Genomic DNA, 57,671 nt, shown 5'->3' with positions numbered 1-57,671 from the left:
GCTACAGCCCACTATTGCCGACGCAATGCCTAAAGATAAAGCAAGCATTGTCATTTTATAACGTGGTAACGACATAAAAATTCCTCTGTTAATACGGGCAATGAGCTACAATTGCACTATTAAACCACTTTTGTCTGAATGAGCAAATGAGTCAAGCACAATCTTCTAATTCTAATTTCCCTGAAACTGATTTCAATTTACTTGAAGATTCTGAGGATGCAGATAACCATACTTCAGACTCAACTGCAACACGTTTATCGTTGCAATTTCAATTGGATGAAAGCTATTTAGGGCAACGTATCGACCAGGTTGCAGCGCTGGTTTGGAACGATTTTTCCCGTGAAAAATTGAAGCAGTGGCTGAAAGATGGTCATTTGTTGGTAAATGGTAACACTGTCAAGCCCAAGTATAAATGTGAGGGCGATGAGCTTTTAACACTCAATGTTGAGTTGGAAGTTCAAACCAAAAGCTTGCCTGAAGATATTCCATTGAATATTGTTTATGAAGATGACGACATTATTGTCATTAATAAACCGGTTGGCATGGTGGTTCACCCAGGCGCGGGCAACAGCTCGGGTACCTTGGTGAATGCCTTGTTGCATCATTATCCTAAATCTGCTGAGTTGACACGTGCGGGCCTCGTGCACCGTATTGATAAAGACACCAGCGGTTTGCTGGTGGTTGCGAAAAACCTGGAATCTCAATTTTCATTGAGTAAGCAGTTGGCGAAGAAAACCGTCTACCGTATTTATGATCTGGTGGTTTACGGCAAAATTATTGCCGGTGGCACCATTGATGAGCCAATTAAACGTCATCCGGTTGATCGGATTAAAATGGCCATCTTGCCGGGCGGTAAGGATGCGGTAACCCATTACAATGTGAAAGAGCGCTTCCAGCATTTCACGCGTATACAAGCGCGTTTGGAAACAGGTCGTACCCATCAAATCCGTGTTCATTTTAGTTATCTTGGATATGGTCTTGTTGGTGATCCGGTGTATATGAGTCGTGTACGTGTTCCTGCAGGTGCTTCTGAATTGCTGGGTGAAACTTTACGCGGCTTTAAACGCCAGGCATTACATGCATCAAAACTTGGCTTGGTTCATCCACGTTCAGGTGAGGAGATGATGTTTGAAGCACCTTGGGCAGATGACTTTGCTCAACTGGTTGAAGTGTTACGTAGCGAAAACAAAGCCTACTAAGCTATTTTATCGCTTGCTATGAATCATAAGGAAAGAGACATGCAATTTGTTCAAGGGCTTCCACAAGGCGTATTTGTTGGGCAGACACGAGTGCATCATCAAAAAACTCAACCCTCTGCTCAACCTGAACTTGCAGGATTTAACCTGGCATTGCATGTCCATGATGATGCAAAGCGTGTACAGCAGCATCGTATGGCGTTACTACAGGAGTTTGCTGAATTCGGAGTCGATAAGGTGACCTGGATGACGCAAACGCACAGCACCATTTGTCATACCATCAATGAAGAAATTCCTTTTCAGGCACTGGAAGGTGATGGTCTGGTCACCCAGCGTAAAGCGCATGCTTTAATGATGATGACTGCGGATTGTTTGCCTGTCGTGCTCGGCAATGCAGATGGCACGGAAATCGCGAATTTGCATGCCGGTTGGCGAGGCTTGGCCAATGGTATTGTTGAAAATACTATTGCGACCATGCAAAGTCAGCCAACGTGGGCATGGTTAGGTGCTGCGATCAGTCAGCCATGTTTTGAAATTGGTGAAGAAGTTAAATTCGCTTTTTGTTCAAAATATCCTGAACTGGAGCGTGCTTTTAAATGCAGTGAAAAACCCGCCAAGTTTTATGCCGACTTGTATGCTATCGCACGATTTATTCTGCAGCAACACGGTGTTGATGTTGTACTTGGTGGTGACCAGTGTAGCTATCAACAAGCGGAAGAATACTTTTCCTATCGCCGTGAAGCAAAGACTGGACGTATGGCGACATTCGTGTTTATGGCTTGAAACTGTTAAACTTGCTTAAAATTTACTGCTTTTATTGATATGTCTTTATCTTCGAAATCTCTTGCCATCGTTTATCACAGCCCCTATGGACATACTGCAAAAGTTGCCTCTTTTATTGCGCAAGGTGCAGAGCAAACAGGCATTCATGTACATTGCATGAACATCGAACATGTCAATTGGGATGTACTAGATCAAGCTGATGCGATTGTTTTCGGTTGCCCAACTTATATGGGAAGTCTAACTGCTGCTTTGAAGTTATTTATGGAGCAGTCTTCCAAACGCTGGTTGGCACGCACATGGCAAGGCAAAATTGCAGCCGGTTTCACCAATGGTGGTGGATTGAGCGGTGACAAGTTAGCAGTATTGCAACAGATCAATTTGTTTGCCATGCAGCATGGCATGTTGTGGACAGGCTTGCCGATGATGCCCACCGGGCGTGGTGCAGAGGATTTGAACCGGATGTCGAGCTTTTTAGGCTTAATGACCCAGTCTGATAATGCCCCTGTAGAAATAACTCCGCCACAAGGTGATTTAGATACAGCAATCTGGTTTGGTGAATATATCGGCTTATTGCTGAATAAGCTAAAATAAAAGCAGGTTGATTTGAATATTAAAAAAACCTCCATCTGGAGGTTTTTTTGTTTTATAGATAAAAATTTATTTATGGAAAATGCGTGCCTTATCGCGTTGCCAGTCCCGGTCTTTTTCAGTGGCACGTTTATCGTGAAGTTGTTTACCTTTGACTAAAGCAATTTCAAGCTTGGCATTTGGCCCTTTCCAGTAACAGGCCAGTGGAACGCATGAATAACCTTTTTGGTTAATCGCACCCATCAGCTTTTCAATTTCACGTCGGTTCAGCAGAAGTTTACGTGTACGCGTAGCTTCAGGGACGACATGTGTGGATGCGCTCAGTAAAGGCTGAACCTGTGCACCAAACAAGAAAGCTTCACCATTTTTAAAGGTAATATAGCTTTCTACGATGGTCATACGACCTGCACGCATTGATTTGACTTCCCAGCCTTGCAATGAAAGGCCAGCTTCAAACTTCTCTTCAATAAAATAATCGTGGCGGGCACGTTTGTTGAGTGCAATAGTTCCGCCGTTATTTTTTTTAACTACAATACTTGCTTTCGCCATAATCTGATACTTCCAATCTTACTGCTATTGTACCGCAACTCGAACCAAGATGAAGTTTTTTAAATTTATGAGGATTATTCACTAAAAAAACAAGTTTTTGTTAAAATAAGCATCTACACAATAAACTAGAGTACAAATGGATGTCTAAAACTCGCGTTATTTATCCGGGCACATTCGATCCAATTACCAATGGTCATATCGATTTGGTGTCACGTGCAGCGAAAATGTTTGATGAAGTGGTGGTTGCCATTGCCATTGGTCATCATAAGAATCCAGTCTTTAGTTTAGAAGAGCGAGTGGATTTAGCGCAGAAATCGTTAAGTCACTTGCCCAATGTAGAGTTTGTCGGCTTTGATGGTTTGTTGGTGAATTTTTTCCGCGAACAAAAAGCGACTGCAGTGCTTCGTGGTTTACGTGCAGTATCGGACTTTGAATATGAATTTCAACTGGCCAATATGAATCGTCGACTTGATTCAAATTTTGAAGCGGTGTTTTTAACCCCTTCAGAGCAATATTCTTTTATTTCATCTACGTTGGTACGTGAAATTGCCCGTTTAAATGGTGATGTGACCCAGTTTGTACCGCAAGCTGTGGTTGAGGCCTTTAAACGGAAACAGCAACAAGGTTGGTAGCGTGTCTTTATATATTACCGATGAATGCATCAATTGTGATGTGTGTGAGCCGGTGTGTCCGAATGAGGCCATTTTCATGGGTGAAATCATTTATGAAATTCACCCAGATTTATGTACCGAATGTGTCGGGCATTTTGATGAACCACAGTGTCAATTATTCTGTCCAGTCGATTGTATTCCGAATGACCCAGAGCATGTGGAGTCGCAAGATCAATTGCTGGATAAATATAAAAAACTGATTGCTCAAAAAAGCACAAGCAATTAGTGCTGAAGTTTGATAAGATGCGCCCCGAAGTGAGCTAGACGATCGCTGCTGTGTAGATCTTCGTGATTGAAACAGGGGAGGAAAGTCCGGGCTTCATAGGGCAGGGTGCCAGGTAACGCCTGGGCGGTGAAAGCCGACGGCAAGTGCAGCAGAGAGTAGACCGCCATCTTTGCAATTTCCCTTCGGGGAGACCAAGAGAGATGGTAAGGGTGAAAGGGTGCGGTAAGAGCGCACCGCGTGTCTGGTAACAGTTCACGGCAAGGTAAACCCCACCAGAAGCAAGACCAAATAGGAATCCTGAGGCACGGCCCGTGCTGGATTCGGGTAGGTCGCTTGAGCGTACGAGTGATTGTGCGCCTAGAGGAATGATCGTTCACGACAGAACCCGGCTTATCGGCTCACTTCACTAAATTTTTTACAATTATTGTGTGATATTTCTTGACATGCAGTATGTTGAAATAGATAATACGCGCACAGTTTTGGCTATGTAGCTCAGTTGGTTAGAGCACCGCACTCATAATGCGGGGGTCACAGGTTCAAGTCCCGTCATAGCCACCATTTTAATAGGTCACGCTTCTATAAGCGTGACCTTTTTTTATGCCTAAAATTTGTATTTGAAATAATTTATTCACACTGGATGGCGCTTGCTGCTAATTTAATGTGTGGAAATTCCTGATCATATTTTTCTAGAATAGCGTCTTTCTTCTCTGGACCGAACACCATCAATTGTAATTGACTAATTTTATGTTCTGTTAAATGCTGATATGCGCAATGGAATGCAATCTGGTTTTGCGTGGCAATCGCTAATTTTTGATCTTCTGGAATGTATTCAAGTCGATAGAGTTTTTGTTGTGCTTTACTGAGCTGTACCAAGCTGCGTTTTTGTTGCATGGTCAAAAGTTGTTGATTGTTGATCCATCGTGCCACATCCATGCGTACCCCATTATAATCTACGAATATTGGGGAAATTACTTGGCAGGAGGTAGTGATGAAGGTCATTAAACCGATAGCGATTAATTTGCATGGGTTCATCTTTATCTCAATTTTTCGGTGTTTTAATTTTGCGGTTAAATTAGAAAATAGCATGAATAAATAGCCGTTTTGTTTAAATATTAACTGAAAAATTTTAAATTGCTTAAAGTCTGAACACTTGTAAAATAAAGGGCTTGACGCTACTCGCTGAAATTTAGATAATGCGCACACAGTTTATGGCTATGTAGCTCAGTTGGTTAGAGCACCGCACTCATAATGCGGGGGTCACAGGTTCAAGTCCCGTCATAGCCACCATTTTTATAGACCACGCTCTCAGCGTGGTCTCTTTTTTTGTGGGTCAAAAAAGTATTGGCTTATATAAAAATAAAAAAGACGAGAAAAGAATTACAATTTATCGTGGATATACTGCTCAATAAATTGATGTGTGGTCTCGCTTAAATAAAAAGGCGAGATCAGTTGCTGCAGAATCCCGTCTAATAATCCCTGTTGTTCTAGAGCCTGAATGGTATGCGGCAAGAAACGCAGGGCTTCCTGATGCAAATCAGCTTCATTTAGTCCAACAGACTGCAATAATTCCTGCAGGTTGTAATCGGCAAAATAATCATAAAAAACCGCCACAACATCCAAAATAACCTGTTGTAAATATTCGCCTTTTCTCAACTGTCGCCATGTTTCATAGACCAATATGAAAAACTCTTCAAAGTCGATGGCCTGGAATTGAGAGAAAGTTTCTTTTAAAGTTCTTTGTTTAATATCATCCCATAAATGCAGCGCAATATCGGCAAGTTCTTCATTCGGCAATAAAATGATGTTGCCTAGCTGTTTTACTAGGGTTTGAGCAAGTTGCTGTTCAAGTTTAAGTTCAATATTTTGTTGCTGGTCTTGGATAAAACTCAGTATTTTAGAACCTAGAGCATATTTATGCGTATTTAACTTGCGTAGATGGTCAAGCCAAGGAGTGTTGCTTTCAAGGATTTGATTGGCTAGTTGCAAACTCACATGGTTTACTTGTGGATTGTGCTGCAGGTTGGCTTGGATATAATGACGCAACTGGTCTAATTCAAGGAGCTTGTACAACCATAATTCAAAGGATTCATCAGAAAATAGCTCATTGATTTGAGTGTGGTTATTAATGGCAAGACGATGAATTCTTTGTGCGATAAGGCCGATAAACTCTAAAATTTCCGCGCCTAAATTCAATTCAAAAGCATATTTTTGAACCACATCTTGTAGGGCTTCAAGTTGAATACATTGTTTTAATAGTATTTGATCTGAATGGGTGTAAATGTGATGAATAAATTTTTCTATATATAAATTATTTTGTTCTACGAATAATTGTCTTTTAATAAAGCGAGTTTGCTCAAGCATAAGCGCTTGAGCAAACTGTTGAGCAAAGTCCTGCTTAGGCACCCGGTGCCCATCCATTCATGATTGGATAGCGACGTTCACGGCTAAATGAGCGTGAGCTAATACGCGGGCCAATCGCAGCTTGACGACGTTTGTATTCGTTACGGTCGACCAGTCGAATGACTTTTTCAACCACTTCTTTGTTAAAGCCTTTAGCAATGATGTCATCTTGGCTCATATCTTCTTCAATATAGGCATAAAGAATCGCATCAAGTACGTCATAAGCAGGTAAAGAATCTTGGTCTTTTTGGTCAGGACGAAGTTCGGCAGAAGGTGGACGAGTAATCACACGTTCAGGGATTACTGGGGTTTCTGAAATGCTGTTACGATATTTAGCCAGTTCAAACACAATCGTTTTATAAACGTCTTTGAGAACGGCATAACCACCAGCCATATCGCCATACAGCGTGCAGTAACCTACAGAAAGTTCTGATTTGTTGCCGGTAGCCAATACCAGATTACCGAATTTATTCGATAATGCCATCAACAGTGTGCCACGTGAACGTGCCTGTAAGTTCTCTTCAGTCGCATCCGCAGGGCTGTTGCCGAAGAATGGATATAGGGTTTGCATAAAGCTGTGAACAATTGGATTGATTTCGGCAATACCGAAAGTCACACCCATATTCTTCGCTTGTGCAGCAGCATCTTCAACACTGATTTGAGCTGTGTAAGTATATGGCATCATCACGGCTTGGACTTTGTCTGCACCAATCGCATCAACTGCAATTGCAAGTGTTAATGCAGAGTCGATCCCGCCAGATAAACCGAGAATCACACCAGGGAAGCCAGAGCGTTGAATATAATCACGAGTCGCTAAAACCAGACCTTGATAAATTTCAGCCATGGTATCTAAAACAGGAGTCACGGCTCCAACTTTATAAGCTTGTTGTTCAGCTGCATATTCAGCGTAATAAAGATCTTCTTTAAAGCTTGGTGCCTGTAAAGCAATGCCGCCATCTTTATTGATCACAAAACTGGTGCCATCAAAAATAAGGTCGTCTTGACCACCGACTTGGTTGGTATAAACCAAATTAATGTTCAACTGTTTAGCAAGCTCGCTCATGGTGGTAAGACGATGTTGCGGTTTACCCACTTCATAAGGTGAAGCATTTAAGACTAAAGCGGTTTCAACATTCAGTTGTGATAATTGATGTACGGTACTCAGTGACCAGATATCTTCACAAATCAAAACGCCAAATTTATGACCTAGGTATTCAAAAACAAGGTGTTGATGTCCTTCACTGAAATAGCGTTTTTCATCAAATACACTATAGTTTGGTAGGTTCTGCTTGTTGTAAATACCCAGCACTTGACCATCTTTCATGACCGCTGCCGCATTATAGCGGTGACCATCTTCTGTTTGATTGACAAAACCAAAGACCATGACTATGTCTTTCACTTGGCTAAGTTGCTCAAATGCTTTTTGAGTACGTTTAGCAAGGCTAGGGCGGAGTAATAAATCTTCCGCAGGATAGCCAAGGGTTGAAAGCTCTGGGAAGATAATTAAATCAGCTTTTTGTTTTTTGGCTTCATTTACCTGTTCAAGCATTTTTTGAGCATTTGCTTCGATATTGCCAATATGCGGAGAGAATTGTGCAAGGGCAATTTTAAAACTTTTCATTCCAACTTAATCCTATACCTATAGGGATATATACACAGACTTGTGATTTATTATGGCTATTGGTTCAACGCTGTGTACGCGACGACAAACAAATAGATGTTTAATCAATAATTAGCAATTCGATACTATATACGAATTGCGGCATTTATTGAGAAAAAAACAAAAAAAAATCCGAATTTAGACAAAAAAACTACAGCGGTTAATGGGAGAATAAGAACGCTAAAATGCATGATTATTGCCCGGTCAGATGACATTATTTATGAAACCTATATTGCATACTTTGAATCAGTGGTTTGAGGTTAAAAATCGCAAATTAACCCCCGGTGAAAGGCAGCTTGCGCAGTCTGTTTTTGGTACGCATTTGCAGCTGGATGCGATTAGAATTGTGGCGCATCGGGCTGTTTTTAAGAATTATGCGATTAGTCCAAATGGACATATTTATTTCAATCCGAAAAACTGGTGCGAAGACTTCTCGAAACTGTCGTTAGCGAAACAGTCATGGTTAATTCATGAACTGACTCACGTTTGGCAAATTCAGCAAGGTTTGGCTGTGGTACGTAAGGCAATATTTGACCGTAAATATGGTTATGTCTTGGAGCAGGGTAAGTTGTTTTTGCAGTACGGCATTGAACAGCAGGCGCAGATGGTGCAGGATTATTTTATTAAAAAATCACGCGGTCAAGAGTGTCAGACCTATGAGGACTGTATTCCGTTTCTGTCTCAAAAAGCGTGAGCTTGTGCTGAGCTTAAAATAACAAAGTGGTTTATTGGGTGTTAAGAAAAATTAATGTATTTTTTGAGTCATAAAAAAACCGCCCGGAAGGGCGGTTTTTTAAATCGTAGAATTCTTTCGAATTAACGACCTTGGATGTCACGTTGAACTTCACCAGTGTAAAGTTGACGTGGACGACCAATTTTGTAAGGACCACTGTGCATTTCTAACCAGTGGCTGATCCAGCCAACTGTACGTGCAAGAGCGAAGATTACAGTAAACATTTCAGTCGGGATACCAATCGCTTTAAGGATGATACCTGAGTAGAAGTCTACGTTAGGGTATAGGTTACGTTTGATGAAGTATTCGTCAGACAACGCAATACGTTCAAGTTCCATCGCTAAAGCAAGTTGTGGATCGTTGATGCCTAATGCAGCAAGAACTTCATCACACGTTTCTTTCATTACTTTCGCGCGTGGATCGAAGTTTTTGTAAACTCGGTGACCGAAGCCCATAAGTTTAACTTCTTTAGTTTTCACTTTTTCCATGAAGTCAGCAACGTTTTCTACAGAGCCGATTTCATCAAGCATCTTAAGAACAGCTTCGTTCGCACCACCGTGAGCAGGACCCCAAAGTGCAGAAATACCCGCAGCGATACATGCGTAAGGGTTAGCACCAGTAGAACCAGCTAAACGTACTGTAGAAGTAGACGCATTTTGTTCATGGTCAGCATGAAGCGTAAAGATACGATCCATTGCTTTAGCAAGAATTGGGTCAACTTTGTAATCACGATCCGCAGGAGTTGCGAACATCATGTGAAGGAAGTTTTCAGCGTAGTTCAAGTCGTTACGTGGGTAAACGAACGGTTGACCGATAGTGTACTTGTAGCTCCAAGCTGCCAAAGTCGGAACTTTAGCAATCAAGCGGATTGCAGTGATTTCACGGTGGTCAACATTTTCGATGTCTAGGTTGTTGTGATAGAACGCAGAAAGCGCACCCACTACACCAACCATGATCGCCATAGGATGTGCATCACGACGGAAACCATTGAAGAAACGGCTAACTTGATCGTGAACCATAGTGTGGTTACGAACTTTAGCGTCAAATTCTACTTTTTGTTCAGCTGTTGGGAGTTCGCCGTTTAACAATAAGTAGCAAGTTTCTAAGTAGTCTGCTTTAGTTGCTAACTGGTCGATCGGGTAACCACGATGTAAAAGAACACCTTTACCACCATCGATGAAAGTGATTTTAGACTCGCATGCAGCAGTAGCCATAAAACCAGGATCAAAAGTGAAGTGACCTGCGGCCAACACATCTTTAACGTCGATTACATCTGGGCCCAATGTGCCGCTGTAAATTGGTAATTCAATTTCTTTGCCATCAAGCTGTAAAACGGCTTTTTTGCCAGTTGCTTCAGACATTCAATAGATCTCCTGTCCTGGTGAATGTTTTATCTGACTCGTAGTACTAATCTTTTAATGCGCGAATCAGATGGATCAAAAATTTGCTATAAGATTAGTGAGTACTGAAATTTTGTCAATTATACTTATGGATAAAAAGAGACGCTCCCACAGGGAGTTGGTCAAAAAACAATCCGGTAAGCACACGGAAAATATCAGTATCGACGCAGTATAATAAGTCATATAAAGATAAGTTGCAGAAAAAAATATGCATGCTGTTGGAATTGTAAGCAATTTTTAATTGTTAAAAACTCTAGGTGTTTTGGGTTTTTAAAATTTCTTATATAACTAAACTATTCTAATTACCATAACTTACCGATATTGCTTTAAGGTAAGTGTTGCTTTCTTATTCATAATAAAAAGCGATTAATCATTCGAAAAAAAGTGTGCGTTTGTATAAAAAATAACTTGTTTAATGGGGTTTAAATGCCTATTAATTCATCAATTGTGTAAGAATAAGTCACTTTTTTGTTTAAAAGTTGAACACAATAAGAATGAAATATGGAGTTATGCACAGACTAAGTGGTTATTTCGTTTCATGATGTTGCTCATATGTGCTTTTACATAAATACCCTATATTTATTTTAAAAATATACAGGCCGTCTTCCTCATTTAACATTATATAAAAGGATAACAAGCCATTAGGATGATTTGTTCATCTTTAGTCTAAATATATTGATTTAATTATAAAAGCAAAAAACGATCAATCAAATAGTATTTTAATTAATAAAAACCAAGCATATAGCTATGTTTTCTTAGATGTATTTTGTCTACTTTAATAGGGTAATTCATGTTAATGATTCTTATTTAGTGGTTTTTTGTGGAAAAGGTAAATGTGATTGTTTGTATTTTAATAGTTCACGTTTTATAATTCCCTGTCGTTTTAAGTTTAGGTATTGCTGGATACTGCAAATACCTAACAATGCTAGCTTTCCTTCGAATTAATTCCAACAAACTCCGGATGGAGTTTTTACTTACAGGATGCCCGCTGTGAAAAGCAACAGACCTGTCAATTTGTCCATGGGTCAAGTTTTAGAAGTAAACTTAAAATCCCCTGTGGCTATTGCATCAATTCTACACCGTCTTTCTGGTGTCATCGTATTTTTACTCGTACCGGTACTTTTGTGGCTTTTAGACAAATCATTGTCTTCGGCTGAAGGTTTTGCTCAAGTTCAAGCAATCTTCGGTAGCTTCATTGTGCGTTTCATCGTATGGGTATTTGTAGCCGGTTTAATATTCCACTTTATTGCGGGTGTTAAGCATTTACTTGCAGATATCGGCGTTGCCGAAGAACTGCAAAGTGGTCGTATAGCAGCTACTATTTCATTGATCTTGTCTGCAATCGGTATTGTTGCAGCATTTGTATGGATTGTTCTCTAATGAAAAGTGCTACAGGTTTTACGGGTTCAGGTTCTCGCGATTGGTTTATCCAACGTGTCAGTGCTGTTGTATTAGCTGTTTATACTGTTGTGGTATTTGGTTGGATCCTTCTCAATGGCGGATTTAACTACGAACAATGGTTTGGCTTTATGATGACATTACCAATGAAGATTTTATCTTTGTTGGCAGTCTTATCTCTTGTCGCACACGCTTGGATCGGCATGTGGCAGGTATTCACTGACTATGTGACTACTCGTCAAATGGGTCCTTCAGCTTCAGGTTTACGCCTAGTGCTGACATCAGCAGTAATTATTGCTGTATTTGCATATGCAATCTGGGCGATCCAGATTTTTTGGGCGAATTGATAGGAAAATATCATGGGCGCGATAACCCCTAAAGAAGATTATACAAACATTCAACACCTCACTTTTGATGCAGTCATCGTTGGTGGTGGTGGTTCAGGTATGCGTGCTTCATATCAACTTGCTCAAGCGGGTTTGAATGTTGCAGTTCTGACTAAAGTATTTCCAACACGTTCACACACTGTTGCGGCGCAAGGTGGTATTGGTGCATCTCTTGGTAATATGCAAGAAGATAACTGGCACTATCACTTCTATGACACGGTAAAAGGTTCGGACTGGTTAGGTGACCAAGACGCAATCGAATTTATGTGTCGTGAAGCGCCTAAAGTTGTTTACGAACTTGAACACATGGGTATGCCATTTGACCGTAATGCGGACGGTACGATTTACCAACGTCCATTCGGCGGTCACTCTGCAAACTATGGTGAAAAACCAGTTCCACGTGCATGTGCTGCAGCTGACCGTACAGGTCACGCGCTTCTTCATACGCTTTATCAAAGCAACGTGAAAATGGGTACGCAATTTTTCGTAGAATGGATCGCGCTTGATCTGATCCGTAACGAAGAAGGTGATGTGCTGGGTGTAACTGCAATTGACCAGGAAACCGGTAATATTGCGGTATTCCAAGCAAAAGCGACATTGTTTGCAACGGGTGGTGCGGGTCGTGTTTACCGTGCATCTACCAATGCGTACATCAATACTGGTGACGGTCTTGGTATGGCGGCGCGTTCTGGTATTCCATTGCAAGATATGGAATTCTGGCAGTTCCACCCAACGGGTGTTGCGGGCGCAGGCGTATTGTTGACTGAAGGTTGTCGTGGTGAAGGTGCAATCCTTCGTAATAAAGACGGCGAACCGTTCATGGAACGTTATGCTCCGACTTTGAAAGACTTGGCACCACGTGACTTCGTATCACGTTCTATGGACCAGGAAATTAAAGAAGGTCGTGGTTGTGGTCCTAAAGGTGATTATATCTTGCTTGATATGACACATTTGGGTGCTGATACCATCATGAAACGTCTTCCATCTGTATTTGAGATTGGTAAGAAGTTTGCAAACGTAGACATCACCAAAGAACCAATTCCTGTAGTACCGACAATCCATTATCAAATGGGTGGTATTCCAACCAATATTCATGGACAAGTTGTTGTTCCTGAAGGTGTTTCGGATACTAACTTTGCAGCAGGCTATGACAAGAGTGGTGACGTTTACTCAAGCAATGGCGGTGAGCGTAACTATACAAAACCTGTTAAAGGCTTCTATGCAATTGGTGAATGTTCTTGTGTGTCTGTACATGGTGCAAACCGTTTAGGTACGAACTCACTGCTTGACTTGGTTGTATTTGGTAAGGCTGCCGGTGAACACATCATCGATTACGTGACTAAACATCACGGTGATGAGTATCAACCGCTTCCGACTACTGTGTTTGAAAATACAAGAAAGCGTATTCGTCATTTGGATGAATCAACTTCGGGTGAAAATGCTCAAGAAGTTGCTGATGCAATTCGTGACATCGTTCAAGACCATGCGGGTGTATTTCGTACTCAAGCATTGCTTGATGAAGGTGTGAAGCAAATTCTTGCGCTTGAACCGCGTGTTCGCAACATTCATTTAAAAGACAAATCTAAAGTATTTAACACTGCACGTGTTGAAGCTCTAGAAGTTGAAAACTTGTATGAAGTGGCTAAAGCAACCTTGATTTCGGCTGCTGCTCGTAAAGAATGTCGTGGTGCACATACTGTTGTTGATTATGAATTACCAGCAGATCACCCAACTTACTCTTACGGTCGCCGTGATGATGAATGGATGAAGCATACTTTATGGTTCTCTTCAGACAATCGTCTTGAGTACAAACCAGTCCGTTACAAGCCAGTATCGGTTGATGCGATTCCACCAGCACCACGTACATTCTAATCAGGAGAAGTAAGATGAGTAGAGGTACTCGTACATTTAATATCTACCGCTACGATCCTGACAAGGATAAAGCACCGTACATGCAAACTTTTAAACTTGAGTTGACTGACAAGCACCGTATGTTGCTTGATGCTCTTCTTGCGTTGAAAGTACAAGACGAATCTTTAACGTTCCGTCGTTCATGCCGTGAAGGTATTTGTGGTTCTGATGGTGTAAACATCAACGGTAAAAATGGTTTGGCGTGTCTTTGGAACCTAAACGATTTACCGGAAGTGATTACCATTCGTCCTTTACCAGGTCTACCTGTAGTAAAAGACTTGGTTGTTGACATGAATCAGTTCTACGACCAGTACAACAAAATCCATCCATTCTTGATCAATAATCAGCCTGCGCCAGCGAAGGAGCGTTTACAGTCTCCTGAAGAGCGTGAGCATTTAAATGGTCTTTATGAATGTATTCTTTGTGCATGTTGTTCAACTGCATGTCCATCATTCTGGTGGAACCCGGATAAATTCTTGGGTCCTTCAGCATTGTTGAATGCATACCGTTTCATTATTGACTCGCGTGATACAGCAACTCAAGATCGTTTGGCTCGTCTTGACGACCCATTCAGCTTGTTCCGTTGTAAAGGCATCATGAACTGTGTATCGGTTTGTCCTAAAGGTCTTAACCCAACTAAAGCGATTGGTCACATTCGCAACATGTTGTTAGACCAAGCAGGCTAATCTGTCGCAGTCAAAAAAAGCACACCTTAGGGTGTGCTTTTTTTATGTTTTAAATATTGTAATGTTTTATGGGTTTATGCAAAAAATGTATGCAATGGGTAGGGGGGATTAGTAAGTGCATCGAATCAAATGACTGGAATTGTTTAAAAATAAATCGAAATGACATGAAAGCTTAATTAAATTGTAGTTAAGTTGTTCGAATTGATAATTAAAGCACCAATCTCAAGTTTGAATCTACAAAGTTGAGATTAAAATGTTAAGATATAACGTAAATAAAGAGGGCCAGTTTAAATATTGTGCTCTCTTTTATTGTATTGGGTTTGCTGGCTTAGGACTATGGTCTACATTGAATCCAATTATTAAATAAAGCACCATAGGTTAGTTGAAAATTCTAAGTATGTATTTCGCTAATTTATGGAAGGTATGTGTCAAAAAAATCAATTGTAACGAGATAACATGTTAGGATTTGACACATCGCTATATTTAAAAAAAGCGCCTTATTTATGTACATTTTTTCAACATTTTAGAGTGTATATAAGGTTTATAAATAGAGATTAACCGTTTTAGAAAAAATAGGTCGCGTAGTTATTTTTTCTAAGTCGATTTGCAAAAAATTGCTCGGTTTCGGTCGAGTATTTAAATGAGTGATGATGCCAATGAGGGCGTTATGATTCATTATTCACATCGGGTTATTCCTGATGTAGTGATAACGCCTCATGGCTTATGCCTTATGGGGACTAGTGTCATGTTACCAATTTGACATTATTAATCATGGGTTCGCTTAAAAAGCATCCTGAAAATGTTTTTGCAATAGGAAATGGGTCCACAAATGCAAGAAGTTGCTGACGCTTTGCGTCTTGACACTGAACTAAGCGCTGACAGTGCAGCGTATATTGAAGAACTTTATGAACATTATTTGACGTCACCAGACTCGGTTGGAGCTGACTGGCGTGAATATTTCGATAAATTCCCTAAAGGTGATCAACCACATAGCAATGTACGTGAGCAATTCCTTTTATTAGGTCGCAATTCAAGCCGCGTACAACCTGTTGTTCAAAGTTCTGTAAGTTCTGAGCATGAACGTCGTCAAATTGGCGTTTTACAACTTATTGCTGCTTATCGTAATCGTGGTCATCAAAAAGCAAAACTGGATCCGCTAGGTTTGGCAAAACGTGAAGACGTGCCTGATCTTGATCTTGCTACGCACGGTTTAACTAAATCTGATCTCGATACAGTATTTAACACAGGTAACCTTGCACTAGGTAAAGCAGAAGCGACGCTTGGTGAAATGGTTGAAGCAATGGAAGCCGTTTATTGCGGTTCTATTGGTACCGAATACATGCACATTGTTGACACTAAAGAGAAACGTTGGATTCAACAACGTCTTGAAGGTGCGAAAGGTCAATTTAACTTTACTGCAGAACAGAAAAAGCACGTCCTTGAACGTTTAACTGCAGCTGAAGGTCTGGAAAAATTCCTGGGTAACAAATACGTTGGTGCTAAACGCTTCGGTGTTGAAGGCGGTGAATCATTTATCCCGATGGTAAATGAAATTATTCAACGTGCAGGTGCGGTAGGTTGTAAAGAAGTTGTGATTGGTATGCCACACCGTGGTCGTCTCAACCTTCTTGTTAACATCATGGGTAAAAACCCGGCAGATCTTTTTGGTGAATTTGAAGGTAAATCAATTCATAAAAAAGGTTCTGGTGACGTTAAATACCATCAAGGTTTCTCATCTAACGTAATGACTCCGGGTGGCGAAGTTCACTTGGCATTGGCGTTTAACCCATCACACTTGGAAATCGTTGGACCTGTAGTTGAAGGTTCTGTACGTGCTCGTCAAGTGCGTCGTAAAGACATTGGTGGTGATGATGTATTGCCAATCATCGTACATGGTGATGCAGCATTTGCAGGTCAAGGTGTAAACCAAGAAACCTTCCAGATGTCACAAACTCGTGGTTATACAGTGGGTGGTACAGTTCACATCGTGGTAAATAACCAGGTGGGCTTTACAACATCTGATCCACGTGATGCACGTTCTACAGAATACTGTACCGATATCGCGAAAATGATTCAGGCACCGGTATTCCATGTGAATGGCGATGATCCAGAAGCTGTGATCTTCGTGACTCAATTGGCACATGATTTCCGTCATACTTTCCGTAAAGACGTTGTAATTGACATGTTCTGCTACCGTCGTCGTGGTCATAACGAAGCGGACGAGCCAGCAGCAACACAACCAATGATGTACCAAGTGATCAACAAAAAAGTGACTACACGTACACTTTATGCAGATCAACTGGTTAAAGAAGGTGTTCTTGACCGTGCAGCTGCTGATCAAATGGTTGAAAATTACCGCGCAGATCTTGAAGCCGGTAAGCACGTTGCCAACGCACTGGTATTAGAACCAAATACAAAAATGTTTGTGGATTGGACCCCTTATTTAGGTCACGAATACACAGATGTTTGGGATACCACTTTCCCAATCGAACGCTTGAAAGAACTTGGCACTAAAATGCGCGAGCTTCCTGAAGGCTTCGTGATGCAACGTCAAGTCGCGAAAGTGATTGATGAACGCTTGAAGATGCAGACTGGTGAAATGCCATTGAACTGGGGTGCGGCTGAAACTTTAGCCTATGCAACCTTGCTTGATGAAAGCTACATGGTTCGTATTACCGGTGAAGACGTAGGTCGTGGTACTTTCTCTCATCGTCATGCGAAGCTGCATAACCAGGTGGATGGTTCAACCTATATCCCGCTTTGTCATATCAAAGAGAACCAGCCACGTACTGCAATTTACGACTCGCTTTTGTCTGAAATGGCCGTACTTGCATTTGAATATGGTTATGCAACCACAATTCCACACGGTTTAATTATCTGGGAAGCGCAATTTGGTGACTTCGCGAACTGTGCACAGGTTGTAATTGACCAATTCATCGCTTCAGGCGAAACCAAATGGGAACGTGTATGTGGTTTAACCATGTTGCTTCCACACGGTTATGAAGGTCAGGGTCCAGAGCACTCATCTGCACGTTTAGAGCGTTTCTTGCAGTTATGTGCTGAAGACAACATGCAAGTGATTACACCGACTACACCTGCACAGATTTTCCATGCTTTACGTCGTCAAGCGGTTCGTCCAATCCGTAAGCCATTGATCGTGACTTCACCGAAGTCATTGCTTCGTCACAAACTTGCAACTTCTACTTTAGAAGAGCTTGCAACCGGTACATTCCAGACTGTGATTGATGAAGTAGATCAAATCAACCACGCTGACGTGACTCGTTTAGTCCTTTGTGGCGGTAAGGTTTACTACGACTTGCTTGAAAAACGTCGTGCAGAAAATCTAAACAACACTGCAATCGTTCGTATCGAACAATTGTATCCATACCCAGAACAACGTATTGCTGAAGTACTTGCTTCTTATCCAAACTTAAAAGAAGTGGTTTGGACTCAAGAAGAGCCGAAAAACCAAGGTGCTTGGTTATTCATTGCACCGCGTTTATATGACGATGTAATGAAATCTGCTAAACAAGTTCGTATCAGCTACGCAGGCCGTCCAGCATCTGCTGCGCCAGCTTGTGGTTCACCTTATTTGCATGCAAAACAACAAGCTCAGCTAGTAAATGACGCATTGGCGATCGTAGCTGAACAATCAGGAGATTCTAAATAATGGCAACCGAAATTAAAGCACCGGTATTCCCAGAGTCAGTTGCAGACGGTACGATCGCAACTTGGCACAAACAACCAGGTGAAGCTGTATCACGTGATGAAGTGATCTGCGATATTGAAACCGATAAAGTTGTTTTAGAAGTTGTTGCTCCTGCTGACGGTACAATCGCTACTATCATTAAAGGTGAAGGCGAAACTGTTCTTTCTAGCGAAGTGATTGCTCAGTTTGAAGAAGGTGCGGTTTCTGGCGCTGCTCAAACTCAAGCAGTTCAGTCTGAAGGACAAGTTGAACAAGCTGCGTCTCAAACTGAAGCGGGTGCTGCACCTGTTGTTGAACGTGCTCAACCTGTTGCTGATCAAGCACCTGCGGTACGTAAAGCATTAACTGAAACTGGTATTGCTGCTGGTGATGTTACTGGTACTGGTCGCGGTGGCCGTATCACTAAAGAAGATGTTGCAAGCCATCAAGCTAAACCAGCGGCTCCTGCTGCTGCACCATTAAGCGTTGCTGTTGGTGAGCGTATCGAAAAACGTGTTCCAATGACTCGTTTACGTAAACGTGTTGCTGAACGTCTTCTTGCTGCTACACAAAGTACTGCAATGTTGACGACATTTAACGAAGTGAACATGAAACCAATCATGGAAATGCGTGCTCAATACAAAGATGCATTCGAGAAACGTCATGGTGCACGTCTTGGCTTTATGTCATTCTTTGTTAAAGCGGCAACTGAAGCACTTAAACGCTACCCAGCGGTAAATGCTTCAATTGATGGCGACGATATCGTGTATCACGGTTACTATGACATCGGTGTTGCTGTATCTTCTGAGCGTGGTTTAGTGGTTCCTGTACTTCGTGATACAGACCGCATGAACTATGCTGAAGTTGAAAATGGCATCCGTGGTTTTGCTGCAAAAGCACGTGACGGTAAATTGGGTATTGAAGACATGACTGGCGGTACATTTACCATTACTAATGGTGGTACTTTCGGTTCATTGTTATCTACACCAATCTTGAACACTCCACAAACTGCAATCTTGGGTATGCATAAAATCCAGGAACGCCCAATGGCTGTAAATGGTCAAGTTGAAATTTTACCAATGATGTACTTGGCACTTTCTTATGACCACCGTTTAATCGATGGTAAAGAAGCTGTAGGTTTCCTTGTGGCAATTAAAGAATTGTTAGAAGAGCCAGCTCGTCTTATCCTTGATCTTTAATTCTAAAGAATAAATCCATGGGCTTAGGGCGATCCTCTAAGCCCATTTTTGGAGATAAAAATGTCTCAACAATTTGACTTAGTTGTAATTGGCGGTGGACCAGGTGGTTATGAAGCAGCGATTCGTGCAGCTCAACTTGGTTTTAAAGTTGCTTGTATCGAAAAGCGTATTCATAAAGGCAAACCATCTTTAGGTGGTACTTGCTTAAACGTGGGTTGTATCCCGTCTAAAGCTTTACTTGATTCTTCACATCGTTATGAAGATACCGTTCAGCATTTAGATGATCATGGTATTACTACCGGTGAAGTTAAATTTGATCTTTCTAAAATGCTGGCTCGTAAAGATAAAGTTGTAGATCAATTGACTGGCGGTATTGATCAATTACTTAAAGGTAATGGCATCGAGTGGTTAAAAGGTACGGGTAAACTGCTTGCAGGTAAAAAAGTAGAATTTGTTTCTCACGAAGGTGAAACTCAAGTTTTAGAGCCTAAATACGTGATTCTTGCGACTGGTTCTGTGCCTGTAAATATTCCAGTTGCTCTTGTAGATCAAGACTTAATCGTTGATTCTACTGGTGCACTTGAATTCCCAGAAGTACCTAAGCGTTTAGGTGTGATTGGTGCTGGTGTAATCGGCCTTGAGCTTGGCTCAGTATGGCGTCGTTTAGGTGCAGAAGTTGTTGTATTTGAAGCAATGGATGCATTCTTGCCAATGGCTGATAAAGCTTTGGCAAAAGACTTCCAAAAACTGTTGACTAAGCAAGGTATGGATATCCGTATCGGTGCAAAAGTTGCAGGTACTGAAATCAACGGTCGTGAAGTAACGGTTAAATATAACCAAGCTGGCGAAGACAAAACTGAAACTTTCGATAAATTGATCGTTTGTGTAGGTCGTCGTGCCTATGCTGAAGGTTTATTGGCTGATGATTCAGGTATTAAATTGACTGAACGTGGTTTGGTTGAAGTAAATGACTGGTGTGCAACTTCTGTTGAAGGCGTATACGCGATTGGTGACTTGGTACGTGGTCCAATGCTTGCCCATAAAGCAATGGAAGAAGGCGTAATGGCAGTTGAACGTATTCACGGTCATGCTGCACAAGTGAACTATGACACGATCATTTCTGTAATTTACACACACCCAGAAGCGGCATGGGTAGGTTTAACAGAACAGCAAGCGACTGAAAAAGGTCACGAAGTTAAAACTGGCCAATTCGGTTTTGCTGTGAACGGTCGTGCTTTAGCTGCGGGTGAAGGTGCTGGTTTCGTTAAGTTTGTTGCTGATGCGAAAACAGATCGTCTACTCGGTATGCACGTGATTGGACCTGCTGCGTCTGATATCGTTCACCAAGGTATGATCGCGCTTGAGTTTGTATCTTCAGTTGAAGATCTACAGTTGATGACTTTCGGTCACCCAACTTTCTCTGAAGTGGTGCATGAAGCTGCACTGGCAGTCGATGGACGCGCAATTCACGCGATTCAACGTAAGCGTAAGTAATTCGAAAAAAGAGCGACTTAGGTCGCTCTTTTTACATTTCATGGTTGTTTTTATTGGAACAATCATCTAAAAATAAAGATAACGATTTTAAAAAATGCCAATACTGCTTTGACGGACGTCTGGGTATTGGTGGGTCATAACAAAGCAAAGAAGTAATAAAAGGTTATTCGATGAATTTACATGAGTATCAAGCAAAAGCGTTATTAAAAAAATATGGTATGCCTGTTCAAGAGGGTGTACTGGCAACCAATGCCGCAGAAACTGTAACAGCATTTGAGCAACTTGGCGGTAAGTTTGCCGTAATGAAGGCTCAAGTTCATGCGGGGGGACGTGGTAAAGCAGGTGGGGTTAAAGTCGTAAAATCAAGCGATGAAGCTGCTGAATATGCAAATGGCATTATTGGTACACGCCTTGTGACTTACCAAACCGATGCCAATGGTCAGCCGGTAAATAGTGTTCTTGTGTGTGAAGATGTCTATCCCGTTGAACGTGAATTGTACCTAGGTGCAGTGGTTGATCGTTCTAGCCGCCGCGTAACTTTTATGGCATCCACAGAAGGCGGTGTCGAAATTGAAAAAGTAGCAGAAGAAACCCCAGAAAAAATTATTAAGGTAGAAGTGGATCCTTTGGTGGGATTAATGCCTTTTCAAGCGCGTGAAGTGGCCTTTGCACTTAATTTAAAAGATGGACAAATCAATCAATTTGTCAAAATTATGACGGCTGCTTATCAGGCATTTATTGAAAATGATTTTGCCCTATTTGAAATTAATCCACTTTCAGTTCGAGAAAATGGCGATATCCTGTGTGTTGATGCCAAAGTGGGGATCGATTCAAACGCACTTTATCGCTTACCCGAAATCGAAGCAATGCGTGATAAATCTCAGGAAAATGAGCGTGAATTGAAAGCTTCTGAATTTGATCTGAACTATGTCGCACTTGAGGGTAATATTGGTTGTATGGTCAATGGTGCGGGTCTTGCCATGGCAACCATGGACATCATTAAATTATATGGTGGTCAGCCTGCGAACTTCCTTGATGTTGGCGGTGGTGCAACCAAAGACCGCGTTATTGAAGCATTTAAAATCATCCTTTCCGATTCTTCTGTACAAGGTGTATTGATCAATATTTTCGGTGGTATTGTGCGTTGTGACATGATTGCAGAGGCAATTATTGCAGCGGTTAAGGAAGTACATGTCACTGTACCTGTGGTTGTTCGCCTAGAAGGCAACAATTCAGAGTTGGGGGCAAAATTACTCGATGAATCAAGTTTGAAATTAATTTCTGCGAATGGTCTGGCTGATGCTGCAGAAAAAATTGTTGCTGCAGTGAAGGCGTAAGGGAGTATCAATCATGAGCGTATTAGTAAATAAAGACACCACCGTGTTGGTACAAGGTTTTACCGGTAAAAACGGAACTTTCCATTCAGAACAATCGATTGCTTATGGCACCAAAGTTGTTGGTGGAGTAACACCGGGTAAAGGCAGTCAAACACATTTAGGCCTTCCTGTTTTTAATACCATGAAAGAAGCAGTACGTGAAACAGGTGCAACTGCAACCTCTATTTATGTACCTGCACCTTTTGTGCTGGATTCAATTATTGAATCGATTGATTCAGGTATTGAGCTAATTGTGGTGATCACAGAGGGCGTACCAACTTTGGATATGCTTAAAGCCAAACGTTATCTTGAAACTTATGGTAATAATGCACGTTTAATTGGTCCAAACTGTCCGGGGATTATTACACCAGGTGAATGTAAGATTGGCATCATGCCGGGTCATATTCATCAACCGGGTAAAATCGGCATTATCTCGCGTTCAGGGACTTTGACTTATGAAGCTGTCGCGCAAACCACGAAACTGGGTTTGGGTCAGTCTACTTGTATCGGAATCGGGGGGGACCCAATTCCAGGCATGAACCAAATTGACTGCTTAAAACTGTTTCAGGAAGATCCGCAAACCGAAGCCATTATCATGATTGGTGAAATTGGTGGCACGGCTGAAGAAGAGGCAGCTGAATATATTCAGTCGCATGTGACCAAACCTGTAGTGGGTTATATTGCGGGTGTAACTGCACCTAAAGGTAAACGCATGGGGCATGCAGGTGCGATTATTTCAGGTGGCAAGGGCACTGCGGAAGAAAAATTTGCTGCTTTTGAAAAAGCAGGCATGGCATATACCCGTAGTCCAGCAGAATTGGGTTCAACTATGCTCCAAGTGCTGAAAGATAAAGGCTTAGCTTAATTTTTAGCGAAATAAAAAAAAGCTCTCATTTGAGGGCTTTTTTATTCAGTGGTATTTTTAAAATTATAGAAAATAAATTGATAACCAGTTTGAAATAAAACTTGTATATGTTTGAAAATTTAATTTTAAAAATTGTCGAATTGATAAGAGGATAGAAACTGTGCTATCTATTATAAATAGAAATACTCTCTTATAGAAAAAATATAAACAGATAAATATTAAATTTTTCACGGTTAAAATAAAGTGATAAGTATCACATTAACATATTAAAACACAAAATGAAACACAAAAAAGGGTTGATGTCAGTAGGTTTGAGGGTATTGTTTATTGGATTGCAACAATTAATAACAATGAATGATGAAGATGAATATTTTAAATATGAATAAAATTAATTCTAAATTAAATGTACTTACACTCTCTTGTGGCACTTTACTGTTTTCTACATTCCTGCATGCAGAAATATTGTATAGAGACACGGTTGATCCGCAACGTGAAGAGACAGTGAGTTTGATTAAGCAAGGGCAAGTAGATGCAGGTCTACAAAAACTCAGACAATTATTAATACTTCAACCCAATAATCAGAAATTGATTGCTGACTTTGTTGTAATGGCATATGAAAGTCAAAAATTTACCAACCAAGATATTAAATATCTTTCGGGTATACAAAGTAACCAATTTCCAGAATATGCCAAAGTCAATGTTCTAAAAGCCTTGCGGGATTTAAGAAAATTTGAATTAGCAGAACAATGGGCAAAAAAATTCGCTCAAACCGATCAAAATCAAATGTGGGTGGTGTGGATAGGTGTATTGCAGGCTGAAGCAGGAAAAACTGCTCAGGCGAAAAAAACTCTAGCCCCACTGGATATTAATTATATTGACCCTGATTATTTAGCCCAGCTCGCTTATGCCTATCGAATTTTAAATATGCCGGTTGAGGCATTAAATGCAGCTAGCTTAGCCGTTGAAAAAAATCCAGATAGTAGCAGTGCACAAGAACAGTATGCATTGGCACTTATGGTAAATGCTGATTATGCCAAAGCTGAAAAATATATTCAAAATAACCAAATACTCACGCAACAACCTCAACTTAGAACCAATGCCAAAATAAGTGAATTTACCCAACGCATTCAAAATGCAGTGCAATATTACAAGGCTGCAACGTATCGTGATCGTGGAAATATTGCTTATAAACAACTCAATCAAGTTATAGAAGATATGGCAAGGTATGAACCAGAACTGCCTAATGATCCCAATATCAAACGTCAATTTTATTATGAATATATATATGCTTTAAATGAGAGAAATTTGCCTGGAGAAGTCCTCGTACAAATCCCAAAAATTGGATTACCTATCGAGCAAATGCCTCCTTATGTACGTCAATCGATTGCAGATGCGTATTTAAAAAATAGGCAACCTAAATTGGCTGAGGCACAATATAAAAGTTTGCTGAAGGAAAAAAACTATCAAACTTATGAAGTTTATTCAGGTTTGTATTACGCATTAATTGAACAAGAAAAGTATAAGCAAGCCAATAATTTACTGTTAGAAATGGACGAAATGTTGCCTATTTATCGATATAGTAATGCAAAAGGAGTCGATAGAGTTACTCATGATGACCGTATGGAATATATAAACTTGGTCGGTCTCAATTATGTTTATCGCCATGAGTATGCTAAAGCAGAACAATATTTTGAAAAACTAGTCGCAAAAGCACCGAATAATGTGGTTTATCAAAGTAATCTTGCACTGGTGCAGCGTTGGCGTGAACAACCACAGCGCTCTGAGTGGACATTGGCGCAGTGGGATGGCGTTGAACCAGTTGATTCATCCATACGAATTAATCATTTAGAGAATATGCAGGCATTAGGTGATATTTCGGAATGGCGTAAGCAGAATGCTTATCTCATGGAAGCCATACCAGGAGATTCGGGTGTTATAAAAAGTAAAAAAGAACTTAATGATCGCAATCATGCCTCCATTCAGCATCAAAGTACTTTCTCAAAAAATGACTCTGATAATGCTGCTGTGCTCAATCGTTTGAAAGGGAGTCGCGAACGAGAGAATTTAACCCGTATTAATACCCCATGGTTTTTCGACACTTTTCGTGCTTATGCCAATCATAGCAATCGTTGGGCGAATTATGATGATGGCAAAATTAATGATCAACGTGTGGGGGTTGGACTTGAATGGGGGTCACACCGTAAAGCCGCGAATATCATGCTTTCTCAAAGTGTAGAAGGTCAAAACGATCGTTTTGGTGTAGAAGTGGATTGGTCGCAATGGTTAAATGATCATTGGCAGTATGTTTTAGGTTTTAATAGTCAGGCCGATATTCCATTACAAGCCATAAAAAAAGGCAATGAAGGTCAATCTTATACTTTTGGTCTGAACTGGAATCACAATGAGTCTCGTGAAGCGGGTACAACCTATCAACTCACTGATATCGATGATGGAAATACACGTCAGGAAGTTACAGCCTATTTAAAACAACGGGTTTTTGCAGCACCGCATAATATTACCAGTCTCATTTTAGGCGGGTATTACAGTCAAAATGATGATGTGCTCGTCGATTATTTCAATCCTAAAGAAAGTTATAGTGCAGAACTAACTTTACAGCATGACTGGATCACTTGGCGTAGACATAACAGAAATTTCACACAACATTTCGAAGCAGCCATTGGAACTTTTGGGCAAACAGGATTTTCCTCCAAACCGATTTATAACGCATTTTATCAACATGATTGGCAACTTTCGCGGACCTGGAATTTGAACTACGGCATAGGATGGGGAACACATCCTTATGACGGTGTAGATGAAAAAAGAACCTACGCAGTGGTTGGTTTTAAGGGGAATTTTTAATGAGAAAAATTGCAACAGTTTTATTTGCTGTAGTGTTGACAACAAATTTAACAATTCCTAGCGTGAGTCTGGCTCAAAATGTGAAAAATTCAGCAATTGAGATACCAGATAATCTGTTTGTAACCCTTACTTTTCATGATGTGCGAGATGATGTTGCTAAGGCCGGGGATTCAGATGTTTATGCAATTAGTACTAAAAATTTAGCGCAATATTTTGCCTGGATTCAACAAGAAGGCTGGCATCCCATTCGCTTAGAAGACGTATGGCAAGCCCGTCAAAAGAAAAAAAGTTTGCCTCCTAAATCAGTATTATTAACCTTTGATGATGGTGCATTAAGCAGTTATACCCGGGTTTTTCCATTATTGAAGCAATATAATTTTCCAGCGGTATTTGCAATTCCAACCAGTTGGATTAATGGCAACACCAAAGATGCCTATGCTGCCTATGGTGAAAATAATTTAATGAACTGGGATCAAATGCGTGAAATGCAAGAATCAGGTTTAGCCGAGTTTGCTTCACACTCAGACAATTTGCATAAAGGTATTCTTGCCAATCCACAAAAAAATATGCAGCCCGCTGCAATTACGCGTGAATATCTACCTAAGGTTGATAAATATGAATCTGAACAGGAATATCAAGAGCGAGTTATTGCAGATTTAAAAAAGTCTAAGGAGAATTTAGACTTTCAACTGGGTATTAATAGTCTAGCTATCTTTTGGCCCTATGGGGCAGTGACTAAAGAAAGTGAACAACTCGCGGCAGAGGCAGGATTGCCAATGTCCTTTAGCTTGGGCAGTATGTCTACGCTTGTGGACTCGGGCACAACATATCAACGTGGCTTGATTATGGATAACCCAACACCTGAAATGATTCATGAGGAAATGCTGGATTTTTTGACTTTTGCACGTGCGCTATATAAGCAACGCAAAAGTATTATTGGTTTCGATTTATCCGAAATGGTGAGTCCGAATAATCAAGTGTTTGATCAAAAACTCGGACAGTTATTAGATCAGGTGAATGCGTTAAAAACCGATACGATGGTATTAAAAGCAGTGGCTGATGAAAATGGTGATGGAAAAGTAGACGTTGCTTATTTTCCAAATCAGCAGCTGCGTATGCGCCAAGATTTACTGAACCGGACAGTTTGGCAAGCGCGTACACGAATTAGTAATCGAGTTTATGCAGAACTGCCTATTAGCCTGGAAACAAAACAAGGTTTTAAGCTTGATGAGTTGACAGCTGATTTAGTTAGGAATAATTCTTCAATTGAAGGTTTGATGATAGAAATGGGTGATGATTTCTTATGTGGTGTACAAGATAAAATTTGGGATGCTGCTTGTAGCCAGAAAATGAACCAAGTTTTTCAAATTAAAGAAAGAGCTAAAGAAAAGGCGAAGTATTACACGAATATTAGTAATAACTATCAAACTGCATTGAAAATGACATTAAGAGATAAGCATTTAGATGGTTTAAAGCTCTTACTTGATCAGTCTCTAGCACAGGGCGATTTCCTATATCTGGAATTTGATCCAGTTCGCGATCCTAAAATATTTAAAGCCATGCAAAAACAGTTACAACAATTGAATCTTAAACAGAAACAGTATTTGATTGTGAGTTTTACAGTTGATCCAAATGCATCTAAAAGTGAATGGAAAGAATATCAGTACGATTATCAAACCTTAAAAAAATTATCTGTACAAAAAATTGGTATTAATAACTATCACTTAAAAGATGGACAGAAGATTCAGGAAAATCTTTATCGGGAATTAAGCACCAATGGTAGTCCATTAACTTATCGAAATCCTTTTGAAGGCAACCTTGCCAAGGAGATGAAATAATGGAAGAGTTAAGTCAGTTTAGATTTAGTGATTTTTATTTTGGCTTTGCTTTTTTCTATCCCTTATTTATGGCATGGATTTGGATAGCGGGTGGTATATGGTTTTATTTAAAGCATGAACGAAAACAACCAGCAATACCAGCAGCTAGCGAACATGCCTGCAGTATTATTATTCCTTGTTTTAATGAAGAAGCACAGGTTCGAGATACTATTAAATTTGCGATGCAAACCCAATATCCAAATTTTGAAGTGATTGCGGTAAATGATGGCAGTCGAGATAAAACGGCTGAAATTTTAGATGAGCTTTTACTGCAATATCCAAAACTTAGAGTAGTTCATTTGGCTGAAAACCAAGGTAAAGCCTACGCGCTTCGTGCAGGTGCGATGGTGAGTCAAAATGAATATTTGGTCTGTATTGATGGGGATGCCTTATTACACCCGCATGCTGTGTTATGGATGATGTACCATTTGACAAAGTATCCTCGTGTTGGTGCAGTCACGGGTAATCCACGTATTGTGAACCGGTCCAGTATCCTTGGTAAAATTCAGGTCGGTGAATTTTCATCTATTATTGGCTTGATTAAACGTGCACAACGAACCTATGGACGTATTTTTACCGTGTCGGGTGCAATTGCGGGTTTCCGTAAAACTGCATTGGATCGCATTGGGTATTGGCGAGATGACATGATCACAGAGGATATTGATGTGTCTTGGCGTTTGCAGTTTGATCATTGGGATCTACAGTATGTGCCCAAAGCATTATGTTACATCTATATGCCAGAAACATTGAAGGGTTTATGGAAACAACGTTTACGTTGGGCACAAGGTGGAATTGAAGTCCTATTTGCTTATTCCTTAAGCTTATTTAAATGGAATTTGCGCCGGATGTGGCCGATTGCACTGGAATCCATTATCAGTGTGGTTTGGGCATATGTGATGACGGGTATTATTGTCTTATATTTATATGGTCTGTTTTTCTCTTTGCCGGGAGAGTGGGCAATTCAATCGCTCTTTCCTCAATGGTATGGAGTCATTCTAGGAATGACTTGTCTTGTTCAATTCTTTGTCAGTTTGTGTATTGATAAACCCTACGATAAAGACCGAATCTTCAGGAACTATTTTTGGGTCATTTGGTATCCTTTGTTCTTCTGGATTCTCACCATGTTGACCACGGTCGTTGCATTACCTAAAACAATTTTCAAAACTCAAAAGCGTGCTCGATGGGTCAGTCCAGACCGTGGTTTTAGAGGAGAGGTGAAAAATGACTAATATAGATAAATTTCATATTGTTAAAGATGAGTCGAAGTTGGAGCTTCCTGCCTATATTGATCAACCAGAATATGTACGAAATAAATCAGTGGGTTACAGTTTGCAAATTGCAGGTTGGTTTGTTTTTATGTGGTTGTTTATGCCACTGCTGACAGTGTTCTTCTGGTGGATCGAAGGTGAAACGATTTATCAACAATTGGTAATACAGGCAGCACCCGATAGCCAGCTGAGTCTAATGAATATCCTTATTATGATTGGTACCTTTATTTGTGTGCTGTTGCTTTGGGCAACATATAACTGGATTCGTTTTTATAAGCGTGAACGCCGTAGTACTCCTTTAGCTGTAGATGAACAACAGCTTGCCAGGAGTTTTAAGGTTAATAAGGTCGATATTTCAAATATGCAACAGGCAAAGAATCTAACCCTTTATTATGATAATAAAGGGAAGCTAGAATTTTTTGAGGTTAATCATCAGATAAAAAAGCGTGTTTCAGCTTAGATGGATGAGGATGTTGATTGACAAAATCATCAGGATAATAACCAATATGTTTTACCCCATGTTTTTCTAAAAACTTGATGGTTTCGGTAATTTCTTGGGTAGAGATTTTCTGATTATTTTTCCAATTCACAGCTTGAAGTTCAAAGATGGTACGACTCAATTCTGGGTCGTATTTTTTTGACTGTTGAATCAAGTCTAAATAGAATTGCTGATGATCATCGGCTTCTTCCATGTAGGGCATCGCCATGATGGCATTGTAATCATAGTATTGATATGTGCTGCGCATAGACTGGCTAAACCAATTTTCACTGACAGGATTCAATGCCACGGGTGCATACATATTCCGTGCAGTAAGAATGTTGGGTTGCTGTTGTTTAAGTATCTTGCTTATACCTTCAGCAAATTGGTCAAGATATGCTGTTTTGAATTGGGCTAATGGTGCTTGTTTTGGAGAATTGTGAAGTTTTGATACCTGCTCTGAATTAAACCCCCATGCTTGATACATCTTATGGGCAGGAGCAGAAATATCTTCATAATCACTCAGGGTAATATCATCATGATAGAGCACACCATCCACTGAATTGGACTTCATAAAATCTAAATAAATTTCAGAAACGTATTTAAGATTTTGTTGAGCAAATGGCGAAACCCGAATATAGCCCTGTTTCCCGCCTTCACTATGTGAAACATAGGGAATATGGTAGCTTTTTGGAAATTCCCAAGCCATTAAGGGTAGCCATGCATAGATATGGTGCACTTGAGTCTTGCTACGAATTTGCTTCACAAGGAGTGGAAAAAGATTTTCTCTTAATGGGATGTGACGGTTTTTAAAGTAAACCTGATCTGCCGAACCATTCGCGTCTGGATCAGCAAAAGCCTGTAAAAAAATGGTATTCGGCTGAATCTGCTGAATCCGTTCTATTAAAGTCCGAATATTCTCATGTTGCTGTTTTTTGTCCTTGTCATATACGTAATCAATATCGATATGCATAATGCGCATCTGATCAATTTTGGTGATTTTTTTTGCAGATGGGGCTGATTTTTTGACGGTATTCTGCTGAACAATCTCATCAATGGGGTGATTTTTAATTTGAGTTAAATTCGCAGAGTTTGCAGACAAAGGCAGACAGCCTATACTTAAATAAAGGCAGTGAGTGAAACGATTTTTATATATTTTTTTAAAATTTATCATTTTTTATACTCGTTTTTAAGCTGATTGTTCATTCTATAGCCCCTTTATTGTTTTGAAATTCAGAAACCGGTCGTGGCTACTCTTGTTATCAGATTTTAGTTGATAAAAGTTATTGAGCTTGAAGCAAATCTTGAATTGAAAGCTTTTTCATTTTGAATATGACATCTAGGACATAGGGATTGTTATTTAAAATCTTCCATAAATTTTGGGGGACAATTTGCCAGTTAAAACCAAATTGGTCTTTACACCAACTGCACCCGTCTTCAGTGCCATCTAAGGTGATTCCATTCCAGTAATAATCAATTTCAGAACGACTTTCACAAATCACCATAAAAGAAATAGAAGGATTAGTAGTAAAAGAGGGGCCACCATTAATACCAACAAATGGGACACCTGCAAATTTTACTTTTACCGCAGTTTCATGTTCTTGAATAATTTGGCTATTTGAGAAAATGGAGCAATACCATCCTAATACAGCTCTGGTATTATCTTTAAACCGAAAGGCGGGATAAATAGAGTGAGTCATTATTATGCTCTATATATGCAATATCAGCAGATAATGTAGCGTTCTACAGGCGTAACTCAAGTAAGTTTATGCAGAATAATTGTATAAAATTTATTCAGTTTAAAATAAAAAATGCAGCCTATTTAGACTGCATTTTTTTGAATTTTGAAGACTTACTTAGGTGTAGTCACTTGAGGCTTTAAACTTTGTGTTAAACCATTAATATCACCACCTTGAATACCCAGTTCATTCATCAGGCTATCAATGAGCGGAGCTTGCGTGCGGTAACGTAAGGCGCTGTTTACCACTTGATCAGACAAGGCAATTTGCCCTTGATCTGAATAGCCTTCACCTTGAGCGCCGCTACCACCAATGCCACCTAAGCCATTGACTTGCAGAATTTTAATATCATCAATATTTTCCATAGGCTTAACGCTTTCACGGATAATCTCGGGTAAATATTTTAATAAGGCCAAGCGAATCTGCATTTCGACCTGTTCGGTAGACAAGATGTTATTGGCTTCATTGACCGCACGGGTCCCTTCAGCATCGACTTGGTATTGTTTTTCCATCGCTTGTGCCAATAGAATTTTAGCATCTGCTTCACCTTTGGCTTTCAGGCGTTCTTTTTCAGCATCGGCTTCAGCAGCAATACGAATAGCTTCTGCATCATCAATCGCTGCTTTTTTACCTGCTTCTGCTGCAACGGTAATGGCAATTGCGTCTTTTTCTGCGGCTTGTTTTGCTGCAACCAGTTCAACTGCTTTTTGACGTTCTGCACGTTGCGTTTCGCGTACTGTAATGACTTCTTCTTCGGCTTTTACCGCTTCTGCACGGGCACGATCAGCTGAAGCTTTGGCTTCGGATTCTTCGCGAGATTTTTCGGCAATGGCAATGGCACGAATCTGTTCAGCCAGTTCAATGGTTTTCTTTTGTTCCACTTCGGCTTGTTGAATAATTTGTGACTTTTGAATGTTTTGATTTTCAACATCACGTGCCGCAGTAATCCGCTTTAAATCGACTTCACGCTCGGCAGCAATTTGTGCTTCTTCCGCTTCACGTTTTTTGGCAGCTTCTTGCATTGCAATTTCTGCCTGTTGTTCTGCTTTACGAATTGAAATTTCACGTTCTTGCTGCATTTTTGCATATTCTTCTTCACGCAAAATTTGCAAGCGTGCCTGTTCAGCTTCCAGGTTCTTGGTTTTAATGGCAAGGTCAGTATCTTGTTCAATGTGGTTACGCTTACGACGACGGTCTTCGATGGTTTCCGTGAGTTTGGTTAAACCTTCGGCATCGAATGCGTTTTGCGGGTTAAAGTATTTAAAACCAGTTTGGTCCAAACCAGTCAGTGATACTGTTTCAAGTTCTAACCCATTTTTAAATAAATCTTCAGACACCACTTGCTGAACTTTTTGCACGAAATCGACACGTTTTTCATGCAGTTCTTCCATTGCCATTTCAGCCGCAACTGCTCGTAATGAGTCAACAAATTTGCCTTCGACCAGATTCTTTAATTCATTCGGCGACATGGTTTTTTGACCCAAAGTTTGGGCTGCAGTTGCAATTGATTCTGCTGTAGGTTTAACCCGAACGTAGAATTCTGCCATCACGTCCACACGCATACGGTCACGGGTGATCAGGGCCTGGTCATCTGCACGACGAACTTCCAGACGCAGTGTGTTCATGTTGACCGGGATAGTTTCATGCAGCACAGGCAGTACAATGGCACCGCCACCTAAAATCACTTTTTCCCCACCAAAACCTGTACGTACAAAAGAAATTTCTTTGCTTGAACGTTTGTACAGTCTGGCAATAATGATCCCGATAATGATCAGTGCGGCAAAAATCACACCCGCGATGATTAAGATATTGTATAAATTCGACATTAACATTGTTATCTCAATTGTTTTATTAAAAGTAAAAAATTAAAGGGTAATGGCTTGAAAGCCAATTTTAGTTCTTTGGGTCAACACCACAGATTGACCTTGAGTGAAAATTTCATTTTGTTCGGGTTCAACTAAAACATAATGGGTTTGTCCAAACTGATCTTGAACTTTGGCCTGTGCGGGAGAATTGATTTTGGCTTCCCCTAAAATAATCACTGCCGTGCGTCCAATCAATTCTTCACTATAGATAGCAGTGGTTTCATCTTGCGGTAAAATTCTGGCAATGATCATGGCGCTATAACGAACCAATGGCATGCTCAAGAACAGGCAGGCAGGTGCAATAATCCAGGCGCTAAAAAAGTGTGCGGTAAAATGATGGAAAATACTTTGGATGATAAAACCGGTTAAACCATAAACGGTTAAGAAAATAATCAGCCAGACAAAAAGTGGCACACGACCCAAATACAACCAGTCTAAAACTTGGGTAAAAAAACTCTGATCGGCATCGAGGCCAATTTCAGCATGTTGTGCAGTGCTTAAATCATCCGGTAAAAATTGCTCCAAGAATCCTTGAGAGCCACCACCCAGTAAAAGCAAAATCAGTTCTAAAATGCCCAATAGCAACATCAGGCAAAGAGAAACGCTGAAAATGAGGTTGGAAGGATGAGTAATGAGTTCCCACATTATTTTTTATCTCTAGATATTTGTTCGCGTAAATTATTCAAGTTATTGGTTTTTGTTTAAAATTAAACTTAATTAAAGATAGCATTGAAGAATAAATTTGTCTAAAAAAACAAATAAATGAATTAATGTTTATGTAAATGTGAAGTCAGTTATTGAGCAGGTATATTATTTTATGAAGGAACATTCTTAGTAAAGTTTATAGAGGAGGATTTAAATTATCCATCCTGTAAAAGGGTAAAAAAGTCAAAGCCTAAGTAATACCGATCATCCATACTTATCTAAGATTAGTTGAATGAAAGGTATCTCAAAACAATCAGGTCTTAAAATTTAAGCAGAGCTTAATTCAAACAGGTTTGAATCCGGACTTTCATGTCTAAGGCTTGTTGCACAATAAAGCTTTTCATCCAATTGACTTGTTGTCCCATTGGATTGGTTTTAATTGCAGTATTGAGGAAATCTAATTTGGGCTGATTGAACAATTGATTTTCAATTGCTTCTTCAAGTTGTGCGCTATTTGCTGCAAGCGGAATACTGACCAAATAGAATGCTTTGGGATAGTTATAAAAGGCATAAAGCAAGTTAAATGCCTTTTGATCGGCCTTCAAATTTCCCGCACCAATTTCGTAGCTTCGATCCTGATTGCTATGGGTCACTCCAATCAAAAAATCAAAATGATTATCCGAAAGTCGTAGACCAAATTGAAGCCCGATTTGGTCAGCAGTAAGCTCATGTTGAACAAAGTTATTCAGGATAGAGCCATCATCATTTAAGGGTTCTTGAAGGACCAGTAAATGATTGTTGTGTTGATAGATATAGCCGGCAAGTTGTGCATGTTCTAGGCTGGATTTAACGGTGTCGATAGTACGCGTAGGCATAATTCAAAAGAACATAGGAGAGGGAAGGGAGTTTCGATACTGTATGGAATTTACCAGCCGAATAAAATATAGATTTTAGATAAAAAAGCGATCAGCTTAGATTTTGTACATTTTAATATTTGGTTGTGGTCGTCGCTAGGCTTAAGTAAAATAACAAAACATTAGACCTCTTTCATAAATCATTTTTTGCTCAGTTCCAAGTTGTAGATTCCAGCGATTAAATTGAATCTCAAACCAAGCCTTTTACCTCTATTTCGATAACGCTCAGCAAGGATTTTGAAGGTTTTCAGGCTGCCAAATACATGCTCAATTCCGATTCTTCTTTTATTGATTTCTTGATTATAGATTTTCAATTCAGGATCCAATTTACAGTGTCTTTTGGCTTTTAATGGCAACAGGCTATTCGGATACAACACATAAATCCCCTGATAGCCTTTATCTGCAAGGATAAAAGCCCCAAAAGGAATCTGGTTTAAATTGCGTTTGAACAACTCGAAATCATGCACTGCACCGCGACTGGTACATAAACTCAGAATTTGCTGAGTTTTGTAGTGAATCATGGCCTGTACTTTAAAGGTGTGCGTCTTTTTCTTGCCGCTATAGCTTTTCTTCTGTTTTTTTAGGCCTTTGGATTGGAATTTCTGTGGCATCTACGATCACAACATTCCAGTCTATGCCTTCACCTTCGGGCAAATTCTTCGGTAAATTAAAAAGATTGGACTGAATCAGACAGTCTTCAACATGACGTACAATTCTTGATGCTGTTGGCTCTGAAACTCCATAGCTTGTCGCAACGTGAAATAAGGTTCGGTATTCCCGCCAGTAGCTTAGACAGAGAAGAACCTGATCCTCCGCACTTAACTTGGGCGGTCTGCCTTTAGTTGCAACATGCTTTTTCAATTGCTCAACCATCAAATAGAAGGTTGACCAGGAGATGCCCGTGTATCGCTTGAACTGTGTTTCAGAAAGCTTTTTTGAATCGATGTATTTCATCCGTAGATTATGCACGAATGGTCGTAAATATAGGGTACAAATATCGATCAAAAAGATGATCACTTTTTGAGTTATGAAAGAGATCTATTATTTAAGTGAATCATTAATAAAAACTTATACTCATTATTAGCTAATCTTTATATGACAATTTTGCATATCAATATAATAAAACAAGCAATAGTTGGGATAACTAAATCTTTATAATGAATATATATTTTTTTAAAAGTGTAATAAGTACACGTTGATCTGAGCTGGTGTTGTCAATGTCCATAAATGAGGAAAGACTTACTCATCTTAAACAGCTTGAAGCTGAGAGTATTCACATTATCCGTGAAGTGGCTGCCGAATTTGAAAATCCGGTGATGTTGTATTCCATTGGTAAAGATTCTGCAGTCATGCTGCATCTTGCTTTAAAAGCATTCTATCCTGCAAAACTCCCATTCCCGCTACTACATGTAGACACGGGCTGGAAGTTCAAAGATATGATCACATTCCGCGATAACATGGCTAAAACCCATGGTTTCGATTTGATCGTGCATCAGAACAAAGAGGGTGTTGAGGCTGGGATTAATCCGTTTGATCATGGTAGTTCTAAATATACCGACATCATGAAAACTCAGGGCTTAAAACAGGCACTTGATAAATATGGTTTCGATGCCGCTTTTGGTGGCGCGCGCCGTGACGAAGAAAAATCACGTGCTAAAGAACGTGTATATTCTTTCCGTGACAGCAAACACCGTTGGGATCCGAAAAACCAGCGTCCTGAACTTTGGAATCTTTACAACGGTAAAGTGAACAAAGGCGAAAGTATTCGTGTGTTCCCATTATCAAACTGGACTGAGCTTGATATCTGGCAATACATCTATTTGGAAAGCATTCCATTAGTACCGCTTTATTTAGCTGCAGAACGTCCTGTGGTTGAACGCAGTGGCACACTGATTATGATTGATGATGAACGTATGCCTCTACAAGAGGGAGAAGTTCCACAAATGAAATCGGTACGTTTCCGTACTTTAGGGTGTTACCCGCTTACGGGTGCAGTTGAATCAACTGCCAATACCTTGCCGGAAATTATCCAAGAGATGCTCTTGGCGACCAGCTCAGAACGTCAAGGTCGTATGATTGACCATGATGAAGCAGGCTCGATGGAGAAGAAAAAACAAGAAGGTTACTTCTAATTTTTCGATCTGAACCCGATTTCTAAAGTATGTGGAGTTTGAGCGATGTCTCATCAATCTGAACTGATTAGCCAAGATATTTTGGCGTATTTGAAACAACACGAAAATAAAGACTTACTGCGTTTTTTGACCTGCGGTAACGTGGATGATGGTAAATCGACTTTAATCGGTCGTTTGCTTTACGATTCAAAATTGATTTATGAAGATCAATTGCAAGCTGTAACCCGTGACTCTAAAAAAGTCGGTACGACTGGTGATGCACCTGACTTGGCGTTACTTGTAGATGGTTTGCAAGCTGAACGTGAACAGGGCATTACCATTGATGTGGCGTATCGTTATTTCTCTACAGAAAAACGTAAGTTCATCATTGCCGATACTCCGGGGCATGAGCAATACACGCGTAACATGGCGACAGGTGCTTCAACTTGTGACCTTGCGATCATCTTGATTGATGCGCGTTATGGCGTGCAAACTCAGACCCGTCGTCATACGTATATTGCAAGCTTGCTGGGTATTAAGAACATTATTGTTGCGATCAACAAAATGGACTTGGTTGAATTCTCTGAAGCGCGCTTCAATGAAATTCAGGCCGATTATGCCAACTTCGTGAGCCAATTGGGTGACCGTAAGCCAAGCAACATCATCTTTACGCCAATTTCTGCATTGAATGGCGATAACGTGGTGAACAAGTCTGAAAATACGCCATGGTACAAGGGTGAAACCTTGATGGGCACGCTTGAGTCTGTCGAGATTAACCGTGATACCGCGAAACGTGATTTCCGTTTCCCTGTCCAGTATGTAAACCGTCCGAACCTCGACTTCCGTGGTTTTGCAGGTACGATTGCGCTGGGTGAAATCAATGTCGGCGATAAAGTTGTGGCTTTACCATCAGGTAAGTCATCAACAGTGAAAGAGATTGTTACTTTTGATGGCAACCTTGAACATGCATTTGCAGGTCAAGCGGTGACATTGACGTTAAACGATGAAATTGACGTATCACGCGGTAATATGTTGATCCGTGCGGATCAGGGTATTCCAGCCATTTCACGTTCGGTTAAAGCGACCGTGGTCTGGATGGCGGATCACCCGCTGGTAATTGGCAAGTTGTATAACATCAAAATTGGTACACAAACGGTTCCTGCCAAAGTGACTGGCATTAACTTCCGTACCAACGTGAATACACTTGAGCAAATGCAAGTGGATCATCTTGATCTAAACGCGATTGCCAATGTGATTATTGAATTTGATGCGCCAGTGGTCTTTGACCGTTATCAGGACAGCCGTTACACCGGTTCGTTTATCTTCATTGATCGTTTGAATAACGTGACGATTGGTGCGGGTATGGTGGAAGAGTCTGTTGAATGGGCTGCACATAGCAACCCTGTCACAGCAGAAGACCGTGCGGCACGTTTGGGTCAAAAACCTGCATCAATTACAGTATCTGCTAAAGCATTGGAAAATGCCCAAGCGCTTGAAAACTTGTTGTTGCAACAAGGCATTGTAGCGATTGCGAAAGCTGACCTTGATGCTGCGCAAGTTGCACTTCTTCGTGAGACAGGTATTGCAGTGATTACCACTGTTGCAGAAGGTACAGATGTAAGCTTCACGCAAGAGTCTGTGGAAGAACTGGCTGAGAAGATTGTGGAATTGGTTCGTCTATAAGACTGGGCTGATTTAAAAGAAACCCGCTGAAAGGCGGGTTTTCTTATTGCAAAGATTTACATAAGATGGTTAGCGATATTAAGACTTGTCATCCATCCATATCACAATGCGTGCAATGAGCAGGAACAGTAAAAAACAGAACTGGAATACAGCTGTAAAAATCATGATCCAGCCGCTATTTCCCGGTGTTTTTCTGGCGTCAAGTTCAATCACAAAAGCTAAAATCGCAATCACGATTTCAAAAACAATAACGGTCTTTAACAACCAAGACCACGGAAAGCGTAACAACCAGGTTAGGAAAATAATACCCAAGCAGGGAAGCACAAAAAATAGAAAGATAATTTTTAAGTCCATAAAAATTCAGCATTTTTATCGTTAGTGTTGTTATTCACAATAAGTGGAATAAAAATAGAAATAAAGCCTTAGAAGCTGAAATCAGGATGTAATAATTAATTTGCTATTTTGATAATGAGCAAAAATAATTATCTACTACTGAATTGCATCAATAAGGTTTTTCAATTCATTCAAACTTTTCACACCTGCAATCCTTTTAATGATTTCTCCATTTCTAAAAATAAGCGTAGAGGGCAAACCATAAACGTTATAGCGTAAGGTCAGAATTGGAGATTGATCCACATTAATCTTACCAAATTTAATTTCAGGCTTTACTTCAGCATAGTGTGTCGCCAGTTCAGCAAAGACCGGAAAATTCTGAACACAAGGCTGACACCAGTCTGCATAAAAGCGAATCACTGCAAAACCTTCAAACCATTCAAAATCACTGTAATTATTTTCTGTGTACTCAATAATCTTGCTCATATCAAATCTAATATCAATTTGCTGAATAGTACTTTGATTATACATAAGTCCATTGTTATTCATTCCTGTGCAGGTTTATGTTCAAATACATGAAACTTGAAAAGTATTGAATAGATCAGGAAGAAATCATGTCACAAGCCAATATGCAGCAAGTCATCATCACAGAGCCGGGCGGTGTCGATAAACTTGCCTATGAAACTGTTGCAGTACCAACAGTAAAAGCAGATGAGGTTTTAGTTAAAGTCCATGCGTTTGGTATTAACCGCCCAGACATCTTGCAACGCCAAGGCTTGTACCCAATGCCTAAAGGTGTAACACCAGTTCCAGGTTTGGAAGTTGCAGGTATTGTTGAATCTGTAGGTAGCGATGTCACTAAATTTAAAGTCGGTGACAAGGTTTGTGGCTTAACTAATGGTGGCGGTTATGCAGAATATTGCGTCGTACCTGAAAGCCAAACATTGACTATTCCTGAAGGCGTAAGCTTTACTCAGGCAGCTGCTATTCCTGAAACATTTTTTACCGTGTGGGCAAATGTATTTCAAATGGGTAAAGCCAAAGCAGGGGAAACTGTATTGGTTCATGGGGGTGCAAGCGGTATTGGTACAACTGCGCTGATGCTGTGCAAATCACTTGGAATCAAAACTTTTGCAACTGTGGGTTCGGATGACAAAGTTACGGCTATTGCAGATTTAACCACGGCGATTAACTACAAGACTCAAGACTTCGAGCAAGTGATTAATGAAGCCACTGACAATGGTGGGGTAGACGTTATTTTAGATATGGTCGGTGCGCCATATTTGGAACGTAACCTGAATTTATTACGCCGTGATGGTCGTCTGGTTTATATTGCTTTCTTGGGTGGTGCTAAAGCTAAAGATGTGAAACTCGGTCAAATCATGATGAAGCGTTTGACCATTACCGGTTCAACCATGCGTGCACGTACCACGGCTGAAAAAGCGGAGATTGCGCAAGGCTTGCAAGAAACCGTCGCACCATTATGGGTAAAAGGTGAATGCTTGCCTATGATCTATAAGACATTTAAGTTTGACCAGATTCAGGAAGCACATGCGGCTATGGATACAGGCGAGCATATTGGTAAAGTTGTGGTGCAAATCATTTAATTTTTCTCCTATTAAATAAGATAAGCCAACGAATGTTGGCTTTTATTTTGCATAAAATAGGATAAGTAATTCAAATTAATTTATTGAAAAACAGTGATGATATTTTAAAAAAATGGTAAAAAGTGTCAAACATTTGACACAACCTGTCAAAACTAAGGAGTAAATTAGCACTTAGATTTAATCTGACCAAATTGTTTGGTTTTGGTTGAGAATTCATGCAATAGAGGGAATGTATTATGAAAATAGTTTCAGCTCCATATACTCATGCCCACAGCTTCCGTGCATTAAAGCGTCTGCATAAAGCCATTATTCGTAATCAGGTATTACCTTGTAATCTGCATAAGCTTTATCAAGCCATGCTTCATTTAGAGCGTTATGTCGAACGGCTCAATCGTAAACGTTCTAAAAACCGTGTTGTAAGTCGTATTAAAGCGTAATTTGAGCATTGCCTATTAGCCTTAAGTTGAAGTGAATATTTGAAATTTAGTTTTTATTTGGCTGTATAATTTTTTTCATAATTTAAAAATTTTAAGCATTTTATGCACTGTGCTGTAAAAGCGCAAAGAGGGTATCTATGAAGGGCAATGCGTCAACGCATGAGCGCCTTGCGGAACGTTTGGCAAGTTATTTTAACCAAACTAAATATAGGGCATCAGTTGAGTGTACAGGAGCTGGCGCGTGAGTTTCAGGTCAGTACCCGAACTATTGAACGTGATTTTGATCGACTAAATTCTTATCTTCCTTTAATACAGGATGCACAAACCAAAAAATTCTATCTGGAATCTTCTTATCTCGGGCGTTTCAAATTACAGGATATTAAAAATTTCGCGCAATTGTCGGGAATTAATGATCTTTATCCTTCTTTGGATATTTCATTTTTAAGGGAGTTATTTGATAACCGCGCCAGCCTGGTGTTTTCTGCCAAAGGCTACAATTTTGAAGATGCGACGCAGTATGCTGAACACTTTAAGACACTGACTGGCAGTATTCAAAAAAGACAGCAAATCGCGTTGTTTTACAGAGGTCAAATTCGGGTTGTAAAGCCTTATCGGTTGATTCATCACATGGGTAACTGGTATTTGGCGGCTGTACGCAAGCAGAAATTTCGGGTTTACCGTCTTGGTCGTATTGAAAAAATTATCTGCAGCCGTCGACTTTCACAGTTTGAACATGATCAGGCTGTTCTGCAGCAATTAAAAGATGAAGATGGTATTTGGTTTCAGCACGAAAAACAGGAAGTGATTTTATCTGTACATCCCGATGTCGCAATTTATTTTAAGCAACGCAGAATTTTTCCCGAACAAGCGGTTTTAAGTGAATCGGAAACAGGGGAATTGGTAATTTCATGTCAGATTCGGCATCAGAAACAGTTGAATCCATTGGTACGTTACTGGATTCCTTATCTGAAAATTCTCAAGCCGGCACATTTACAGCAAGAGCTGGATAATAGCTTGCAAGGTTATTTAAAAGAAGCTCAGTAATAAATAACGGCAAAAATGAAATAGCGAGAAGTCTGGAAGAAATTCCAGACATAAAAAAACCAGCATTAAGCTGGGTTTTTTATTGCACCATTTTAAGAAGTATTAAAATGGTGCCCGAGGCCAGACTCGAACTGGCACGCTTTGTGGGCGGGGGATTTTAAATCCCCTGTGTCTACCGATTTCACCACTCGGGCATTTTTAACAAGATTGGAGGCGGAGGTCGGAATCGAACCGGCGTACACGGAGTTGCAGTCCGCTGCATGACCACTCTGCCACCCCGCCATCTCTTGTTGCTGCGTATATTATCAAGCCCTGAAAAAAAAACAATAGTAGATTTATGCAGATGTGCAGAAAAGCAGCATATAACGGAAAATATTTAAAATATTCATGTAGAATGTGCGAAATTGATTCATATCAACACTTGGGAGAAGTGCCGTGGCATTAGTTCTAGACGGTCGTGCATTGGCGAAGCAAATTGAAGCTGACTTGTTTACTCGCGTAGAAGCGCTGAAAGCAAAATCAGGTCGTACTCCAATCCTTGCGACGATTTTGGTAGGTGATGATGGTGCATCTGCAACTTACGTGCGTATGAAAGGAAATGCTTGCCGTCGTGTCGGTATGGATTCATTAAAGGTTGAGCTTCCTAAAGAAACGACAACTGAAGAATTACTTGCTGAAATTGAAAAATTAAACGCAAATCCTGATGTGCACGGTATTCTGTTGCAACACCCAGTACCGGCTCAAATTGATGAGCGTGCATGTTTTGATGCAATCTCGCTTGAAAAAGATGTTGACGGCGTAACTTGCCTTGGTTACGGTCGTATGGCAATGGGCGAAGCAGCCTATGGTTCAGCGACTCCTGCGGGCATTATGACCATTCTGAAAGAAAACAACATCGAAATCGCAGGCAAACACGCAGTTGTTGTTGGTCGTTCTGCAATTTTGGGTAAGCCAATGGCTGCAATGCTGCTTGAAGCAAATGCAACAGTAACGATTTGCCATTCACGCACGCAAAATTTAGCTGACTTTGTTAAACAAGCGGACATTATCGTTGGTGCGGTAGGTAAGGCTGAATTGATCCAAAAAGACTGGATTAAACAAGGTGCTGTGGTTGTTGATGCTGGCTTCCATCCACGTGATGGTGGTGGTGTAGGTGACATCCAACTTGCAGGTATTGAAGAAGTTGCTTCTGCGTACACGCCTGTTCCGGGTGGTGTCGGTCCAATGACCATTACCACTTTGATTCGTCAAACGGTTGAAGCTGCTGAAAAAGCTTTGGGTTAATTTAATCCTCCCTAACCCTCCTTTTTCAAAGGAGGGAATTTACATCTAAAATCCTATTGTTTAGTAGTAGGTTTCCCCTCTTTTTTAAAGAGGGGTTAGGGGAGATTCCTTTAAGATATAAATACCAATTAAAAGAATTCCAATGAGCTGTACATTCCAATTTCCCAAAGCCCCAGAACATCTTATCCAAGCCTTGCATGATGTGATTCCGCATTGTGAATTACAGATGCAGCAGTTACCTGATACACCAATTTCCTTATGGTTGATTCCACCTGTATTTCCAACAGATAAGCTTGATGATGAAGTCATTCGCCGTATCTGGAATGATACGCCATACTGGATATTTTGCTGGGCATCAGGGCTTGCAATGGCTCAGTGGCTCTTGGTAGAGCCGCATCATGTCAAAGATAAGGTGGTGCTCGACTTTGGTGCTGGATCGGGCGTAGTGGCGATTGCAGCGAAAATGGCAGGGGCTAAACGCGTTATTTGCTGTGATATAGATCCAATCAGTTTGGATTCATGCCGTGCCAATGCTGAATTGAATGAAGTGGAGCTGGAATATCTGGATGATTTGTATAAGGTAGAACAAGTCGATGTGCTGTTAGCAGCGGATGTTTTATATGATCAATGCAATCGTTTTTTTCTGGATGAATTTTTAAAATTCGCCCCAGAAGTATGGGTTGCAGATAGTCGGGTGAAAAACTTTAGTCATCCTAAATATCAAAAACTAGATGAACGTAGTGCCACGACTTGGCCAGATCTGGATGAATCTAAAGAATTTCGAAATGTCAGTTTTTATAAGACGCTGTAAACAGCGTCTTTTTTATTTAACAAGTCATTTAAAGCGATTAAGAGCAAGTATAACGAACCACACTCAATGTGCTTGGATGAGTAGCATCCAAAGTGTTACGAGTTGCCATGTCTTCACTATTGTATAGGTCAGGGGTGTTGCTTAAGCTCACACTGGTGCGACTGTGACCAAGTTGACGACCATATTGTGGAGTTTGTATTGCGGGATTGGCAATTTCACTAATGCTTAAAATATCTATTTTGTATTGTTTATTTGAACCCAATACTTTTTGACAAGCACGTTGTAATTTTCTCTCATCCACTTGTTGGTTTTTGCGACCTGACAAAGTATAAGCCAATGTTGCACGGCCATTGGACTGACTTTCAATCTGATATCCGACATTACCATTATATGGACGTGGTGTGCTTTGACACGCAGCAAGTCCAAGCGCCATAAAACCTAAGCCAAGCAATTTATATGTATTGTTCATCTTCAAAAGTTCCAAGCGTTGTTATTGTATTGAGTATGCCATAAGCTTGCTTTTTTAACGATGTGATCAAGACGTATATCCAATAAAAAAGCTTTCCAATTGTGACAACTTGAAAAGATTTTTTAGATGATTAATCAAATAAATACGCTAGGTTTAGTCGTCGGTAATTATGCTGTGTTTTTTGGTGTCTTTCATAAAGATATAAGTAATTAGAGACAAGCCAATCATGAGAGTAAGGTAATAGAAGAGGTGGTTTTCATGACCTGCATTTTTAAAGCTCAGGGCAACCAGTTTTGCTGTACCACCCAATAAAGTATTGGCAGTTGCAGTGGTTTTTTCAAAACCGGAAGTATTGACCAGATATTTTTGCAAATAGGTCGTAAATGTACTGAAAGCAAGCGTACCGCCGGCAGTCAACATGATCACAGTAAAGGCTTGTTTGGGATATTGAGTAAATAAAGCCAGTGCACCTGATTTAAACCCACCATCATGTTTTTGCTTCTTCATGCGATTTTAGCCTAAGCATCATTTTGATTTTGTACGTTTAATACATTTAACTCATTACTTTTATTCAATAGAACAGACAAATAAAAAAGCCTCTCATCTAGGGCCTGTCATCAATTAGCTTGAGAAAATCTAATCTGTCCTCATTATTTTTTCATGACTAAACGCTATGCATTAAGAGATGATCAGTGGCAACAGATTAAGGATCTGTTGCCCGGACGAGCGAGTACTGTTGGAGTAACTGCCAAAGACAACAGGCTATTTGTTGAAGCAGTATTGTATCGGTATCGTTCAGGTATTCCGTGGCGAGACTTACCAGAACGCTTTGGGGATTTTAGAGTCGTGCACACTCGCTTTAGCCGTTGGGCTAAAGCAGGCATATGGCAGAAAGTTTTTGAAGTACTGGCAAAGAATAGTGATAATGAATATGCCATGCTGGACTCAACCATTGTGCGCGCTCATCAACACAGTGCCGGAAAAAAAAGAACAGGCGATCGGACGCAGTAAAGGTGGCTTAAGTACCAAAATTCATGCCCGTACCGATGCTTTAGGCAATCCAACAGGATTTTATCTCACTGCCGGGCAGGCTCATGACTTAAATGGCGCTGATATGCTGCTGGACTTATTGTTAAGTCAGACTTGGCTCATGGATAAAGCCTACAATTCCAAGGATCGGGTGATTGATCCAATCCATGAGATCAAKGGTCAGATCGTGATGCCGTCCAAAAGTAACGCGATTGATCAGCGTGATTATGACCCACATCTTTATAAGGCAAGACATCTGATCGAGAACTTCTTCGCCAAGCTCAAGCAGTATCGAGGTATTGCTACGCGCTATGATAAATTGGCTCAAAACTTCCTGTCAGCGATCTACCTTGCCTCAATCATGATATGGCTTAATTGATGACACGCCCTAATACAAGTAATAACAAAGCACAAACAATATCGCTCTTTAATCTACCTCCTTTTCTACGTAATTTTAAAAGTTGCATTGCCCTATTGATCCTATCACTGAGCACCATCGCTTTAGCTGCATGCAGCAAACCGAATACCAATACCCATGAAACTAATCAAGCACCTGAAAATACTGCCAATCAAACTCAATCTATGCAGCCTACCAATACTCAACCTGTAACCTCGATGGGTGATACTGCAGAAACTTCACTGGATTGGGTCGGTGAGTATAAAGGTGTTTTTCCATGTGCCGATTGCCAAGGCAATGAAACAGAACTTGAGTTAAAAGCAAATGTAACTTATGAATTAACACAAGAATATTTGGGGAAAGAAAAAGGCAATGAATTTAAGGTGAAAGGCACTTTTAGCTTCGATCCGGATAATCCATCGGTCATTCGCTTAGATAAAGCCGGTGAAAATCTTAAATTTTTTATCGGTGAAAATTTTGTAGAAGCGCGTGATATGAATACAGGAAAAGCCATAGATTCAAAACTTAATTATAAATTACAAAAAGATCTTCATTAGTTTAGCTCCTTTACTCCCCTGCATAAAAAGCATGAAATATGGCTTGTTTAGCCTCTCCATTTTGCATACTCGTCACGATTTGCTACAAATAAATCATTTATTTGGCGACTTCATACTAGCGAGATCATCCGGTTATGCTTATGGTTAGCAAAATATCTTTCTCATTAAAAGATCATTATGAAACAAACGATGATTACGCTTAGTTTTTTTGCCCTGTTACTTTCAAGTGGCTGCGATAATTCAAGTACATCATCCCTGAATGAAAAAGTTAATCTACCTGAGCAGCGTTCAAAACCGATACAGGTTCAAATTCCGGATTGGGTAGGCCATTACAAAGCATTTATTCCCTGTGATACGTGTGAAAAGAAACTCGTTTCTCTCCGACTTCATCAAAACAAAACTTATACCCTAAAGGAAATGAGCTTCTTTAAGCAAAAGATTAAACAAAAACAGTCTTCGGGTACATTCACTTTCGATGAGCAAAATTCAAAGTCATTGCAATTCATTGACAATAAAACCAAACAAAATCGTTATTTTTCTTTGCATGATCATTCAATAGAACCCCTGGATCAAAATAAAACCCAATTCAAAGATTTTGAAAAATACCAAATTCCACAAGTGCAAAATATTGAAGTGAATAATGCACTTAAATATGTAGATATTCAGGCTGATTTATTTAAATCAGAAAAAATAGAATCTAATGGCATTGAAAGCACAAAATTGACCTATTTTTTTGAAATTAATAATCATTCAGATCGACCACTTAAATTACGCGACAGCGATATTGTTTTAGTGGATGCTAAGAATAACGAACATATTTCTACGATTGAAAATGATCCAATCTCGCCTATTAAACCCAATAAAACCCAACATGAACTAGTCTCATTTATTTATCCTGAAACCTATCAGGCTGCTTATATTAAAATTAAATAATTTAAATATTAATAAAAAAATCCCCGAAAAATGCGGGGATTTTTTCAGATCGGAATGATCAGTATGAATTACATCATACCGCCCATACCACCCATGCCGCCCATATCTGGCATTGCAGGTTTGTCTTCTGGGATATCAGTGATCATGCATTCAGTTGTAAGCATCAATGCAGCAACAGAAGCAGCGTGCTCAAGTGCAGAACGCGTTACTTTTGCCGGGTCAAGGATACCCATTTCAAGCATGTCACCATATTCGCCAGTTGCAGCGTTATAACCGAAGTTACCTTCGCCATTTTTAACAGCGTTGATCACGACAGATGGTTCATCACCTGCGTTTGCAACGATTTGACGAAGCGGTGCTTCGATTGCACGACGTAAAATGTTAATACCTACATTTTGATCATCATTTGTACCAACCACACCATCAAGTGCTTTAGCTGCACGTACTAGCGCAACACCACCACCTGCAACAACACCTTCTTCAACCGCAGCGCGAGTCGCGTGAAGTGCATCGTCAACACGGTCTTTTTTCTCTTTCATTTCAATTTCAGTTGCAGCACCGATTTTAATCACTGCAACACCGCCTGCTAATTTAGCAACACGTTCTTGAAGTTTTTCTTTGTCGTATTCAGACGTAGATTCTTCAATTTGAGCACGAATTTGTTGAACGCGATCTGCGATTTGAGCCGCATCACCTGCACCATCAACAAGAACAGTATTTTCTTTAGAAACAGTTACTTTATGCGCTGTACCTAAATGTTCTAAAGTTGTTTGCTCAAGTGACATTCCAATTTCTTCAGAAATTACAGTACCGCCAGTCAAAATTGCGATATCTTGTAGCATCGCTTTACGACGGTCACCAAAACCAGGTGCTTTCACTGCACATACTTTGATGATACCGCGCATGTTGTTCACTACAAGAGTAGCCAACGCTTCGCCTTCAACATCTTCAGCGATAATAAGCAGTGGTTTACCTGTTTTAGCAACCGCTTCTAATACACTGATCAATTCACGGATGTTGCCAATTTTCTTGTCAACGAGAAGAATGAACGGGTTTTCAAGTTCAGCAGTTAAAGTGTCTTGTTTGTTTGCAAAGTACGGGCTGATATAACCGCGATCAAATTGCATACCTTCAACAACGTCAAGCGAATCTTCAAAGCCTGAACCTTCTTCAACAGTGATTACGCCTTCTTTACCTACGCGTTCCATTGCTTGTGCAATAAGTTTACCAACAGTGGTGTCAGAGTTAGCAGAGATCGAACCAACTTGTTCAATTGCTTTAGTGTCAGAAGCAGGTTTAGCAGTGGCTTTAATGTTTTCAACTACAGCGCGAACTGCAAGGTCGATACCACGTTTCAAATCCATTGGGTTCATACCCGCAGTCACTGATTTGATCCCTTCGTTCAAAATTGCTTGAGCAAGTACAGTTGCAGTTGTTGTACCGTCACCTGCGATGTCATTGGTTTTTGAAGATACTTCACGAACCAGTTGTGCACCCATGTTTTCGAATTTATCTTTTAGATAAATTTCTTTGGCAACCGTTACACCATCTTTAGTGATGTGTGGTGAACCGAAAGAACGGTCGATAACCACGTTACGACCTTTAGGGCCTAAAGTTACTTTCACCGCATCTGCAAGTACGTTTACGCCTGCAATCATTTTGCTGCGCGCTGAATCACCAAATTTTACTTCTTTAGCTGACATGCTTTACTCCAAATATTTTAATTTTCAAAAATTTGATTGAATGGAACAGGTCTGAATTAGCCTTCCAAAACAGCTAAAATATCAGACTCTTTCATAATAAGAAGTTCTTCGCCTTGTACTTTTACAGTTGTACCTGCGTAAGTACCGAACAATACTTTGTCGCCTACTTTAACGTCTAAAGCACGTACACCATTGTCAGTAATCTGACCATTACCTACTGCAATGATTTCACCTTGAGCCGGTTTTTCAGCAGCAGAACCTGGAAGTAAAATACCGCCAGCAGTTTTAGTTTCTTCTTCAACACGACGAATAACTACGCGATCATGTAATGGACGAATGTTGCTCATTGGAAACTCCATCAGACTAAGTCTTTTATAGTGAAGTAATGATGACTTTGTTATTCCATCGGTCATCATCAAAATAATTTCGATGTCACTTTTGTGGGGATGGAAAAAAACGCTTCAAGGGGGCAAGTAAAAAAAAATGCGGTTTTTTGTATTTTTTTTATTCAACTCTCAATATTTCTTCATTTATTCAGCATTTTGTTCATCTAATACAAATTCTTTTTGTTGTTCATCAAAATAATAATGCTGCACATCGGCATTTGCCTGAATGACATTGAAACTATTTGGCAAGCCACGATGTAATCGGTAAGAAGTCGCCGTACCTGCATGAACATCTAGTACAGGATGTGCTGCACCTAAACGATAAATCTGGTTTAAGTCATACACCGCCGATTGATGCAGATGTCCATGCAATAAGCCATTTAAACCGCTTTGGCTCCAAGACTCTAAAGCCATTCGTCCCAACATCGGACAGTCTTTTACCCCATGCGGATTATTCGGTGGAGTATAAAAAGGCTGATGCGCAACAATCAGTTTTATTTTATGTGCTGGAGCGATCATTAACGACTGGTCAATTTGCTGGATTTGTTCTAAAGAGATATGTCCGCGGGTGTGATAACGTCTTCGAATACTGTTCACTCCAATAATATAAAAATGTGCAGTTTCTAAGGTATTTTCCATGTGGCCAAAGAATAATTTATAGCGGGTAAATGGACTAAAGATGCGGTTCCACAGCTGATACAACGGAATATCATGATTACCTGGTACCACCAGATATGGAAGATTTAAACTTTCCAAAAACTGTTTGCAGTCATAAAACTGCGTATAGCGCGCTCGCTGGGTTAAATCGCCACTCACCACCACAGCTTCAAGAGGTTGCTCTTGGCAAAAGAGACGGATTGCCGCCATACAGGCGGTTTTTTCTGTACCAAAATGTAAATCAGACAGGTGCAGAATCATGAGGAACCATTGTTTTTAATGCATTTTTACGCACTGAAATTTTAAGCGGCGGCTGCATTTCAACAATTTCACCATCTAAAGCCACAGTTAATTTTTTTCGTTTTGAATAAATTTTGACTTCATCCGCAGAAAAGCTATACACATCGGGTGCTTGATCCAAGTTACCCCTCATCAATTGCCATAACATTTTAAACAAGGTACGTTTATCGCTTTTGGCGACCACCACACCCGCCACTTTGCCTTTTGCAGCAGATTCCGCAATACGCAGATTCATCTCTGCCAGTTGCAACTGATTATTACCAAAGAAAATTAAGGGTGTTTTCAGCGGATATTTTTTCCCATCCACCTCCACTTCAAGTTTCAGTTCTTTACGATCGCGAATCAGCACATCCAAACCCGAAGTATAAGCATTTAAAGCAAAACGACCAAAACGCTGGTTGTATAATTCACGCCTTTGAATAAATAAAGGATATAAGCCCAAACTGGCATTATTTAAATAAATATGATCATTGATTTGTGCAACATGCACTTCGCGGATCTTGCCTTTAGCAATAGTTTCAGCAGCTTTTAATAGATCCAGGGGAATATTGAGCAATCGCGCTACATAATTAAAGGTTCCCAGTGGAAAAATTCCCATGGGTATATCCGTTCCCATGAGTTGTGCCGCAACAGCATTCAAGGTTCCATCACCACCTGCTGCAACGACCACACCCACTTCACTCGCCTGTTGATGCCGTAAAATTATTTTCTTCATCAAATGATCAAAATTTGCTTCTGCACCAATTTCAAAAGCTTGAATTTCATAGCCATAAGCCGTTAAACATGCCATAAGTTGTTCATAGACTTCATCTTTATTTGCAGCATGAAATCCTGACTTTTCATTATAAATAAGAGAAAGTGGCTTTAAGGGTTCTGACATTTTCTATACTTTTTTGAAGTAATTGCTCTAATTTTGTCCAATTTATCGGCAATTAAAAGCCTGTTTATGTAAAATTCGAATTACCACCATTTATTTAATCAATAATAACCTTCATGAAAAAAATAATACTAAGCCACTGTTTTTAAAAAACATAATTAAAATAAATAATACTCATAACAATTAAAAATATTAAAAATAAGGGAACAAAAAAATCGTAAGCTATTGTTTTAATAAATATTAAATATGAACAAACATAATCTACCAACCTATTCCCCATACTTCTTTAGTCTTATTTTTTTGATGATTTTATGCTTTAATACAGCCACTTTTTTTTATACTTAAATTGGAATGTTGTATCCCTTCATTCTAATTATTATTTGTACACATAATTGTACACATTTGAGATAGGCCTCACCATGACCAAAGTGAACGCACCAGAATTCGTTCGTCACCCTAAGCTTATTGCATGGGTTGAAGAAATTGCAAAATTAACGAAGCCAGCGAAAATTGAATGGTGTGACGGTAGCGCAGAAGAATATCAACGTCTTATTGACCTGATGATCGCTAACGGCACTATGCAAGCGCTTAACCAAGAAAAGCACCCTGGTTCTTATTTAGCTAATTCTGATCCTTCTGACGTTGCTCGTGTTGAAGGTCGCACATATATCTGCTCAGAAAAACAAGAAGATGCAGGTGCGACAAACAACTGGGAAGCTCCAGCTGAAATGCGTGCTCGCCTTAACGGTTTATTTGATGGCTCAATGAAAGGACGTACTTTATACGTTGTACCTTTCTCTATGGGTCCTTTAGGTAGCCATATTGCACACATCGGTATCGAATTAACTGACTCTCCTTACGTTGCAGTAAGCATGTCTAAAATGGCTCGTATGGGTAAAGCTGTTTATGACGTTCTTGGTACTGACGGTGAATACGTTCCTTGCGTACATACTGTGGGTGCTCCGCTAGAAGAAGGTCAAAAAGACGTTGCTTGGCCTTGCAACCCTGAAAAATGGATTGTGCATTACCCAGAAACGCGTGAAATTTGGTCTTACGGTTCTGGTTACGGCGGTAACGCATTGCTTGGTAAAAAATGCCTGGCTTTACGTATTGCATCTTCTATGGGTCGTCAACAAGGCTGGTTAGCTGAACATATGCTGATCCTTGGCGTGACCAATCCACAAGGTGAAAAACATTACATCGCAGCTGCATTCCCGTCTGCTTGTGGTAAAACCAACTTTGCAATGTTGATTCCACCAGCAGGTTATGAAGGCTGGAAAATTGAAACTGTAGGTGACGATATTGCCTGGATCAAACCGGGTGAAGACGGTCGCTTATATGCAATCAACCCTGAAGCTGGTTTCTTCGGTGTAGCGCCTGGTACAAATACCAAGACAAATCCGAACTGTATGGCTACCTTGAGCAAAGACGTAATTTATACCAACGTTGCTGTGACTGATAACGGTGAAGTTTGGTGGGAAGGTCTAACTAAAGAAGCGCCTGCTAACCTGACTAACTGGAAAGGTCAGCCACACGTTGCTGGTGGTGAAAAAGCGGCTCATCCAAATGCGCGTTTCACAGTTGCTGCGGGTCAATGCCCTTCTATTGATGCTGACTGGGAAAATCCAGCGGGCGTGCCAATCTCTGCGTTCATCTTCGGTGGTCGTCGTGCAGATACAGTGCCTCTAGTTTCTGAAGCATTGAACTGGGTTGATGGCGTTTATAAAGCAGCAACTATGGGTTCTGAAACCACTGCTGCCGCTGTTGGTCAACAAGGCGTGGTTCGTCGCGATCCGTTTGCGATGCTTCCATTCACAGGCTACAACATGGCTGACTACTTCTCTCACTGGTTAGAAATGGGTGAAGAAGTGGGTGCTAAAGCTGAAGCTGCTGGCAACAAACTTCCTAAGATCTTTAATGTAAACTGGTTCCGCCGTGATGCTGAAGGCAACTTCGTATGGCCTGGTTTCGGTCAAAACATGCGTGTTCTTGAGTGGATGATTGATCGTTGTGAAGGCCGTGCTGAAGCGACTGAAACTCCAATCGGTCTAGTTCCTACTTATGAACAATTGAACTGGAATGGTTCAGACTTCACTAAAGAACAGTTTGACCTTGTAACTGCTCAAGACAAAGATCAATGGATCAAAGAACTTGAAAGCCACACTGAGTTATTCAACAAACTTGGTGATCGCTTACCAGCAGCACTTAAAGCACGTCAAAATGAACTTTTAGAAGCTGTTAAAAAATCTGCTTAATTTCTTGAATTAATTAATAAAAGGTCACTACGGTGGCCTTTTTTTACGTTAAAATATCCCCGCAAATAATGCCATAATTAAAAGAGGGAAATTTCATGCTAAAAATATTAGCACTTACAACATGTCTACTGGGTTTATCTGGTTTAACTACGGCTCAAGCAGCGACTGCAGAACAGCCTACTCTTCACGTCTGTGCGATCAAAGGCACGCCTGACTCTAGCCAATTTCAAATTAAAAAACGCATTAAAGTAGCTAAAGGTACTTACGGCAGTGTCATAGAACTGTATCCACGCTTTGCAGAGCGTGCACATCAAGTCGGTGGCAACGTCGTCATCAACTATAATGCAAGCCAAAGATTCGGTTTCTGGCCTTGGCGTGTTGTACGTCCTGTGATTTGGGGTACTGCAGTTCAGTGGAATACGCCTGTGAATTGCGCAGCATTGGGCGGTGTCGAAATTTAAACCAATTTAAAACAGAAAGTTAAACTCACTCTAAGCTAAAAATTTAATTGAAGACCAACACTGCAATTTGACTCAAATAAAAGACCGTTAAGACGGTCTTTTATTTCATGTTTAAAAAATTTAAGCTGCGCTATCCTGCGATCTTTTCACCAGCAATTTCGCAAGATATTGATCTAATACCTGAATCTCGTCATCCGTAAATTGATAGCCTAGCTTGGTTCTACGCCATAAAATATCCTGGCTGGTTCTGGCCCACTCTTGATCTACAAGATAATCCACCTCTTTAGCAAATAAGCTATGTCCAAAGTCTTCGCCAAGTTCATCCATCGCTGTAATACCGTTTATAAATTCCCATACCCGTGAACCATAGGCATACGCCCAGCGCGAAGCCAATTGCAATGGCATATCTTGAACAGTTTGCATAATTTCCTGAATCAAGCGCTCAACCGAAATCAGGTTTTCTGCGCCAGGTAATAATACTTTTTCAGTCCACGGCTTTTTCATTGTCGGAAAGAAAGGTTGCAAATGTAGCATTGCAGATTCAGCCAGCTTTCGATAAGTCGTCAGTTTTCCGCCAAATACCGAAAGCAACGGCGCATCATTTTTCTGTTCGTGAGAGATGGCCAAAGTATAATCACGGGTGATCGCAGAGGGATTATCTGACTCATCATCACATAAAGACCGGACACCCGAATAAGTATATAAAATATCTTCAGGAGTTAACTGATGCCTAAAATGATCATTATAAACATCCAGCAAATAATCAATTTCAGGCTGGGTAATATTGACCCGATCTAAATCACCTTGGTATTCGTGATCCGTCGTACCAATTAAGCTGTATTGATCCAGATAAGGGATCGCAAAAACAATCCGCTGATCATCATTTTGAAGAATAAAGGCTTTATCGCCTTCACATATTCTTGGCACAATAATATGACTACCTTGAACGAGTCGAAGCCCATGAGGTGATTTTTGTTTTAAATTCTGTTGAATAAATTGTGCGACCCACGGCCCTGCAGCATTCACCAATGCTTTGGCTTGAACTTGATAAGCACCTTGCGCATTTTCCAAATGCACCACCCACAAATCATTTTCCCGGTATGCAGATATACATCGCGTTTGCGTAACAATATGCGCACCCAGCTCATGTGCTTGCATCGCATTTAAAACCACCAAACGCGCATCATCCACAGCACAGTCTGAATATTCGAAACCCTGTGTTATCTCTTCTTTTAAGGGACTGGTTGCTGGATCAAAATTAATGTGCTTTGAGCCTGCTAATTTTTCTCGCTTACCCAAGTGATCATAAACAAATAAACCGGTCCGAATCAGCCATGCAGGCCGTAAATTCGGCTGATGAGGCATGATAAAACGCAAGGGACGAATAATATGTGGTGCTTTGGCCAATAAAACTTCGCGCTCAACTAGCGCTTCATGAACCAAACGAAACTCTTTATGTTCAAGATAACGCAAACCACCATGAATAAGTTTGCTGCTTGCAGAAGAAGTATGGCTGGCTAAATCATCCTTTTCACATAAAAAGACAGACAACCCTCGCCCTGCAGCATCGACTGCAATACCGACACCATTGATGCCTCCACCAACTACCACTACATCATAGACCGGATGACTCATTTGCATGTTCACCTCCTCTAATTTTATTAAAACAGCCGACTTAAATTTCTTATTGTTCTAGGAAACTTAACACCATTTAAAGTGAAATGACACTTGGAAATCATGAGTCAATGGGATGAATATAAAATAATAATGGGGCTATCCCAACAAAAATAAACAACGCATATAAATCATCAATCTCGCTATGTCTTTCAACTACTTCACTTTCAAACACTTAGAGTTAGAACATTTTTTATACAAAACTAGAAACTGCTACGCTTATACCGTTAAAACAATAGGTTTAACATCTTAAAAACAATACCAAAATGGACTTGGTCACATGATTGAACAAAACGTTCCTCCAGTAAATCTGGATACCAAAACACGGGTCAAATCCATTCTGGGTGGCTCAGCAGGTAACCTAGTGGAGTGGTATGACTGGTATGTCTATGCCGCATTCACATTATATTTTGCCCATTCATTCTTTCCCAAAGGCAGTCAAACTGCACAATTGCTTCAAGCTGCTGCCATTTTCGCAGTCGGCTTTTTAATGCGTCCGATTGGTGCCTGGATCATGGGTATTTACTCGGACAAAAAAGGACGCAAATCAGGTCTCACTCTTTCTGTGACCTTGATGTGTATTGGTTCTCTGATGATTGCGGTTTCCCCGACGCATGACCAAATCGGAATCTTTGCACCCATTATTTTAGTGATTGCCCGACTCATTCAGGGCTTAAGTGTCGGTGGAGAATATGGTGCCAGTGCCACCTATTTAAGTGAAATGGCAGAAAAAAACCGACGCGGGTTCTTTTCCAGTTTTCAGTACGTTACTTTAATTGCAGGTCAGCTGACCGCACTCTGCGTTCTACTGATTTTGCAGTTCGTACTGACTGAAGAACAACTGCATGATTGGGGTTGGCGCATTCCGTTCTTTATCGGTGCTTGCTTGGCCATAGTCGTGTTCTATATTCGACGCGGCCTGCTCGAAACCCAATCTTTTAAAAATGCACAACAAGATAAAAGCCAGCCTGAATCGAGTATGTTTGCGCTGTTCAAGCATTATCCCAAACAGGCATTTACAGTACTGTTTTTAACCGCTGGAGGTACGGTGGCCTTCTATACCTACACCACTTATCTGCAAAAATATTTAGTCAATACCTCTGGATTTAGCAAACCTGAAGCCACACAAATCACCACTCTGGCGCTATTTATTTTCATGTGTTTACAGCCATTTGCAGGTGCTTTATCGGATAAAATTGGACGTAAACCGTTAATGATTTCCTTCGGGGTTTTGGGCGTATTATTTACCTATTTCCTGTTTGATAAATTAGGACAAACCCAAGACTACTGGTCTGCATTCTGGATCTGTTTAGCCGGATTGGTGATTGTTACAGGCTATACCTCAATTAATGCCGTGGTGAAAGCCGAGCTGTTCCCTGCGCATATCCGTGCACTCGGTGTCGCACTTCCCTACGCCCTTGCAAATACGCTATTTGGAGGGACAGCAGAGTTTTTTGCGCTGAGTTTTAAGCAAGCTGGACATGAGTCTTGGTTCTTTATTTATGTCACCATCTTAATTTTTATCTCATTGATTGTTTATATCTTTATGAAAGATACCAAGCACCACTCAGAAATTAAAGAACATTAATCCAAAGCCATTTTTAAAAACCTTTCTAGGGCGTGTCATCAATTAAGCCATATCATGATTGAGGCAAGGTAGATCGCTGACAGGAAGTTTTGAGCCAATTTATCATAGCGCGTAGCAATACCTCGATACTGCTTGAGCTTGGCGAAGAAGTTCTCGATCAGATGTCTTGCCTTATAAAGATGTGGGTCATAATCACGCTGATCAATCGCGTTACTTTTGGA

The 57,671-nt window shown here is 40.3% G+C and carries 52 protein-coding genes, 4 tRNA genes, 1 other RNA gene and 3 pseudogenes (1 of these 60 running past the window's edge); 35 read left to right on the top strand and 25 right to left on the bottom strand.

The window, feature by feature from the left end:
• On the bottom strand, positions 1-75 hold the 5' portion of the coding sequence (locus E0409_RS06000; RefSeq protein ID WP_131288813.1) for an outer membrane protein assembly factor BamD. Its footprint begins 957 nt before the window's first position; the window shows 75 of its 1,032 coding nt (coding positions 1-75); its start codon is at positions 73-75; the stop codon falls past the left edge of the window.
• Positions 76-146: 71 nt separating this feature from the next.
• Here E0409_RS06000 and rluD point away from each other — a divergent pair, with 71 nt between their 5' ends.
• Genes rluD through E0409_RS05985 form a run of 3 tightly spaced genes read left to right on the top strand, consistent with a single transcriptional unit; the run spans position 147 to position 2,570 of the window.
• Positions 147-1,199 (top strand): 23S rRNA pseudouridine(1911/1915/1917) synthase RluD, encoded by a 1,053-nt coding sequence (gene rluD, locus E0409_RS05995; protein WP_131288812.1) that lies wholly within the window; start codon positions 147-149, stop codon positions 1,197-1,199.
• A gap of 39 nt (positions 1,200-1,238) precedes the next feature.
• Positions 1,239-1,979 (top strand): peptidoglycan editing factor PgeF, encoded by a 741-nt coding sequence (gene pgeF, locus E0409_RS05990; RefSeq protein WP_131288811.1) that lies wholly within the window; start codon positions 1,239-1,241, stop codon positions 1,977-1,979.
• A gap of 39 nt (positions 1,980-2,018) precedes the next feature.
• A complete protein-coding gene (locus E0409_RS05985) occupies positions 2,019-2,570 on the top strand; it encodes a flavodoxin family protein (RefSeq protein ID WP_131288810.1) in 552 nt (183 codons plus the stop codon).
• Positions 2,571-2,636: 66 nt separating this feature from the next.
• On the opposite strand, the gene smpB is transcribed toward E0409_RS05985, so the two are convergent.
• Entirely contained in the window at positions 2,637-3,116 is a 480-nt protein-coding gene (smpB, locus tag E0409_RS05980; RefSeq protein ID WP_131288808.1) for an SsrA-binding protein SmpB, read from the bottom strand.
• 140 nt (positions 3,117-3,256) lie between these two features.
• On the opposite strand from smpB, the gene coaD reads away from it, so the two are divergent.
• From coaD to E0409_RS05960, 4 genes are all read left to right on the top strand, one after another.
• Positions 3,257-3,748: a pantetheine-phosphate adenylyltransferase gene (gene coaD / locus E0409_RS05975; RefSeq protein ID WP_131213907.1), complete on the top strand. Its 492-nt coding sequence runs from the start codon at positions 3,257-3,259 to the stop codon at positions 3,746-3,748.
• Between the two features lies 1 nt (position 3,749).
• Complete coding sequence (locus E0409_RS05970) at positions 3,750-4,013, top strand: YfhL family 4Fe-4S dicluster ferredoxin (protein WP_131288806.1); 264 nt, start codon at positions 3,750-3,752, stop codon at positions 4,011-4,013.
• Between the two features lie 26 nt (positions 4,014-4,039).
• An RNA gene (rnpB, locus tag E0409_RS05965) (RNase P RNA component class A) lies at positions 4,040-4,422 on the top strand.
• Between the two features lie 72 nt (positions 4,423-4,494).
• A tRNA-Met gene (locus E0409_RS05960) sits at positions 4,495-4,571 on the top strand.
• Between the two features lie 66 nt (positions 4,572-4,637).
• On the opposite strand, the gene E0409_RS05955 is transcribed toward E0409_RS05960, so the two are convergent.
• Entirely contained in the window at positions 4,638-5,045 is a 408-nt protein-coding gene (locus tag E0409_RS05955) for a hypothetical protein (protein ID WP_171458787.1), read from the bottom strand.
• A gap of 178 nt (positions 5,046-5,223) precedes the next feature.
• Between E0409_RS05955 and E0409_RS05950 the strand changes: the two genes are divergently transcribed.
• Positions 5,224-5,300: transfer RNA gene (locus E0409_RS05950), tRNA-Met, on the top strand.
• A gap of 90 nt (positions 5,301-5,390) precedes the next feature.
• Here E0409_RS05950 and E0409_RS05945 read toward each other — a convergent pair.
• Both E0409_RS05945 and E0409_RS05940 read right to left on the bottom strand, forming a co-directional pair.
• Entirely contained in the window at positions 5,391-6,416 is a 1,026-nt protein-coding gene (locus E0409_RS05945) for a hypothetical protein (protein ID WP_252151775.1), read from the bottom strand.
• Positions 6,409-8,034 carry an NAD+ synthase gene (locus tag E0409_RS05940; RefSeq protein ID WP_131288802.1) on the bottom strand — a complete coding sequence of 542 codons (1,626 nt, stop codon included), beginning with the start codon at positions 8,032-8,034 and terminating at the stop codon, positions 6,409-6,411. The genes E0409_RS05945 and E0409_RS05940 overlap by 8 nt, the downstream gene beginning before the upstream one ends.
• A 247-nt stretch (positions 8,035-8,281) precedes the next feature.
• Between E0409_RS05940 and E0409_RS05935 the strand changes: the two genes are divergently transcribed.
• Complete coding sequence (locus E0409_RS05935) at positions 8,282-8,767, top strand: type IV secretion protein Rhs (RefSeq protein WP_131288800.1); 486 nt, start codon at positions 8,282-8,284, stop codon at positions 8,765-8,767.
• A gap of 122 nt (positions 8,768-8,889) precedes the next feature.
• Here E0409_RS05935 and gltA read toward each other — a convergent pair whose 3' ends face one another.
• Positions 8,890-10,167: a citrate synthase gene (gene gltA, locus E0409_RS05930; protein ID WP_131288798.1), complete on the bottom strand. Its 1,278-nt coding sequence runs from the start codon at positions 10,165-10,167 to the stop codon at positions 8,890-8,892.
• Positions 10,168-11,187: 1,020 nt separating this feature from the next.
• On the opposite strand from gltA, the gene sdhC reads away from it, so the two are divergent.
• The 13 genes from sdhC (at position 11,188) to pgaD (ending at position 29,673) form a co-directional block, all read left to right on the top strand.
• On the top strand, positions 11,188-11,586 hold the full coding sequence (sdhC, locus tag E0409_RS05925) for a succinate dehydrogenase, cytochrome b556 subunit (RefSeq protein ID WP_165541302.1): 399 nt from the start codon (positions 11,188-11,190) through the stop codon (positions 11,584-11,586).
• The gene (gene sdhD / locus E0409_RS05920) at positions 11,586-11,951 is read left to right on the top strand and encodes a succinate dehydrogenase, hydrophobic membrane anchor protein (protein ID WP_131288887.1); all 366 of its coding nucleotides are present in this window, start codon (positions 11,586-11,588) and stop codon (positions 11,949-11,951) included. Before sdhC ends, sdhD begins: the two co-directional genes overlap by 1 nt.
• Before the next feature lie 12 nt (positions 11,952-11,963).
• On the top strand, positions 11,964-13,862 hold the full coding sequence (locus E0409_RS05915; RefSeq protein WP_131288794.1) for an FAD-binding protein: 1,899 nt from the start codon (positions 11,964-11,966) through the stop codon (positions 13,860-13,862).
• A gap of 14 nt (positions 13,863-13,876) precedes the next feature.
• On the top strand, positions 13,877-14,587 hold the full coding sequence (locus tag E0409_RS05910) for a succinate dehydrogenase iron-sulfur subunit (RefSeq protein ID WP_131288792.1): 711 nt from the start codon (positions 13,877-13,879) through the stop codon (positions 14,585-14,587).
• A gap of 829 nt (positions 14,588-15,416) precedes the next feature.
• Complete coding sequence (locus E0409_RS05905; RefSeq protein WP_131288790.1) at positions 15,417-18,257, top strand: 2-oxoglutarate dehydrogenase E1 component; 2,841 nt, start codon at positions 15,417-15,419, stop codon at positions 18,255-18,257.
• Complete coding sequence (odhB, locus tag E0409_RS05900; protein ID WP_131288788.1) at positions 18,257-19,474, top strand: 2-oxoglutarate dehydrogenase complex dihydrolipoyllysine-residue succinyltransferase; 1,218 nt, start codon at positions 18,257-18,259, stop codon at positions 19,472-19,474. The genes E0409_RS05905 and odhB overlap by 1 nt, the downstream gene beginning before the upstream one ends.
• A gap of 60 nt (positions 19,475-19,534) precedes the next feature.
• Entirely contained in the window at positions 19,535-20,968 is a 1,434-nt protein-coding gene (gene lpdA / locus E0409_RS05895; RefSeq protein ID WP_131288786.1) for a dihydrolipoyl dehydrogenase, read from the top strand.
• Between the two features lie 170 nt (positions 20,969-21,138).
• Positions 21,139-22,305, top strand: a complete 1,167-nt coding sequence (sucC, locus tag E0409_RS05890) for an ADP-forming succinate--CoA ligase subunit beta (protein WP_131288784.1) — start codon at positions 21,139-21,141, stop codon at positions 22,303-22,305.
• Positions 22,306-22,318: 13 nt separating this feature from the next.
• On the top strand, positions 22,319-23,209 hold the full coding sequence (sucD, locus tag E0409_RS05885) for a succinate--CoA ligase subunit alpha (RefSeq protein WP_131288782.1): 891 nt from the start codon (positions 22,319-22,321) through the stop codon (positions 23,207-23,209).
• Positions 23,210-23,572: 363 nt separating this feature from the next.
• Entirely contained in the window at positions 23,573-26,068 is a 2,496-nt protein-coding gene (gene pgaA, locus E0409_RS05880) for a poly-beta-1,6 N-acetyl-D-glucosamine export porin PgaA (RefSeq protein ID WP_252151774.1), read from the top strand.
• Positions 26,068-27,906 (top strand): poly-beta-1,6-N-acetyl-D-glucosamine N-deacetylase PgaB, encoded by a 1,839-nt coding sequence (gene pgaB / locus E0409_RS05875; RefSeq protein WP_131288780.1) that lies wholly within the window; start codon positions 26,068-26,070, stop codon positions 27,904-27,906. Before pgaA ends, pgaB (E0409_RS05875) begins: the two co-directional genes overlap by 1 nt.
• Complete coding sequence (pgaC, locus tag E0409_RS05870) at positions 27,906-29,174, top strand: poly-beta-1,6-N-acetyl-D-glucosamine synthase (protein WP_131288778.1); 1,269 nt, start codon at positions 27,906-27,908, stop codon at positions 29,172-29,174. Before pgaB (E0409_RS05875) ends, pgaC begins: the two co-directional genes overlap by 1 nt.
• A complete protein-coding gene (pgaD, locus tag E0409_RS05865; RefSeq protein WP_131288776.1) occupies positions 29,167-29,673 on the top strand; it encodes a poly-beta-1,6-N-acetyl-D-glucosamine biosynthesis protein PgaD in 507 nt (168 codons plus the stop codon). The genes pgaC and pgaD overlap by 8 nt, the downstream gene beginning before the upstream one ends.
• Here the strand turns inward: pgaD and pgaB (E0409_RS05860) are convergent.
• The 7 genes from pgaB (E0409_RS05860) to E0409_RS16590 all read right to left on the bottom strand — a co-directional run bounded on the left by pgaB (E0409_RS05860) (position 29,639) and on the right by E0409_RS16590 (position 35,808).
• Positions 29,639-30,793, bottom strand: coding sequence for a poly-beta-1,6-N-acetyl-D-glucosamine N-deacetylase PgaB (gene pgaB / locus E0409_RS05860; protein ID WP_252151773.1), 1,155 nt, complete (start codon positions 30,791-30,793; stop codon positions 29,639-29,641). The two genes, pgaD and pgaB (E0409_RS05860), sit on opposite strands and share 35 nt — an antisense overlap.
• A gap of 181 nt (positions 30,794-30,974) precedes the next feature.
• Positions 30,975-31,391 (bottom strand): VOC family protein, encoded by a 417-nt coding sequence (locus E0409_RS05855; RefSeq protein ID WP_131288772.1) that lies wholly within the window; start codon positions 31,389-31,391, stop codon positions 30,975-30,977.
• A gap of 152 nt (positions 31,392-31,543) precedes the next feature.
• On the bottom strand, positions 31,544-33,262 hold the full coding sequence (locus E0409_RS05850; RefSeq protein WP_131288770.1) for a flotillin family protein: 1,719 nt from the start codon (positions 33,260-33,262) through the stop codon (positions 31,544-31,546).
• Positions 33,263-33,295: 33 nt separating this feature from the next.
• Complete coding sequence (locus tag E0409_RS05845) at positions 33,296-33,940, bottom strand: YqiJ family protein (RefSeq protein WP_131288768.1); 645 nt, start codon at positions 33,938-33,940, stop codon at positions 33,296-33,298.
• A gap of 338 nt (positions 33,941-34,278) precedes the next feature.
• Positions 34,279-34,815, bottom strand: a complete 537-nt coding sequence (locus E0409_RS05840; RefSeq protein WP_131288766.1) for a hypothetical protein — start codon at positions 34,813-34,815, stop codon at positions 34,279-34,281.
• Positions 34,816-34,994: 179 nt separating this feature from the next.
• Positions 34,995-35,465, bottom strand: a complete 471-nt coding sequence (locus tag E0409_RS16595) for an IS5/IS1182 family transposase (protein ID WP_032069767.1) — start codon at positions 35,463-35,465, stop codon at positions 34,995-34,997.
• The gene (locus tag E0409_RS16590; protein WP_213073359.1) at positions 35,413-35,808 is read right to left on the bottom strand and encodes a transposase family protein; all 396 of its coding nucleotides are present in this window, start codon (positions 35,806-35,808) and stop codon (positions 35,413-35,415) included. The genes E0409_RS16595 and E0409_RS16590 overlap by 53 nt, the downstream gene beginning before the upstream one ends.
• Positions 35,809-36,077: 269 nt before the next feature.
• Between E0409_RS16590 and cysD the strand changes: the two genes are divergently transcribed.
• Both cysD and cysN read left to right on the top strand, forming a co-directional pair.
• Positions 36,078-36,986: a sulfate adenylyltransferase subunit CysD gene (gene cysD / locus E0409_RS05830; protein ID WP_171458788.1), complete on the top strand. Its 909-nt coding sequence runs from the start codon at positions 36,078-36,080 to the stop codon at positions 36,984-36,986.
• Between the two features lie 45 nt (positions 36,987-37,031).
• Entirely contained in the window at positions 37,032-38,648 is a 1,617-nt protein-coding gene (gene cysN / locus E0409_RS05825; RefSeq protein WP_131288760.1) for a sulfate adenylyltransferase subunit CysN, read from the top strand.
• Positions 38,649-38,726: 78 nt separating this feature from the next.
• Here the strand turns inward: cysN and E0409_RS05820 are convergent, their stop codons facing one another.
• Together E0409_RS05820 and E0409_RS05815 are read right to left on the bottom strand one after the other, a co-directional pair.
• Entirely contained in the window at positions 38,727-39,002 is a 276-nt protein-coding gene (locus E0409_RS05820) for a hypothetical protein (protein ID WP_131288758.1), read from the bottom strand.
• A gap of 135 nt (positions 39,003-39,137) precedes the next feature.
• The gene (locus tag E0409_RS05815; protein WP_131288756.1) at positions 39,138-39,467 is read right to left on the bottom strand and encodes a thioredoxin family protein; all 330 of its coding nucleotides are present in this window, start codon (positions 39,465-39,467) and stop codon (positions 39,138-39,140) included.
• Between the two features lie 128 nt (positions 39,468-39,595).
• On the opposite strand from E0409_RS05815, the gene E0409_RS05810 reads away from it, so the two are divergent.
• The 3 genes and pseudogenes from E0409_RS05810 to E0409_RS05800 all read left to right on the top strand — a co-directional run bounded on the left by E0409_RS05810 (position 39,596) and on the right by E0409_RS05800 (position 42,069).
• Positions 39,596-40,588, top strand: coding sequence for an NAD(P)H-quinone oxidoreductase (locus E0409_RS05810; RefSeq protein WP_131288754.1), 993 nt, complete (start codon positions 39,596-39,598; stop codon positions 40,586-40,588).
• Positions 40,589-40,824: 236 nt separating this feature from the next.
• Positions 40,825-41,025, top strand: coding sequence for a hypothetical protein (locus E0409_RS05805; protein WP_131288752.1), 201 nt, complete (start codon positions 40,825-40,827; stop codon positions 41,023-41,025).
• 137 nt (positions 41,026-41,162) lie between these two features.
• Positions 41,163-42,069: pseudogene (locus tag E0409_RS05800) on the top strand (helix-turn-helix transcriptional regulator).
• Positions 42,070-42,177: 108 nt separating this feature from the next.
• Here the strand turns inward: E0409_RS05800 and E0409_RS05795 are convergent.
• Together E0409_RS05795 and E0409_RS05790 are read right to left on the bottom strand one after the other, a co-directional pair.
• A tRNA-Leu gene (locus tag E0409_RS05795) sits at positions 42,178-42,263 on the bottom strand.
• 14 nt (positions 42,264-42,277) lie between these two features.
• Positions 42,278-42,351, bottom strand: a tRNA-Cys gene (locus tag E0409_RS05790).
• A 153-nt stretch (positions 42,352-42,504) separates the two neighbouring features.
• On the opposite strand from E0409_RS05790, the gene folD reads away from it, so the two are divergent.
• Together folD and E0409_RS05780 are read left to right on the top strand one after the other, a co-directional pair.
• Positions 42,505-43,353 (top strand): bifunctional methylenetetrahydrofolate dehydrogenase/methenyltetrahydrofolate cyclohydrolase FolD, encoded by an 849-nt coding sequence (folD, locus tag E0409_RS05785; RefSeq protein ID WP_131288750.1) that lies wholly within the window; start codon positions 42,505-42,507, stop codon positions 43,351-43,353.
• Positions 43,354-43,495: 142 nt separating this feature from the next.
• The gene (locus E0409_RS05780) at positions 43,496-44,164 is read left to right on the top strand and encodes a class I SAM-dependent methyltransferase (protein WP_131288748.1); all 669 of its coding nucleotides are present in this window, start codon (positions 43,496-43,498) and stop codon (positions 44,162-44,164) included.
• A 37-nt stretch (positions 44,165-44,201) separates the two neighbouring features.
• On the opposite strand, the gene E0409_RS05775 is transcribed toward E0409_RS05780, so the two are convergent.
• Positions 44,202-44,633 carry a hypothetical protein gene (locus tag E0409_RS05775; RefSeq protein ID WP_131288746.1) on the bottom strand — a complete coding sequence of 144 codons (432 nt, stop codon included), beginning with the start codon at positions 44,631-44,633 and terminating at the stop codon, positions 44,202-44,204.
• Between the two features lie 153 nt (positions 44,634-44,786).
• A pseudogene (locus E0409_RS05770) lies at positions 44,787-45,110 on the bottom strand (alpha-ketoglutarate permease); the annotation flags it as partial.
• Positions 45,111-45,293: 183 nt separating this feature from the next.
• Between E0409_RS05770 and E0409_RS05765 the strand changes: the two are divergent.
• The 3 genes and pseudogenes from E0409_RS05765 (at position 45,294) to E0409_RS05755 (ending at position 47,549) form a co-directional block, all read left to right on the top strand.
• Positions 45,294-46,041, top strand: a pseudogene (locus E0409_RS05765) (IS5 family transposase).
• On the top strand, positions 46,041-46,616 hold the full coding sequence (locus E0409_RS05760) for a copper resistance protein NlpE (protein ID WP_131288744.1): 576 nt from the start codon (positions 46,041-46,043) through the stop codon (positions 46,614-46,616). Before E0409_RS05765 ends, E0409_RS05760 begins: the two are co-directional and overlap by 1 nt.
• Before the next feature lie 189 nt (positions 46,617-46,805).
• Complete coding sequence (locus E0409_RS05755) at positions 46,806-47,549, top strand: copper resistance protein NlpE N-terminal domain-containing protein (RefSeq protein WP_165541300.1); 744 nt, start codon at positions 46,806-46,808, stop codon at positions 47,547-47,549.
• 68 nt (positions 47,550-47,617) lie between these two features.
• Here the strand turns inward: E0409_RS05755 and groL are convergent, their stop codons facing one another.
• From groL to E0409_RS05735, 4 genes are all read right to left on the bottom strand, one after another.
• The gene (gene groL, locus E0409_RS05750) at positions 47,618-49,252 is read right to left on the bottom strand and encodes a chaperonin GroEL (RefSeq protein ID WP_131288740.1); all 1,635 of its coding nucleotides are present in this window, start codon (positions 49,250-49,252) and stop codon (positions 47,618-47,620) included.
• A 56-nt stretch (positions 49,253-49,308) separates the two neighbouring features.
• Positions 49,309-49,599 (bottom strand): co-chaperone GroES, encoded by a 291-nt coding sequence (locus tag E0409_RS05745; RefSeq protein WP_016167026.1) that lies wholly within the window; start codon positions 49,597-49,599, stop codon positions 49,309-49,311.
• A 183-nt stretch (positions 49,600-49,782) separates the two neighbouring features.
• On the bottom strand, positions 49,783-50,556 hold the full coding sequence (locus E0409_RS05740; protein WP_131288738.1) for a metallophosphoesterase family protein: 774 nt from the start codon (positions 50,554-50,556) through the stop codon (positions 49,783-49,785).
• The gene (locus E0409_RS05735; RefSeq protein ID WP_131288736.1) at positions 50,537-51,475 is read right to left on the bottom strand and encodes a diacylglycerol/lipid kinase family protein; all 939 of its coding nucleotides are present in this window, start codon (positions 51,473-51,475) and stop codon (positions 50,537-50,539) included. Before E0409_RS05735 ends, E0409_RS05740 begins: the two co-directional genes overlap by 20 nt.
• A 416-nt stretch (positions 51,476-51,891) precedes the next feature.
• Here E0409_RS05735 and E0409_RS05730 point away from each other — a divergent pair, with 416 nt between their 5' ends.
• Both E0409_RS05730 and E0409_RS05725 read left to right on the top strand, forming a co-directional pair.
• Positions 51,892-53,727, top strand: a complete 1,836-nt coding sequence (locus E0409_RS05730) for a phosphoenolpyruvate carboxykinase (GTP) (protein WP_131288734.1) — start codon at positions 51,892-51,894, stop codon at positions 53,725-53,727.
• 95 nt (positions 53,728-53,822) lie between these two features.
• Positions 53,823-54,188 carry a hypothetical protein gene (locus E0409_RS05725; protein ID WP_131288732.1) on the top strand — a complete coding sequence of 122 codons (366 nt, stop codon included), beginning with the start codon at positions 53,823-53,825 and terminating at the stop codon, positions 54,186-54,188.
• 120 nt (positions 54,189-54,308) lie between these two features.
• On the opposite strand, the gene glpD is transcribed toward E0409_RS05725, so the two are convergent.
• Positions 54,309-55,829, bottom strand: a complete 1,521-nt coding sequence (gene glpD / locus E0409_RS05720) for a glycerol-3-phosphate dehydrogenase (protein WP_131288730.1) — start codon at positions 55,827-55,829, stop codon at positions 54,309-54,311.
• A 313-nt stretch (positions 55,830-56,142) separates the two neighbouring features.
• Here glpD and E0409_RS05715 point away from each other — a divergent pair, with 313 nt between their 5' ends.
• On the top strand, positions 56,143-57,450 hold the full coding sequence (locus tag E0409_RS05715) for an MFS transporter (RefSeq protein WP_131288728.1): 1,308 nt from the start codon (positions 56,143-56,145) through the stop codon (positions 57,448-57,450).
• 38 nt (positions 57,451-57,488) lie between these two features.
• Here the strand turns inward: E0409_RS05715 and E0409_RS05710 are convergent.
• A partial coding sequence (locus tag E0409_RS05710; protein WP_165541299.1) for a transposase occupies positions 57,489-57,671 on the bottom strand: 183 nt, incomplete at its 5' end.

The organism is Acinetobacter sp. ANC 4862, assembly GCF_004336635.1.
In the GTDB taxonomy this organism is placed as follows: domain Bacteria; phylum Pseudomonadota; class Gammaproteobacteria; order Pseudomonadales; family Moraxellaceae; genus Acinetobacter.
This window is presented reverse-complemented; position numbering and strand designations above follow the sequence as displayed.

What these genes read in the sequence shown, in the direction of transcription:
- rluD (WP_131288812.1), top strand. Translation starts at nt 147, where the DNA reads ATGAGTCAAGCACAATCTTCTAATTCTAATTTCCCTGAAACTGATTTC.
- pgeF (WP_131288811.1), top strand. Translation starts at nt 1,239, where the DNA reads ATGCAATTTGTTCAAGGGCTTCCACAAGGCGTATTTGTTGGGCAGACA.
- E0409_RS05985 (WP_131288810.1), top strand. Translation starts at nt 2,019, where the DNA reads ATGTCTTTATCTTCGAAATCTCTTGCCATCGTTTATCACAGCCCCTAT.
- smpB (WP_131288808.1), bottom strand. Translation starts at nt 3,116, where the DNA reads ATGGCGAAAGCAAGTATTGTAGTTAAAAAAAATAACGGCGGAACTATT.
- coaD (WP_131213907.1), top strand. Translation starts at nt 3,257, where the DNA reads ATGTCTAAAACTCGCGTTATTTATCCGGGCACATTCGATCCAATTACC.
- E0409_RS05955 (WP_171458787.1), bottom strand. Translation starts at nt 5,045, where the DNA reads ATGAACCCATGCAAATTAATCGCTATCGGTTTAATGACCTTCATCACT.
- E0409_RS05940 (WP_131288802.1), bottom strand. Translation starts at nt 8,034, where the DNA reads ATGAAAAGTTTTAAAATTGCCCTTGCACAATTCTCTCCGCATATTGGC.
- E0409_RS05935 (WP_131288800.1), top strand. Translation starts at nt 8,282, where the DNA reads ATGACATTATTTATGAAACCTATATTGCATACTTTGAATCAGTGGTTT.
- gltA (WP_131288798.1), bottom strand. Translation starts at nt 10,167, where the DNA reads ATGTCTGAAGCAACTGGCAAAAAAGCCGTTTTACAGCTTGATGGCAAA.
- sdhC (WP_165541302.1), top strand. Translation starts at nt 11,188, where the DNA reads ATGCCCGCTGTGAAAAGCAACAGACCTGTCAATTTGTCCATGGGTCAA.
- sdhD (WP_131288887.1), top strand. Translation starts at nt 11,586, where the DNA reads ATGAAAAGTGCTACAGGTTTTACGGGTTCAGGTTCTCGCGATTGGTTT.
- E0409_RS05915 (WP_131288794.1), top strand. Translation starts at nt 11,964, where the DNA reads ATGGGCGCGATAACCCCTAAAGAAGATTATACAAACATTCAACACCTC.
- E0409_RS05910 (WP_131288792.1), top strand. Translation starts at nt 13,877, where the DNA reads ATGAGTAGAGGTACTCGTACATTTAATATCTACCGCTACGATCCTGAC.
- E0409_RS05905 (WP_131288790.1), top strand. Translation starts at nt 15,417, where the DNA reads ATGCAAGAAGTTGCTGACGCTTTGCGTCTTGACACTGAACTAAGCGCT.
- odhB (WP_131288788.1), top strand. Translation starts at nt 18,257, where the DNA reads ATGGCAACCGAAATTAAAGCACCGGTATTCCCAGAGTCAGTTGCAGAC.
- lpdA (WP_131288786.1), top strand. Translation starts at nt 19,535, where the DNA reads ATGTCTCAACAATTTGACTTAGTTGTAATTGGCGGTGGACCAGGTGGT.
- sucC (WP_131288784.1), top strand. Translation starts at nt 21,139, where the DNA reads ATGAATTTACATGAGTATCAAGCAAAAGCGTTATTAAAAAAATATGGT.
- sucD (WP_131288782.1), top strand. Translation starts at nt 22,319, where the DNA reads ATGAGCGTATTAGTAAATAAAGACACCACCGTGTTGGTACAAGGTTTT.
- pgaA (WP_252151774.1), top strand. Translation starts at nt 23,573, where the DNA reads ATGAATATTTTAAATATGAATAAAATTAATTCTAAATTAAATGTACTT.
- pgaB (WP_131288780.1), top strand. Translation starts at nt 26,068, where the DNA reads ATGAGAAAAATTGCAACAGTTTTATTTGCTGTAGTGTTGACAACAAAT.
- pgaC (WP_131288778.1), top strand. Translation starts at nt 27,906, where the DNA reads ATGGAAGAGTTAAGTCAGTTTAGATTTAGTGATTTTTATTTTGGCTTT.
- pgaD (WP_131288776.1), top strand. Translation starts at nt 29,167, where the DNA reads ATGACTAATATAGATAAATTTCATATTGTTAAAGATGAGTCGAAGTTG.
- E0409_RS05855 (WP_131288772.1), bottom strand. Translation starts at nt 31,391, where the DNA reads ATGACTCACTCTATTTATCCCGCCTTTCGGTTTAAAGATAATACCAGA.
- E0409_RS05850 (WP_131288770.1), bottom strand. Translation starts at nt 33,262, where the DNA reads ATGTTAATGTCGAATTTATACAATATCTTAATCATCGCGGGTGTGATT.
- E0409_RS05845 (WP_131288768.1), bottom strand. Translation starts at nt 33,940, where the DNA reads ATGTGGGAACTCATTACTCATCCTTCCAACCTCATTTTCAGCGTTTCT.
- E0409_RS05840 (WP_131288766.1), bottom strand. Translation starts at nt 34,815, where the DNA reads ATGCCTACGCGTACTATCGACACCGTTAAATCCAGCCTAGAACATGCA.
- E0409_RS16595 (WP_032069767.1), bottom strand. Translation starts at nt 35,465, where the DNA reads ATGCCACAGAAATTCCAATCCAAAGGCCTAAAAAAACAGAAGAAAAGC.
- E0409_RS16590 (WP_213073359.1), bottom strand. Translation starts at nt 35,808, where the DNA reads ATGAAATACATCGATTCAAAAAAGCTTTCTGAAACACAGTTCAAGCGA.
- cysN (WP_131288760.1), top strand. Translation starts at nt 37,032, where the DNA reads ATGTCTCATCAATCTGAACTGATTAGCCAAGATATTTTGGCGTATTTG.
- E0409_RS05820 (WP_131288758.1), bottom strand. Translation starts at nt 39,002, where the DNA reads ATGGACTTAAAAATTATCTTTCTATTTTTTGTGCTTCCCTGCTTGGGT.
- E0409_RS05815 (WP_131288756.1), bottom strand. Translation starts at nt 39,467, where the DNA reads ATGAGCAAGATTATTGAGTACACAGAAAATAATTACAGTGATTTTGAA.
- E0409_RS05810 (WP_131288754.1), top strand. Translation starts at nt 39,596, where the DNA reads ATGTCACAAGCCAATATGCAGCAAGTCATCATCACAGAGCCGGGCGGT.
- E0409_RS05805 (WP_131288752.1), top strand. Translation starts at nt 40,825, where the DNA reads ATGAAAATAGTTTCAGCTCCATATACTCATGCCCACAGCTTCCGTGCA.
- E0409_RS05780 (WP_131288748.1), top strand. Translation starts at nt 43,496, where the DNA reads ATGAGCTGTACATTCCAATTTCCCAAAGCCCCAGAACATCTTATCCAA.
- E0409_RS05775 (WP_131288746.1), bottom strand. Translation starts at nt 44,633, where the DNA reads ATGAACAATACATATAAATTGCTTGGCTTAGGTTTTATGGCGCTTGGA.
- E0409_RS05760 (WP_131288744.1), top strand. Translation starts at nt 46,041, where the DNA reads ATGACACGCCCTAATACAAGTAATAACAAAGCACAAACAATATCGCTC.
- E0409_RS05755 (WP_165541300.1), top strand. Translation starts at nt 46,806, where the DNA reads ATGATTACGCTTAGTTTTTTTGCCCTGTTACTTTCAAGTGGCTGCGAT.
- groL (WP_131288740.1), bottom strand. Translation starts at nt 49,252, where the DNA reads ATGTCAGCTAAAGAAGTAAAATTTGGTGATTCAGCGCGCAGCAAAATG.
- E0409_RS05745 (WP_016167026.1), bottom strand. Translation starts at nt 49,599, where the DNA reads ATGAGCAACATTCGTCCATTACATGATCGCGTAGTTATTCGTCGTGTT.
- E0409_RS05740 (WP_131288738.1), bottom strand. Translation starts at nt 50,556, where the DNA reads ATGATTCTGCACCTGTCTGATTTACATTTTGGTACAGAAAAAACCGCC.
- E0409_RS05735 (WP_131288736.1), bottom strand. Translation starts at nt 51,475, where the DNA reads ATGTCAGAACCCTTAAAGCCACTTTCTCTTATTTATAATGAAAAGTCA.
- E0409_RS05730 (WP_131288734.1), top strand. Translation starts at nt 51,892, where the DNA reads ATGACCAAAGTGAACGCACCAGAATTCGTTCGTCACCCTAAGCTTATT.
- E0409_RS05725 (WP_131288732.1), top strand. Translation starts at nt 53,823, where the DNA reads ATGCTAAAAATATTAGCACTTACAACATGTCTACTGGGTTTATCTGGT.
- glpD (WP_131288730.1), bottom strand. Translation starts at nt 55,829, where the DNA reads ATGCAAATGAGTCATCCGGTCTATGATGTAGTGGTAGTTGGTGGAGGC.
- E0409_RS05715 (WP_131288728.1), top strand. Translation starts at nt 56,143, where the DNA reads ATGATTGAACAAAACGTTCCTCCAGTAAATCTGGATACCAAAACACGG.